Annotated in this window: 43 protein-coding genes and 1 pseudogene; 25 read left to right on the top strand and 19 right to left on the bottom strand. The window is 64.5% G+C overall.

The features are described 5' to 3' along the window. On the bottom strand, nucleotides 1-832 hold an 832-nt coding region (locus tag L2A60_RS12690; RefSeq protein WP_235704774.1), incomplete at its 3' end, for an IS110 family RNA-guided transposase. Between the two features lie 130 nt (nucleotides 833-962). Between L2A60_RS12690 and L2A60_RS20900 the strand changes: the two are divergent. Beyond that, a pseudogene (locus tag L2A60_RS20900) lies at nucleotides 963-1118 on the top strand (NAD(P)H-dependent oxidoreductase); the annotation flags it as partial. On the opposite strand, the gene L2A60_RS12685 reads toward L2A60_RS20900, so the two are convergent. After that, nucleotides 1078-1392, bottom strand: coding sequence for a VOC family protein (locus L2A60_RS12685; protein ID WP_235704773.1), 315 nt, complete (start codon nucleotides 1390-1392; stop codon nucleotides 1078-1080). The pseudogene L2A60_RS20900 and the gene L2A60_RS12685 overlap by 41 nt on opposite strands. Nucleotides 1393-1420: 28 nt before the next feature. Here L2A60_RS12685 and L2A60_RS12680 point away from each other — a divergent pair, with 28 nt between their 5' ends. Beyond that, on the top strand, nucleotides 1421-2191 hold the full coding sequence (locus L2A60_RS12680; RefSeq protein ID WP_235704772.1) for an enoyl-CoA hydratase: 771 nt from the start codon (nucleotides 1421-1423) through the stop codon (nucleotides 2189-2191). A gap of 125 nt (nucleotides 2192-2316) precedes the next feature. Here the strand turns inward: L2A60_RS12680 and egtD are convergent, their stop codons facing one another. The 3 genes from egtD to L2A60_RS12665 form a co-directional block, all read right to left on the bottom strand. Further along, nucleotides 2317-3261: an L-histidine N(alpha)-methyltransferase gene (egtD, locus tag L2A60_RS12675; protein ID WP_235704771.1), complete on the bottom strand. Its 945-nt coding sequence runs from the start codon at nucleotides 3259-3261 to the stop codon at nucleotides 2317-2319. 3 nt (nucleotides 3262-3264) lie between these two features. After that, nucleotides 3265-4446: an ergothioneine biosynthesis protein EgtB gene (egtB, locus tag L2A60_RS12670; protein ID WP_235704769.1), complete on the bottom strand. Its 1182-nt coding sequence runs from the start codon at nucleotides 4444-4446 to the stop codon at nucleotides 3265-3267. Between the two features lie 127 nt (nucleotides 4447-4573). Next, nucleotides 4574-5590 (bottom strand): NAD(P)/FAD-dependent oxidoreductase, encoded by a 1017-nt coding sequence (locus tag L2A60_RS12665; protein ID WP_235704768.1) that lies wholly within the window; start codon nucleotides 5588-5590, stop codon nucleotides 4574-4576. Nucleotides 5591-5663: 73 nt separating this feature from the next. Between L2A60_RS12665 and tsaE the strand changes: the two genes are divergently transcribed. Genes tsaE through L2A60_RS12640 form a run of 5 tightly spaced genes read left to right on the top strand, consistent with a single transcriptional unit; the run spans nucleotide 5664 to nucleotide 13329 of the window. Continuing rightward, entirely contained in the window at nucleotides 5664-6110 is a 447-nt protein-coding gene (gene tsaE / locus L2A60_RS12660) for a tRNA (adenosine(37)-N6)-threonylcarbamoyltransferase complex ATPase subunit type 1 TsaE (protein ID WP_235704767.1), read from the top strand. Further along, complete coding sequence (gene addB, locus L2A60_RS12655) at nucleotides 6107-9022, top strand: double-strand break repair protein AddB (protein WP_235704766.1); 2916 nt, start codon at nucleotides 6107-6109, stop codon at nucleotides 9020-9022. Before tsaE ends, addB begins: the two co-directional genes overlap by 4 nt. Beyond that, complete coding sequence (gene addA / locus L2A60_RS12650) at nucleotides 9019-12498, top strand: double-strand break repair helicase AddA (protein WP_235704765.1); 3480 nt, start codon at nucleotides 9019-9021, stop codon at nucleotides 12496-12498. The genes addB and addA overlap by 4 nt, the downstream gene beginning before the upstream one ends. A gap of 53 nt (nucleotides 12499-12551) precedes the next feature. After that, complete coding sequence (trxA, locus tag L2A60_RS12645; protein ID WP_235704764.1) at nucleotides 12552-12908, top strand: thioredoxin; 357 nt, start codon at nucleotides 12552-12554, stop codon at nucleotides 12906-12908. 7 nt (nucleotides 12909-12915) lie between these two features. Beyond that, a complete protein-coding gene (locus L2A60_RS12640; protein ID WP_235704763.1) occupies nucleotides 12916-13329 on the top strand; it encodes an acyl-CoA thioesterase in 414 nt (137 codons plus the stop codon). Here L2A60_RS12640 and L2A60_RS12635 read toward each other — a convergent pair. Both L2A60_RS12635 and L2A60_RS12630 read right to left on the bottom strand, forming a co-directional pair. After that, a complete protein-coding gene (locus L2A60_RS12635) occupies nucleotides 13312-14736 on the bottom strand; it encodes an MFS transporter (RefSeq protein ID WP_235704762.1) in 1425 nt (474 codons plus the stop codon). The two genes, L2A60_RS12640 and L2A60_RS12635, sit on opposite strands and share 18 nt — an antisense overlap. Nucleotides 14737-14739: 3 nt before the next feature. After that, entirely contained in the window at nucleotides 14740-15792 is a 1053-nt protein-coding gene (locus tag L2A60_RS12630) for an aldo/keto reductase (RefSeq protein ID WP_235704761.1), read from the bottom strand. 259 nt (nucleotides 15793-16051) lie between these two features. Here L2A60_RS12630 and L2A60_RS12625 point away from each other — a divergent pair, with 259 nt between their 5' ends. The 4 genes from L2A60_RS12625 to L2A60_RS12610 all read left to right on the top strand — a co-directional run bounded on the left by L2A60_RS12625 (nucleotide 16052) and on the right by L2A60_RS12610 (nucleotide 20328). After that, nucleotides 16052-18454, top strand: a complete 2403-nt coding sequence (locus L2A60_RS12625) for a TonB-dependent receptor (RefSeq protein ID WP_235704760.1) — start codon at nucleotides 16052-16054, stop codon at nucleotides 18452-18454. Between the two features lie 98 nt (nucleotides 18455-18552). After that, nucleotides 18553-19221 carry a MotA/TolQ/ExbB proton channel family protein gene (locus tag L2A60_RS12620; RefSeq protein WP_235704758.1) on the top strand — a complete coding sequence of 223 codons (669 nt, stop codon included), beginning with the start codon at nucleotides 18553-18555 and terminating at the stop codon, nucleotides 19219-19221. 10 nt (nucleotides 19222-19231) lie between these two features. Continuing rightward, nucleotides 19232-19636 carry an ExbD/TolR family protein gene (locus tag L2A60_RS12615; RefSeq protein ID WP_235704757.1) on the top strand — a complete coding sequence of 135 codons (405 nt, stop codon included), beginning with the start codon at nucleotides 19232-19234 and terminating at the stop codon, nucleotides 19634-19636. 38 nt (nucleotides 19637-19674) lie between these two features. Next, nucleotides 19675-20328 carry a TonB family protein gene (locus tag L2A60_RS12610; protein ID WP_235704756.1) on the top strand — a complete coding sequence of 218 codons (654 nt, stop codon included), beginning with the start codon at nucleotides 19675-19677 and terminating at the stop codon, nucleotides 20326-20328. Here the strand turns inward: L2A60_RS12610 and cobA are convergent. From cobA to L2A60_RS12560, 10 genes are all read right to left on the bottom strand, one after another. Continuing rightward, nucleotides 20283-21080 carry a uroporphyrinogen-III C-methyltransferase gene (gene cobA, locus L2A60_RS12605; protein WP_235704755.1) on the bottom strand — a complete coding sequence of 266 codons (798 nt, stop codon included), beginning with the start codon at nucleotides 21078-21080 and terminating at the stop codon, nucleotides 20283-20285. The two genes, L2A60_RS12610 and cobA, sit on opposite strands and share 46 nt — an antisense overlap. After that, nucleotides 21055-23670 carry a molybdopterin-dependent oxidoreductase gene (locus tag L2A60_RS12600; RefSeq protein WP_235704753.1) on the bottom strand — a complete coding sequence of 872 codons (2616 nt, stop codon included), beginning with the start codon at nucleotides 23668-23670 and terminating at the stop codon, nucleotides 21055-21057. The genes cobA and L2A60_RS12600 overlap by 26 nt, the downstream gene beginning before the upstream one ends. Further along, nucleotides 23670-24014 (bottom strand): nitrite reductase small subunit NirD, encoded by a 345-nt coding sequence (gene nirD, locus L2A60_RS12595; RefSeq protein ID WP_235704752.1) that lies wholly within the window; start codon nucleotides 24012-24014, stop codon nucleotides 23670-23672. Before nirD ends, L2A60_RS12600 begins: the two co-directional genes overlap by 1 nt. After that, entirely contained in the window at nucleotides 24014-26458 is a 2445-nt protein-coding gene (nirB, locus tag L2A60_RS12590) for a nitrite reductase large subunit NirB (protein WP_235704751.1), read from the bottom strand. The genes nirD and nirB overlap by 1 nt, the downstream gene beginning before the upstream one ends. A 14-nt stretch (nucleotides 26459-26472) precedes the next feature. Continuing rightward, on the bottom strand, nucleotides 26473-27705 hold the full coding sequence (locus L2A60_RS12585; protein WP_235704750.1) for a nitrate/nitrite transporter: 1233 nt from the start codon (nucleotides 27703-27705) through the stop codon (nucleotides 26473-26475). A gap of 331 nt (nucleotides 27706-28036) precedes the next feature. Continuing rightward, entirely contained in the window at nucleotides 28037-28681 is a 645-nt protein-coding gene (locus tag L2A60_RS12580; RefSeq protein ID WP_235704749.1) for an ANTAR domain-containing response regulator, read from the bottom strand. Further along, nucleotides 28681-30048 carry an FAD-binding oxidoreductase gene (locus tag L2A60_RS12575; RefSeq protein WP_407932551.1) on the bottom strand — a complete coding sequence of 456 codons (1368 nt, stop codon included), beginning with the start codon at nucleotides 30046-30048 and terminating at the stop codon, nucleotides 28681-28683. The genes L2A60_RS12580 and L2A60_RS12575 overlap by 1 nt, the downstream gene beginning before the upstream one ends. Nucleotides 30049-30094: 46 nt before the next feature. After that, the gene (rsmD, locus tag L2A60_RS12570) at nucleotides 30095-30652 is read right to left on the bottom strand and encodes a 16S rRNA (guanine(966)-N(2))-methyltransferase RsmD (protein ID WP_235704747.1); all 558 of its coding nucleotides are present in this window, start codon (nucleotides 30650-30652) and stop codon (nucleotides 30095-30097) included. Then, nucleotides 30652-31380, bottom strand: a complete 729-nt coding sequence (locus L2A60_RS12565; RefSeq protein WP_235704745.1) for a pseudouridine synthase — start codon at nucleotides 31378-31380, stop codon at nucleotides 30652-30654. Before L2A60_RS12565 ends, rsmD begins: the two co-directional genes overlap by 1 nt. After that, on the bottom strand, nucleotides 31377-32090 hold the full coding sequence (locus L2A60_RS12560; RefSeq protein ID WP_235704743.1) for a gamma-glutamyl-gamma-aminobutyrate hydrolase family protein: 714 nt from the start codon (nucleotides 32088-32090) through the stop codon (nucleotides 31377-31379). Before L2A60_RS12560 ends, L2A60_RS12565 begins: the two co-directional genes overlap by 4 nt. A gap of 53 nt (nucleotides 32091-32143) precedes the next feature. Between L2A60_RS12560 and L2A60_RS12555 the strand changes: the two genes are divergently transcribed. The 8 genes from L2A60_RS12555 (at nucleotide 32144) to L2A60_RS12520 (ending at nucleotide 40818) form a co-directional block, all read left to right on the top strand. Then, nucleotides 32144-32599: a nucleoside deaminase gene (locus L2A60_RS12555; protein WP_235704777.1), complete on the top strand. Its 456-nt coding sequence runs from the start codon at nucleotides 32144-32146 to the stop codon at nucleotides 32597-32599. A 105-nt stretch (nucleotides 32600-32704) separates the two neighbouring features. Next, nucleotides 32705-34291 carry a flagellar basal-body MS-ring/collar protein FliF gene (fliF, locus tag L2A60_RS12550; RefSeq protein ID WP_235704742.1) on the top strand — a complete coding sequence of 529 codons (1587 nt, stop codon included), beginning with the start codon at nucleotides 32705-32707 and terminating at the stop codon, nucleotides 34289-34291. Next, nucleotides 34288-35295, top strand: a complete 1008-nt coding sequence (locus L2A60_RS12545; protein WP_235704741.1) for a flagellar motor switch protein FliG — start codon at nucleotides 34288-34290, stop codon at nucleotides 35293-35295. The genes fliF and L2A60_RS12545 overlap by 4 nt, the downstream gene beginning before the upstream one ends. A 61-nt stretch (nucleotides 35296-35356) precedes the next feature. Further along, entirely contained in the window at nucleotides 35357-35668 is a 312-nt protein-coding gene (gene fliN / locus L2A60_RS12540) for a flagellar motor switch protein FliN (RefSeq protein WP_235704776.1), read from the top strand. A gap of 8 nt (nucleotides 35669-35676) precedes the next feature. Continuing rightward, nucleotides 35677-37032: a sigma-54-dependent transcriptional regulator gene (locus tag L2A60_RS12535; protein ID WP_235704740.1), complete on the top strand. Its 1356-nt coding sequence runs from the start codon at nucleotides 35677-35679 to the stop codon at nucleotides 37030-37032. 5 nt (nucleotides 37033-37037) lie between these two features. Beyond that, nucleotides 37038-39104, top strand: coding sequence for a flagellar biosynthesis protein FlhA (gene flhA, locus L2A60_RS12530; RefSeq protein ID WP_235704775.1), 2067 nt, complete (start codon nucleotides 37038-37040; stop codon nucleotides 39102-39104). Continuing rightward, the gene (locus L2A60_RS12525; protein WP_235704739.1) at nucleotides 39105-39989 is read left to right on the top strand and encodes a flagellar biosynthesis protein FlhF; all 885 of its coding nucleotides are present in this window, start codon (nucleotides 39105-39107) and stop codon (nucleotides 39987-39989) included. It abuts the gene before it with no gap. Then, nucleotides 39979-40818, top strand: coding sequence for a nucleotide-binding protein (locus L2A60_RS12520; protein ID WP_235704738.1), 840 nt, complete (start codon nucleotides 39979-39981; stop codon nucleotides 40816-40818). Before L2A60_RS12525 ends, L2A60_RS12520 begins: the two co-directional genes overlap by 11 nt. Before the next feature lie 2 nt (nucleotides 40819-40820). Here L2A60_RS12520 and L2A60_RS12515 read toward each other — a convergent pair whose 3' ends face one another. Continuing rightward, nucleotides 40821-41720 (bottom strand): site-specific tyrosine recombinase XerD, encoded by a 900-nt coding sequence (locus L2A60_RS12515; RefSeq protein WP_407932550.1) that lies wholly within the window; start codon nucleotides 41718-41720, stop codon nucleotides 40821-40823. Between the two features lie 53 nt (nucleotides 41721-41773). Between L2A60_RS12515 and aroB the strand changes: the two genes are divergently transcribed. The 3 genes from aroB to L2A60_RS12500 all read left to right on the top strand — a co-directional run bounded on the left by aroB (nucleotide 41774) and on the right by L2A60_RS12500 (nucleotide 45677). Then, nucleotides 41774-43435, top strand: coding sequence for a 3-dehydroquinate synthase (gene aroB / locus L2A60_RS12510; RefSeq protein WP_235704736.1), 1662 nt, complete (start codon nucleotides 41774-41776; stop codon nucleotides 43433-43435). A 25-nt stretch (nucleotides 43436-43460) separates the two neighbouring features. Further along, a complete protein-coding gene (locus L2A60_RS12505; RefSeq protein WP_235704735.1) occupies nucleotides 43461-44132 on the top strand; it encodes an FMN-binding negative transcriptional regulator in 672 nt (223 codons plus the stop codon). 990 nt (nucleotides 44133-45122) lie between these two features. Beyond that, nucleotides 45123-45677, top strand: a complete 555-nt coding sequence (locus tag L2A60_RS12500; RefSeq protein ID WP_235704734.1) for a cytochrome b — start codon at nucleotides 45123-45125, stop codon at nucleotides 45675-45677. Here the strand turns inward: L2A60_RS12500 and L2A60_RS12495 are convergent. Then, entirely contained in the window at nucleotides 45669-46481 is an 813-nt protein-coding gene (locus tag L2A60_RS12495) for a TIGR00282 family metallophosphoesterase (protein WP_235704733.1), read from the bottom strand. The genes L2A60_RS12500 and L2A60_RS12495 overlap by 9 nt on opposite strands. A gap of 154 nt (nucleotides 46482-46635) precedes the next feature. Here L2A60_RS12495 and L2A60_RS12490 point away from each other — a divergent pair, with 154 nt between their 5' ends. From L2A60_RS12490 to L2A60_RS12480, 3 genes are all read left to right on the top strand, one after another. Then, the gene (locus tag L2A60_RS12490) at nucleotides 46636-47394 is read left to right on the top strand and encodes a helix-turn-helix domain-containing protein (RefSeq protein WP_235704732.1); all 759 of its coding nucleotides are present in this window, start codon (nucleotides 46636-46638) and stop codon (nucleotides 47392-47394) included. Nucleotides 47395-47599: 205 nt separating this feature from the next. Further along, nucleotides 47600-49378 (top strand): ShlB/FhaC/HecB family hemolysin secretion/activation protein, encoded by a 1779-nt coding sequence (locus L2A60_RS12485; protein WP_235704731.1) that lies wholly within the window; start codon nucleotides 47600-47602, stop codon nucleotides 49376-49378. A 28-nt stretch (nucleotides 49379-49406) separates the two neighbouring features. Next, nucleotides 49407-53252, top strand: a 3846-nt coding sequence (locus L2A60_RS12480; RefSeq protein ID WP_235704730.1) for a beta strand repeat-containing protein, incomplete at its 3' end; no start/stop codon positions are given.

Here is a 53252-nt window from a genome sequence, read left to right as displayed (position 1 = left end):
CTGTCCGCACCATGGCATCGCCGACCTTGCTGACCCCGCCGTCGATGTCGGTTTCGCCGGATTGGTATTTCTTCGGTGTTAATCCGAAATACGCGCCAACCATCCGGGATTTGCAGAACCGCTCGGGTTCGTCGACCGCGGAGCGATAGGTGATCGCGACGAGGGCGCCGACCCCGGGCGCACTCATCAACCGCCGGCAGACATGGTCTGCCCGTGCGATCTTCAGCATCGCGCGGTGCAGGCGGGTGAACTCACTCCATAGCGTAGCCCTGGCCTGCAGCATTGCGCCGATCACCGTCTCGAGCATGGCATGCCCGTCAGCAAGCTCCCGGATACGAACTTCAAAACGCCCGCGACTGACCTCGCCAACTTTTAGACCGAAGCCACGCAGGATACCGCGAATGCTGAGCTCCACATCCAACAGCTTGGCTTGCAGCAGCTTGCGTCCGACAAGCAGGGCGCGCACTTCCTGAGCGCCGGCCGACTTGGCATGCACTGGCCGATACCACCCCATGCGAAGCAGCTGAGCGATCCCGCGCGCATCTTTCCGATCGGTCTTCACCGTCATCGCCGACAGCGCCGCCTTCACATGCCGCGTCTCCAGCAGCACCACCTCGAAGCCGGCATCCACCAGCCCCTCACGCAGCCATTGCGATAGCGGACCCGCCTCAAGACCAATCCGGGTCAGCGGCAAGCCGATCCCGCCGACAAGTCGGCAAAGCGCTTCAGGCTCACTCGCCACCTTCGCCTCGCGAACGATCTTCCCCTTGCCATCCACCACGCACACGCTGCTCTCTTTCAGCGAGACGTCAATTCCAACATAATACTCCATGGCTGTTCCTCGATGATGCTTGGGGCCGACCCATTCGGACCCCCGTTCAACACACCATCACTCTGGGGGACAGCCACCACGCCGCCTATAGCTCGGCCACAGGCCCATTACGGCATCTATAAGAGCCACATTGATTGATCTCACAGCGTCGCAGCTTCGGCCGTTCAGCTATGGCGGGACTGAACGCGATGACGGCTTTCGAGCGGTCGTCGACCAAATGATCGGGCATCGCCACATGGTGTTTGCTACGCCGGTTTATTGGTATGCCATGAGCGGACCGATGAAGATGTTCTTCGATCGACTTTCGGACCTGCTGAAAGACTCCGAATCTCGATTGATTGGCCGCGCCGGTGGGTAAATTCGAGGTGATAGGGCGCGTGCGGCGCACCGAGCACCACGCCGTCGAAGCCGTCATGATCCACGAACCGGCCAATCTCGGCGAAGCCAAGCCCGTCGCGATAGAAACGCGTCACCTGTTCCAACCGGTCGGTCGGACGGGCCACGCGCAAAATCGGCAGCAAGCCTGTCCCACGGTTTTCAACGCCCAGAAATTCGGTCATTCTGCCCCGCAACGAAGCGGAGGATGCCATGGACTATGAGATGATCGCAACCGAAACCCAGGGTCGGGTCGGCCTGATCCTGCTGAACCGACCCAAAGCGCTGAACGCCCTGTGCGACCAGTTGATGACCGAACTGGGCGACGCCCTGCGTGGTTACGACAACGATACGGCAATCGGCGCGATCGTGGTCACCGGCAGCGAGCGCGCCTTCGCCGCCGGGGCCGATATCAAGGAAATGCAGAACCGCACCCACCCCGCAACGGCACTCGACGATTTCATCGGCAAGACCTGGGAGGTGGTGACCACGATCCGCAAGCCGGTCATCGCCGCGGTGGCCGGCTACGCGCTCGGCGGCGGCTGCGAACTCGCGATGATGTGCGATATCGTTCTTGCCGCCGACACCGCGAAATTCGGCCAGCCGGAGATCAATCTCGGCGTCATCCCCGGTGCGGGTGGCACCCAGCGGCTGACGCGGGCGGTGGGAAAATCCAAGGCGATGGAAATGATCCTCACCGGACGGATGATGGACGCGGCCGAAGCCGAGCGCGCCAATCTGGTCGCCCGCGTGGTTCCTGCCGCCGATCTGATCGCCGAGGCGGTGAAGCTTGGCGAAACCATCGCCGGAATGTCGCCGGTCGCGACCGCGATCGCGAAGCGCGCGGTCAACCGCGCCTATGAAACCACGCTGGCCGAAGGTGTCGGCTACGAACGGGCCACTTTTCTCTCGCTGTTCGGCACCCCGCACCAGCGCGAGGGAATGAGCGCCTTCATCGAGAAGCGCAAACCAGAATTCTCCTGATCGAATGGCTTATACCATGTCTCGCTGATCGCGACCCATGGTATTCGCTCTTTATGTTCGCGCGCGCCGCCCGCCAACCCGCGCGCATACCAAATCTCATGAGTCGAGATTCATAAGATTTGGTATTAACTCAGCAAATGGACCGAAAATAGCCGCTCGGCGTCGGTCCAGCTTCGCGCAACGTGCCATCCCGCCCTTGTGGCGAGACCGGCAAAGCGTTCGATGCTGAACTTGTAGCTGTTCTCGGTATGGATCGTCTCGCCGGCACGGAACCGGATGGTCCGCCCCGCCACACGCACGCTCTGCGCCACAAGGCTTTCCAGGTGCATCTCGATCCGCTTCGCCGTGTCGTTCCAGACCGCGCGATGGGCGAACAGGTCGAGATCGAAATCGGCATCCGCCTCGCGATTGAGCCGGGTGAGCATGTTCAGGTTGAATGCCGCCGTCACCCCCGCCGCATCGTCGTAGGCCGGAACCAGAATATCGGGGGATTTTTCGAGATCGACGCCGATCAGCAGCGAAGCGCATACGCCCAGCGTCGTGCGCACCTGGCGCAGGAATGCGATCGCGTCGGGAGGATCGAGATTGCCGATGGTCGAGCCTGGAAAAAATCCGAGTTTCGGCATTGCTCCGATCGCAGCGGGCAATTTCACCGGGGCCAGGAAATCGGCCGCGATCGGATGCAGCGCGACCGCGCGATGCGACCAGCGCAGACGCGATTTCAGCGCGGTCAATGCCTGATGGGCGATATCGATCGGCACATAGGCATCGACATCGAGTGCGGCGAACAGGATCGCGGCCTTCGCCTCGTCGCTCGCGCCGTATTCGACGAGCGCCGCACCCGGCGGCACCAGTGCCGCGAGATCGCCGGCAATGTCGCGCAGAATGCCAAGCTCCGTGCGCGTCGGGTAGTATTCCGGCAATTCGGTGATCGCGCCGAACAGCGTGCAACCGGCGTCGTCATAGAAGAATTTCGGCGGCAGCGATTTGCGCGGGGCGGTCAGCCCGTTCAGCGCCTCGGCCACGAAATCGCTGCGCGCCGGCGCTAGCGCGCCGCTTCCCTCCGGCATCGCTCAACAATCCTGTGCGAGGCGCAGGCCGGAAAACTGCCAGCGTTTGTCGGGATGGTAGAAATTGCGATAGCTCGGTCGCGCATGGCCCGGCGGGGTCGCCACCGAGGAGCCGCGCAGCACCATCTGATTGATCATGAATTTTCCATTATATTCGCCGATCGCGCCGGGAACCGGGCGAAACCCCGGATAAGGCGCATAGGCGCTCGCGGTCCATTGCCAAACCGTGTCCGTCATTTCGGAGAGACGCGCATCGCCGCTCGCGGCTTCCCATTCTGCCTCGGTCGGCAGCCGCGCCCAGGCCCAGCGGGCGAACGCATCGGCTTCATACCAGGAGATATGCGCAACTGGTGCCTCGGGATCGAGCCGCCGCAATCCTTCGGGACCAAACTCGAACCACACCCCGTCCCGCTTGCGCCAATGCAACGGGGCGCACCAGCGTTGTTCCTGCGCCTCGGCCCAGCCATCCGACATCCACAGCGTTGCCGTGCGGTAGCCGCCATCGGTCATGAAATCGAGCCAGTCGCGGTTGCGCACCAGGCGGTTCGCCAGACGATAGGGTTCGAGATGAACACGGTGGCGCGGTGTCTCGTTATCGAAATGAAAACCCGCGCCGGGGTGGCCGATTTCGACCAACCCGCCATCGAATGCGACGAACCGCGCCTCGCCGCGCATCGGTGCCGGGCGGGCGAAATGCGGCACCGCCGCCGGCAGCAGCTTGTTCTGCGCGAACGCGTGGGTGATGTCGGTGAGCAGCAATTCCTGGTGTTGCTGTTCGTGCTGCAGGCCGAGTTCGATCAGATGTGCGAGATTGTTGCGCTGTTGACCGATCAGCCGCCCCATCGCGGCATCGACATGGGCGCGATACGCGGTGACGTGGTCGCAGGACGGCCGGGTAATCAGACCCCGCTGCGGGCGCGGCTGCCGGTCGCCGATCGTTTCGTAATAGGAATTGAACAGGAACTGAAAATCCGCATCGAAGATCCGGTACTCAGGCAGGTGCGGCACGAGAACGAACTGCTCGAAGAACCACGTCGTATGGGCGCGGTGCCATTTGACCGGACTCGCGTCGGGCATCGACTGGATGCACTGATCCTCGGCGGACAATGCCGAGGCCAGATATTCCGTATGGTTGCGAACGGCGGCAAACCGCGAGGTATCCACCGAGCCTGAAAATGCGTCCATTCGGAGTTCCTCCCGCCGATCTGTCGCAAATGGGGAGCGCTCCTCGTCATTGGTAGAGTTTTCCTCGGTTTTTTGCAGTCGCCCGCAAATTCAATAAAATTTCAAGCAAATCCAGGAATTTAGCTGGTCATACGGCCGGGACGCCTTTCGATGTCGAATACTCGAAATGCAGCGCCTCGCCGGGATGCACGATCGGGTGGATCGCGTGCGCCGCCATCGCCGCCTCGGAAAACCCCTGAAGGATCAGCTTGAGCTTGCCGGGATAGTGCGCGACGTCACCGATCGCAAAGATGCCGCGCGTGCTGGTCTCGCAGGTCGAGGGCGTCACCATCACATGATGCATCGCAAGATCGAGCCCCCATTGGGAGATCGGCCCCAGATCGGTCGCGAGGCCGAAAAACGCAAGAAGAATATCGGCGTCCAGGTTTCGGGTTTTCCCGTCGAGATCGGCCACTTCGACCGCGCGGAGCACCCCCGCCTCGCCATGCAGCGCGTGGAGCTGGTAGGGAATCACGAGGTCGATTTCGCGGCGTCCGGCGGCGCCGGCGAGTTGGGCGGCGGTTTCGGGGGCCGCGCGGAATTTTGCCCGCCGATGCACCACGGCGACGCTGGCGGCGATATCCTTGAGTGAAAGCGCCCAATCGACGGCGGAATCGCCGCCGCCGGCGATCACCACGCGCTTGCCGCGCAGCGTATCGCGCCGGCGGACATAATATTGCACGGCGCCGGTGGCCTCATAGGAGGCAAGATTGTCGAGCGGTGGCCGGTTCGGCCCGAAGGCGCCAGCGCCGGCGGCGATGACGATGGCCTTGGCACGAACCGTGTCGCCCTGGTCGGTGGCGATGATGAAATCCCCCGCTTCGCCGGAGATTGCGGTCACCAAGCGGCCGAGCAGGCGGGGAGCCGCGAAGGGAGCGGCCTGCGCTTCCAGCTTTTCGATCAGCCCGGCCGCGTCGATCGCCGGATGCGCCGGGATGTCGTAGATCGGTTTCTCGGGATAGAGGGCCGCGCATTGGCCGCCCACCTCGCCAAGCGCGTCGATCACCACGGACGAGAGTTTCAACATTCCGCATTCGAACACGGCGAACAGCCCGACCGGGCCGGCGCCGATAATGGCCACATCGGCCGTCATCGTCTCTGCCATGCGCCCTGCCTAACCGAAATCGGGTGACGGTCAATCTTTGCCGGCGCCGGCCGGTTCGGGCAGGATCGGCCGCATGGCGATTCGCACGATTTTGCTCCATAGCGAGGCTGAGACAGTCGCCCTCGCGCGCGAACTGGCCGCGCGCGCTACGGCGGGCGACGCTGTCTTGCTCACGGGGCCGCTGGGTGCCGGGAAATCCACCCTGGCCCGCGCTTTCATCCGCGCCCGCGCCGGCGATCCCGCGCTCGATGTGCCGAGCCCGAGCTTCACCCTGGTGCAGAGCTACGATCTCGACCCGCCGATCGCGCATTTCGACCTCTGGCGGCTCGGCGGCCCGGACGAGGTCGCCGAACTCGGCTTCGAGACGGCGCTGGCGGGGATCGCTCTGGTCGAATGGCCGGAAAAATTGGGGCCTCTCGCGCCCCGCGACGCGCTGACCATCACCCTCGCCTGGGGCAACGGCGAAATCCGCCATGCGACGCTCGATGGCCCCGAACGGCTCGTCGCGGGCGCTACATGACCCCGAATATCGCCGCATTCCCGCTGGCTGCGCAGTTTCTGCCCGCCCTCGCCCATGCCTGGCTCGATAGCGCCGCCGCCGAGGGACGCGATCCGGCCGACGGGCTGCTGATCCTGCCGACCCGCCGTGCCGCCCGTGCCGCCGCCGCCGGGTTTCTTGCCGCCCATGGCAAGCCGCTAATCCTGCCGCGCATCACCGCCATCGGCGCTCCCGACGAAGCTTCCCTCGGCATCGCCGGCGGGCTCGATCTGCCGCCGGCGATTCCGCCCGAGGAACGGCGGGCAATTCTGGCACGGCTGATCCTCGGCATGGCCGGGCGGGACGGCGCGCCGACCCGGCTTGCCGAAGCGCTGACCCTTGCCGACGACCTTGCACTCCTGATCGACGCGGCGGAACAGGCGGAAATCGATCTCGCCGAAACCCTGCCCGGCATCGTCGCCCCCGATCTCGCCGAACACTGGCAGCGCACGCTGGATTTCCTCGGCATCGTCACCCGCGCCTGGCCGGAGATTCTCGCCGCGCGCGGCGCGGTCGATCCGGCGCGGCGGCTGCGCCTGCTGCTCGATACGCAGGTGACCTTCTGGCGCGACAATCCGCCGGCACAACAAGTCTGGCTCGCCGGCATCGCCGCAGGATCTCCTGCGGTCGCCCGGCTTGCCCGCGTGGTCGCCGGGCTCGACCAGGGCAGGGTGATCCTGGCCGGATTCGACCCGGATTTGTCCGATGCGGCCTGGGACGCGCTGGATTCATCTCCCACCCATCCGCAAGCCGGGCTGCGCCGTCTGCTCACCGCCATGGGCGCGCGGCGCGAGGAGGTCGCATCATGGCCGGCAAAAAACGCCGCCAGCCGGCCCAACCGGATTGCCCTGCTGCGCCGGGCTTTCCTGCCCCCGGCGGCGCTCGCCGAATGGCAGACGCAATTCGTCGAGCTGGTCGAGGGGATGTTCCGGCTCGACGCCGCCGACGAACAGGACGAGGCGCGCGCCATCGCGCTCGCGCTGCGCGACGCGTTGGAAACACCGAGCCGCGATGCCGCCCTGGTCACGCCGGATCGCGGGCTGGCGGTGCAGGTGTCGGCGGAACTGGCACGCCTTGGCATCCGGGCGGAAGACAGCGCCGGCGAACCACTCGCCGAAACCCCGCCGGCGATTCTGCTTCGGCTGCTCGCCACGGCGCAGGCCGCGCAATACGCGCCGGTTCCATTGCTCGCTTTGCTGAAGCACCCGCTCGCCGCCGCCGGACGCAGCCCGGCGGTTTGCCGCGGATTTGCCCGCCGGCTCGATATCCTGCTCCGCAAGCATTTGCCCGGACCCGGATTCTCCGCCCTGCGCTACGCCGCAGAAGCCGAAAAGGATGCGGAACTCGCCGCGTTCATCGCCGCGCTGCAGACGCTGCTGCGGCCGCTGATCGACGCCGGCGGAGTGATGACGGCATCGCCCGCCGCGCTGATCGGAGCACTGATTGAAGCCGCCGAAGCGCTGACGAGTACCGACGAGGCGCCGGATGGCGCGAAACTCTGGGCCGGGGAGGCAGGAAGCACCCTGTCGGACCATCTCGCGCGGCAACTCGCGTCTCTCGATGGTCTGCCCGATATCGCCCCGAGCGAATTGCCCGCACTGTTCGATACGATCCTGGGGAATGCCAGGCTGCGCCGGACCCGCGCGCGCGATGCCAATCCCCGCGTCGCGATCTGGGGCATCATGGAAGCGCGGTTGCAGACCGTGGATACGCTGATCCTCGGCGGGATGGTCGAAGGCGTATTCCCGGCCGAGCCCGATCCGGGCCCCTGGCTGTCGCGCCCGATGCGTAAAGCCGCCGGGCTGCCCGACGATGCGGGGTTGATCGGCGAGGCCGCGCATGACGTGACCAGCCTGATCGCCACCTGCGATACGGTGATCCTCTCGGCGCCGCGCCGGCGCGGGCGGGCACCCGCCGTGCCCTCGCGCTTCCTCGCCCGGATCGAGCTTGTGCTCCGCGGCGCCGGGCGAAGTCTCGCCCGTCATCCCGCAGCAAGCTGGTCCGCGCAATTGGACCAGCCGGCGGCCCGCATCATCCGGCCGCGCCCGGCGCCGCGCCCGCCAGCCGAAGTCCGACCGATGCGCTACTCGATTTCCGAGATCACCACCCTGCTCGCCGATCCCTATGCGATCCATGCCAGCCGGATCATGCGGCTGACCCCGCTCAACCCGCTCGACGCCGAAACCGATACCAGGCTGTTCGGCACCATCGTTCATGAAGGCTTGAGGCAGGCGGCGACCGATCCGGTCTGGGCCGCGGCGCCGGATGCGGAGCAGAAGCTTGCCGCCGCGTTCGGCCGCGAACTGGGCAAGCAGCGGCTGCGCCGCGCGCTGGAGGCGTTCTGGCGGGTCAGGCTGGAGCGCATCGCCGGATGGATCGCGGCGATCGAACGGGACCGGCTCGCGGCGCACGGTCCGGCCGAGACGATCGCGACCGAAATTCCCGGATGCTGGGAATTCGATGGTTTTTTACTCCGTGGCCGGGCCGACCGGATCGAGCGCCGGGCGGACGGCATCGCGATCATCGACTACAAGACCGGCAGCCCGCCCGACGACCGGGCCATCGAAACCGGCGGCGCGCCTCAACTCCCGCTCGAAGCGGTGATCGCCGAAGCCGGCGGGTTCGGCGCATCCTGCCGCGGCACGGTGACGGAACTCGTCTACTGGAAACTGTCCGGCGGGGCGACCGAAGGCGAAACCCGCGCCATCCTGAAGGGTGACGCCGACCGGCTGCGCGCCGTGATCGACGCCGCGCGCAGCGAAATCCCCCTTCTGCTCGCGCGCTACGCCGATCCGGCAACGCCGTTTCTCGATGCGCCGCATCCCGGACGGCAAACTCATGATCGCCCCTTCGCCGGCATTTCCCGCCGCGCTGAGTGGGAGGACAGCGCGTGAGCCGCGCGGTCCAGGCCGCTGAAGCCGCCCAGCGTGCGGCCTCCGATCCACGTGTTTCGGCATTCGTCGGTGCCTCGGCGGGGTCGGGCAAGACCAAGCTGCTGACCGACCGGCTGCTCCGCCTGATGCTGTCCGGCGCCAGCCCGGCGCGCATCCTGTGCCTCACTTTCACCCGCGCGGCGGCGGCGGAAATGGCGATCCGGCTGCGCGACCGGCTCGGGCGCTGGGCGACCTTGGATAGCCTGACGCTCGATGCCGACCTCGAAAGCCTGGACGTGGTTACCACCGAGGCGAGTCGAAGCCGCGCCCGCTCGCTGTTCGGCGTGGTGCTCGACCTGCCGGGCGGGATGCGAATCGACACGATCCACGCTTTCTGCCAGTCGCTGCTGCGCCGGTTTCCGCTGGAAGCCGGCATATCGCCGCATTTCGCCGTCTCCGACGACTCGGAAGCCGCCGAGCGGCGACGCTCGGCGCGCGAATCCGTCCTCGGTGACCGGATGGATGCCTCCCATGCCGCGCTGCGCCTGCTCGCGGGGGAAATCTCCGAGCTGCAATTCGCCGAATTGACCGACCGGCTCCTCACCGATTCGCGTGCGCTGCTCACCCGCCTGCTCGACCGGCATCAGGATGCGGCGGCGATCGAGGCGATGCAGCGTGCCGCCCTCGATGCTCCCGAATCGGACGAAACCGAGTTGTGGGACGCGGCGGTCGCCCCACCGGACGAAATCTCGCTCGGCACCTGCCTGCGCCGGATTGCCACCGATAGTTCACCAAAAGCCCAGGAGCGCGCGCTGTTACTCCTCGATTGGCTTGCGAAGGATGCGGCGGGGCGCCTTGCCGCGTGGGAGGGCTGGCGCGACGGTTTCCTGACCGGCAAGGGCGAGGCTCGGGCGAAATCGGCCTTCGTGAGCAAGGCGCTCGACCAATCCGCCCCCGCTCTGGCCGAAACCATCGCCGCCGAACAGGCGCGGATCATCGCCCATGACGATCGGCTGGCGGCGCGCGACCTCGCGCGGCTCTCCGCCGCGCTGACCGGGCTTCTGCTGCCGATCCGCGCCGCCGAGGCCGGAGCGAAACTCCGCGACTCCCGCTTCGATTACGGCGATCTGATCGCCCGCGCCGCGCGGCTTCTGTTCGATCCCGGCGCCGCCTGGGTGCTCTATAAGCTGGACGGCGGGATCGATCACATATTGCTCGACGAGGTGCAGGATATCGCCCCCGCGCAATGGGGCGTGATCGACGCGATCGCCCAGGAGTTCTTCGCCGGAGAGGGGGTAAAAAATAATGCCGATCGCACGATCTTTGCGGTCGGCGACCGGAAACAGTCGATCTACTCCTTCCAGGGCGCCGATCTCGCCAGTTTCGACGCCTGGCGGAGCAAAATCGGCCGGCAGGTGCGCAACGCCGGGGCACTCTGGCACGAAGGCACGCTCGCGACCTCGTTCCGCTCCACCGCGCCCGTCCTCGCTTTGGCCGATCAGGTCTTCGCGACTGGCGAAGCGCGCGACGGCGTGGTTCTGCCGGGCGAATCGCTGATCCACGGGGTGAGTCGCGCGGGACAGGCCGGATCGGCGACACTCTGGCCGCTCGCCCCGGCCGACCCCGACCCCGAATTGCAGCCCTGGGCCGTCACCGACGATTACGCCCGCCAAGCCTCGGCGCGGCGGCGCCTCGCCGATGGCCTGGCCACCTGGATCAAGCGGCGGATCGAGACGAAAATGCCGCTTCTGTCGCGCGGCCGGGCGCTGACGGCGGGCGATATCCTGATCCTGGTGAGAACCCGGAACGAATTCGGCCCGGCGCTGACCCGCGCCCTGAAGGATGCCGGGGTTCCGGTCGCCGGGCTCGACCGCATGGTGCTGACCGAAAACCGCGCGGTCGCGGACCTGATCGCCCTCGCCCAGGCGCTGCTTCTGCCGGAAGACGATGTCGCGGTCGCGACGGTTCTGGCCAGCCCGCTCGGCGGCTTGTCGGACGATGATGTGATGGACCTCGCCATGTCCAGGCGCGGCAGCCTGCGCGATGCGCTGTTCGCCCGCGCGGCGGAGCGCCCGGTCTTCGCGGAAGCACGCGATCTGTTCGCCGCCGCGCAGGCACGGACGGATTTCGTTTCGCCTTACCGCCTGTTCGCCGAGGTGCTCGGGCCTTTGGGCGGACGGGCAAAACTCCTTGCCCGCCTCGGGCCGGAATCCGCCGAACCGATCGACGAGTTGCTGGCGACCGCGCTGGAGTATGGCCGGCGCGAACCCGCCAGCCTGCAAGGCTTCCTCGCGGCACTTGATGCCGCCGCCGCCGAAATCAAGCGTGAAGCCGAGGCTTCTGGCGATTCGGTGCGGCTGATGACCGTACACGGTGCGAAGGGGCTGCAGGCGCCTTTGGTCATTCTCCCGGATACCACGGGGATTCCCAAGCAAGGCAACACGCTGCACTGGATGGCAGTACCCCAGGACAATCTGCGCGTGCCGATATTCTGCCCGCGCGCCGGTCTGCGCAGTCAGGCAGTCGCGGATGCGGCTGCCGAGGCGCGAAGCGCGATGCTGGAGGAATATAATCGTCTGCTCTATGTCGCCCTGACCAGAGCCGAGGACCATCTGATCGTCTGCGGCGCCTCACCGAAGAACGGACCGCCGGCATCCTGCTGGTATGAGAAGATCCGCGCCGGGTTCGACCGGCTGAACGATGTTGTGGAAACCGGCATCGCCCTGCCCTGGGCTGAACACGCACGCGTCGCCGCCAGCGCGCAGACCGCCGCGCCGGACCGGACCGGGCGGCGCGTCACCGTCACCGCGGCCGATCCGCCGCCCTGGCTCGATGCCGGCTCCGGTTGGCGCGCCGCCCCGCCACCCTTGCCTTCCGGCCGGATCGACCGGCTGGTGCCGAGCCGCAGTGCCGAAGGCGAGGCATCCGGCCTTGCCAGCGCCTCGCCGCGCGCGGCGATGACCGCATCAGGCCGGGCGGCGGCGCTGGCGCGCGGCCGCCTGATCCATGCGCTGCTGCAGCATCTGCCCGATCTGCCCGAGCATCGCCGGCTCGGCGCCGCCCAGACCTATCTGCGCCAGAAGGCCCATGGCCTGAGCATCGGCGCCCAAGACGATATCGCCGCCTGCGTGATGCACGTGCTTGGCCATCCAGAACTGGCATCGCTATTCGGCCCCGATTCGCGCGCCGAGGCGCCGATCGCCGGCATCGTGAACGGCGTGGAAATCGGCGGCCTGATCGACCGGCTCGTGCTTCTGCCCGATCGCATCCTGATCGCCGACTACAAGACCGACCGCGCACCGCCTACCGCCCCCGAGGCGATTCCGTCGGCCTATCTCGCCCAGTTGGCCGCCTATGGCTCGGTGCTGCGGGCGATCCATCCCGACAAACCCGTTTCCACCCTGCTCATCTGGACCGCCACCGGCGCGGTCATGCCGGTGCCGGAGCCGCTGCTCATCCGCCATGCACCGCAACCGCACCAGCCATCATCGGCTTGATCCCATGGCGGCGACGCGCCATTCTGTGAAACAATTCTACAGGAGTCCCGCTCATGAGCGCTGTATCAAAACCCGTCTCCGACGCCGAATTCTCGATTTCGGTGCTGGAATCGAAGGAGCCCGTTCTGGTCGATTTCTGGGCCGAATGGTGCGGCCCCTGCCGCGTCATCGCTCCGGCCCTCGAAGAACTCGGTGGCGAATATGCCGGCAAACTTTCGATCGCCAAGGTGAATATCGACGAAAACCCGATGACGCCGACCAAGTTCGGCGTGCGCGGCATCCCGACCCTGATCCTGTTCAAGGACGGCAAGCCGGCGGCAACCCATGTCGGCGCGGCGCCGAAAAGTGTCCTGAAAGCCTGGATCGACAAGAACCTTGGCGATACAGCTCAAACCGCCAAGGCGGTTTGAGGGGCTGATGCCGCAGACCGACGAGGCGGAAACCCCGCCCGATGCGACGCCGATGATCCGCGCCATCGCCATGCCCGCCGACGCCAATGCCAATGGCGATATTTTCGGCGGCTGGCTGATGGCGCAGATGGACCTCGGCGGCAGCAACCTCGCGGGCCGCATCGCCCATGGCCGGATCGCGACCGTCGCGGTCGACGCGATGAGCTTCATCCGCCCGGTGAAAATCGGCGATGAAGTCAGCGTCTATGCCGATCTGGTGTCGGTGGGGCGCACCTCGATCCGCGTCAATGTCGAGGCGTGGCGGCGGGCGCGGGATTCGGCGAGCGAACGGCGCGTCACCAAAGCGGTGTTCACCTTCGTCGCGATCGACAGCGAAGGGCGGCCGCGCCCGATCGCGGCAGGTTCAGCCGATCTCCGATAGCGGGCGCGCAATGTCTTCCAGCGGCACGCGCGCGGCATCGACGCCGATGACGGCTTCGATGCACGCAGCAGCAGCCATCAGCCCACCGCCGAGCAGATAGCCGTAGAACACGTTGACTCGTGCGCCGCTGCCAATCAGCGCGCCGAACAGGATCGGGCCGATAATACCGCCCAGCGCCGTACCGAACGCATAGAAAATCGCGATCGCGATGGCACGGATTTCCAGTGGGAAACTTTCGCTAACCGTGAGATAGGCGGAACTCGCCGCCGCCGAGGCGAAAAAGAAAATCACCGTCCAGGCCGCGGTCTGCCCCGACGCGCCCAGCGTACCGAGCATGAACAAATACCCCGTCAGAGCCATCAAGATTCCAGAAATCGCATAGGTTCCGGCAATCATCGCGCGCCGGCCGAGCGAATCGAAGAATCGGCCCAGCAGAAGCGGCCCCGCGAAATTGCCGAGCGCGAAGGGCAGGATGTACAGCCCGACGCGGCCGCTCGGCACGCGATAGAATTTCGTCAGCACCAGCGCATAGGTGAAGAAAATCGCATTGTAGCAGAATGCCTGCGCGGTCATCAGCGAAATGCCGAGCATGGCCCTCTGGCGATAGCGCGTGAACAGGGCGTGCAACCCGACGCCGAACCAGGATGTTACATCGGTCCGAAGCCGGATTGTTTTCAACCTGGATTCGGGAGGGGCAGTGCTTACGCGCCGCTCGATTTCGGCCATGATCCGCTCCGCCGCTTCCGGGTCGCCATGGGTCATCAGCCAGCGTGGACTTTCGGGAATGAATCGGCGCAGCAGCAACGCGATACCGGCAATCGCGCCGCCGATGATGAAGGCGAGCCGCCAGCCATGGTCGGCTGCGACGATATGCGGATCGAGCGCCGCCAGCGCGCCAAGCGCACCAATTGCAGCACCGATCCAGTAGCTGCCGTTGATCACCAGATCGGTAAAGCCGCGCCGCCGTGCCGGGATCAGTTCCTGAATGGTCGCATTGATCGCCGAATACTCGCCGCCGATGCCGGTTCCGGTGACGAACCGGAACACCAGAAGCGACACAAAATTCCAGGACAATCCCGAAGCGATCGTTGCCAGGAGATAGACGAGCAAGGTGACGGTGAACAGACGCTTGCGGCCCAGGCGATCGGTCAGCCAGCCGAAAAACAACGCCCCGAGCACCGCGCCCGCCACATAGGCGCTGCCCAGTGCGCCGACATCGGCACTGGATAGATGCATCTCCGGCGCCTTCGCGATCGCGCCGGAAAGCGAGCCCACCATGGTGACTTCGAGTCCGTCGAGAATCCAGGTGACGCCAAGCGCCGTGACCACCAGCCAGTGAAACCGCGCCCAAGGCAATCGGTCGAGCCGGGCCGGAATATCCGTCACGACCGACGGCGTCGCCACCACGGGTTACAGATGCGGGCCAAGCAGCGAAAGATCGGCCTTCCCGAGCCGGTCCTTCGCCGTCTGCAATTGGTGCCAGTAGGGATATTGCAAGGGCGGCGCGCTCACCTTGTTCAGCTTTGCGCGTTCCGCCTCTGTCAGTTCCAGGCTTGCCGCGTTCAGATTATCGGCAAGCTGTTTTTCGTTGCGCGCTCCGATGATCACCGACGTCACCGCCGGGCGTCCCAGCAGCCACGCCAAGGCGATCTGCGCGCCGCTGACACCGCGTGCGTCGGCAATCTCCACCAGCGCATCGACGATAGTCCATAATCTGGCTTCGTCATGGATCGGCGGTTCATCCCACCCCGCCAGTTGCCGCGAGCCTTCCGGCGCTTTTCGATCGCGCCGATGCTTGCCCGACAGCAGCCCGCCGGCGAGCGGACTCCACACCAATACGCCAAGCCCCTGATCGATCGACAGTGGAATCAATTCGTTCTCCGCTTCGCGCGCCTGCAACGTGTAATGGATCTGCTGACTGACAAACCGCTGCCGATGCGCCGCACCCGCGACCCACAGCGCCTTCATCACATGCCAGGCGGAATAATTCGAACACCCCACGTAACGCACCTTGCCGTGGCGAATCAGCGTGTCCAACGCCTCAATCGTCTCTTCCAGTGGGGTCAACCCATCCCATTCATGCACCTGGTACAGGTCGATCACGTCCCGGCGCAGGCGTTTCAAGCTCGCCTCGCATCCGGCGACGATGTGGTGGCGCGACAGGCCGGCATCGTTCGGCCCGTCGCCCATCGGAAACCGCACCTTGGTCGCGATCAGTACGTCGGATTTGCGCTTGCCGCCCAAAACCTCGCCGACGATTTCCTCGGAGCCGCCCGTCGAATAGATATCCGCCGTATCGATCAGGTTGACCCCGGCATCGAAACACATATCGATCTGCCGGCGCGCCTCGCCGACCCCGACATTGCCGACCATCCCGAACACGCCCTTGCCGCCCATCGTCATGGTGCCGAGCGTCAGCGCCGAGACTTTCAGGCCGGACCGGCCGAGCAAACGATAATCCATGAATTCCCCCCGTGGCTGAATGACAGTCGAACCGGGTTCATGTCGTATCGCGAAACGCTTTGCTCAAGGGCAGTTTTGAGCTGCTCCGATTCGGCAAGATCGACCCTATGACAGTTTCGAGAAACTTCCTTGAAGATTCCATGAAACTTCACGATTGCCCGGTGCTGAACGATTGCTTGCCATCCGTTCATCTGGTTTCTCCCGCCCGCCCGTTACGCGCCGTTACGCGCATCGATCTGGTCAACAAAGGAGAGCGGTCGTGGCCCCCAGCCGACACGTCAACATCAAGACAAACACCACACGCAAGACACTCATGGCGTTCCTGCTATCCGGCACGGCTTTCGCTCCGATTCTCGTCCACGCCCAGGCGGTGAACGCTGGCGAGGTGAGTGCTTCCGGCGCCGCCGCCCTACCCGGCACCACAAAGGCGCCGCCCCAGAAGAAAATTTTCAAATCCGGCACGACCCGGCGGGTTCTCGGCCGTGCGATCATGGACGCCGCCGGGCCGGTGGCAGGTGCCGCGCAAATCCTCTCCTACTCGCCCGGCGTGAATATTTCAGGCTACGGCAATAGCGGTGCATCGAAATACACCATCACGCTTGACGGCGTGCAACAAGGCTGGGGCGGTTACGGCGGCTTCACCGGCAACGGCGCGATTGGCGTGACCCTGGACGGCGTGCCGATCGTCGATCCTTCGACCGATCTTTGGCAATCGAACACGATTCCGCAAACCGGAATGATCCAGAGCACGACCGTCACCTACGGGCCGGGCAACCCGGTCGATCGCTGGTACAACAATATCGGTGGCGGGGTAGAGTTCACGCCGGCGCAACCGACGACAAAACCGGGCGGCGACATCACGCTGACCTATGGCAGCTACGGCCAGAAGAACATCGAGTTCGATCTGCGAACCGGCATTTATCACGGCTGGTCCACCGTGATCGCGGGTGGCGTCGGCGACGGCGACAGCTTCCGCACCGCCGCCGACGGATTTCGCAGCCCAGCCGAAAATTACTCGATCTATCTGAAAACCATCAAGCATTTCTCCGCCGGCAATATCCAGTTCGGCGGTTATTTCGCGCGCAGCGCGGGCTATCGCGTGCCGGTGATCCCCACCACGCCGCAGGCGGGCGTTACCATCACCGGCAATCCGGGACAGGCGGGTTCCACACTCTACAGTCAGAAGACCTCGGGCTATTACAGCGCGCTGCCATTCAATACCTATGAGAAATTCGACACCAATGCACTCTGGATGGTCTACGGCAAGGAGAATATCCATCTCGATGACTCGACCACCCTGCATAATCTGACCTGGTATGAGAATATCAGTCGGGTTCATTCGAGAATCACGGATCTCTACAACGCAGGACCGCAACAGGACGAATACAACAACCCTTATACTAATATATTCGGCGACAAGGTCTGGTTAACCGCGAAACTTCCATTCAATACGTTGAATTTCGGCGGTTACTATATTCATGACACCTACAACTCGCGCAACAATTTCTACAATCCGGCTGACGGCGGCAACAAACACATCGTGAACATCAAAGGCAAGATCCGTTCTTCCTATTTCAACCAGGACGATTTTGCTTTGTTCGTTCAGGATGATATCCACCCGATCAGCGCTCTGCACATTACTCCCGGCATCCGTTTCGTCAGCTTCCAGACCAGCTATTCGAACTCCTCGCTTCAGGATTTCGGCTTTGCTCCAGGAGTCATTCTGTCGACCCATTGCCCGCTCACCAGCGCATCCACCAAGGGCAACACGACGGATCAGGGCGCCAGTTGCGGTGCTCACGAAAGCCGCAATGGCGTCGAGCCGTCGCTTTCGGTCAATCTGCGGGTTCTGCCCTGGATGTCGGTCTATGGCAGCTACGAGGAAGCGTTGCGTACTCCTGCGCTCGGCGGCGGCGGCGGATTGTTCCAGTCGATCGATCCGAACTCGTATCACCTCGAACTCGGCCAGGAATTCCAGGCTGGCGCGAAATTCCACATCGATAACGCCGGATTCCTGCACCATTTCCTGGCAGGCGTGAGCTATTTCCACCTCCGCTACGCCAAGCAGGCGCTGAAATTCACGCTGGCCAACGGCAACACGATTTCCGCCAACGGCACCTCGCTCTATCAGGGCGCCAATTTGTTCTTCGACGACAATCCGATCTACGCCCTGCATGTCTTCGGCAACGCCTCGATCGTGCATGCAACCTATACCAACTACGTGACCGGCGCCGGCTCCGCCAAGCCCGGCACCAGCTACAATGGACGCAAGGTGCCCTATGTGCCGCAAACCAACCTGAATATCGGCGCCTATTACGAGTATCTGTTCGGTAGCACGCTGATTCAGCCGCGCGCCTGGTATCAGTTCACCGGCACTCAAAACCTGTTCAACAACATGACCGGCGCACCGAGTCGCCAGACCATGCCGGGATACGGCACCTTCAACCTGTCGCTCAAGGTGGCGATGCCGCTGACACTACCCTATGCCGGCAGGAAATCGGTCGATTTCAAGTTGACTGCTTTGAACGTCACCAACAACCGCTACAATCAGTATGAATATATTTCGTCCGGCGGTTATTTCGGGACCGCGAATGGTGGCTATCTGCTTGCCTATCCCGGCGCGCCGTTCACGATTTACGGCAGTATCGGGATGCATTTCTGATATCGTTGCAAACCCAAACCGTCATCGATCCTTCACACTATCGCGGCGCGGCGTCGGCTAAGGCTGCGCCGCGCCTGTAACCGCCGGAGACAGCGATTATGACTCTCGCCTATATCATCCATCTCGCCAATTATTCCGACGGCGTTCTCTATATCCTCGCGATCCTGTTCCTGCTCGCAACCGCGGTCATGCTCGATCGGGTCTGGTATTTGCGCCGGGCGATTCTGCGCGGCAATGCCCTGGTCCGGCGTATGGCCGGCATGGGCAGCCTGTCGCCGGGCGATCTTGAGCAGATGCGCGATTTCGCCGGCAGGCAACCCGAGGCCGTGCTGCTCGATACCGCCTTGCATCACGTGGCCGACGCCGATGCCGAGGCCATGGGCAACCGGATGGACGAGGCGATCATGCTGGTCGCCCCCCGACTCGACCAGCGCCTCTGGGTGCTCGACACCATCGTCACCTTGGCGCCCTTGCTCGGGCTGTTCGGCACCATCATCGGCATGTTCCATGCCTTCTCGGTTCTCGCCAGACCCGGCCATGCGTCCGCCGAAGTCACCGGCGGCGTCGCGGACGCTCTCGTCGCGACCGCTTTCGGCATCCTGATCGCGATGCTCGGCCTCGCCGCCTTCAACATGCTCTCCAACCAGGTGCGGTTGATCCTTCATCAGCTCGACACCATCAAAACCATGGTGCTCAACCGCACCGATGGCGCTCCCATCGTGCCGATGATGCGCGCGCGCACCGGCATCAAAGCCGTCGCTGAATAGAGGATTTGCTGTGAAACTCCGCTATTTCGAAGTCAAGAAGGCACGCGTCGAGATCATTCCCATGATCGACGTCATGCTATTCCTGCTGGTTTTCTTCATCATCGTCACCCTGCAGATGATTCCGGATGCCGGTGTTTCCCTGCAATTGCCGACATCGAGTCAGACCCATCGCCTGAAGCACCCGAAATTCACGGTGAATATCCTGAGGGACGGCACCGTGAAAGTGAAAGACAAGGTGTTTACCCCCGATCAGCTCACATCCCTGTTTCAGTCGGACGGCGACACGGTAAAGACCCAGGTGACCATCGCGGCCTCGAAGCATGTCGCGTTCCAGCATTTCGTCACCGTGATGGATGCCGCGCGCAGAGCCGGTGTCACCGATATCGGCATCGCCGCCAAGCCGACGGCTGAATAATGTCGGCTGTGATCGGAACAAACCGTGCTTCGCCCATCATGCAGGAGTGCGACCTGTTCGGCCGTGCTCTGGGCGTGGCGCTGGTCCTTGAAATTATCGCCGTGATCGGTTTTGTCCATTTCACAAATCAAGCCGGTCCGGTCGCCAATCACCGACCGCGCATCATGAAGATCCAAATGATCGCGCCGCCGCCGAAACCGAAGCCACTGCCCAAGCCGCCGAAACCAATACCGCCGCCACCCCTGCCGCTCGCACCGCCGAAGCCGCTCCCGCCGCCGCCTAAGCCAATCCCAAAACCGCGACCAATTCCGCACCCGGTGAAACCGATACCGCATATCGCGGTACCGAAACCGCAACCGCCCCCGCCGCCACCGCAGCCCGTCGTCTCGGCGGCACAGCAGGAAAACGCGACCGAGCGCTACGCAGCCCTGGTCCATCAATCGGTCCAGAACGATCTCCGTGTGCCGCAGCTCGTCGAAATGATGCATTTGCGCGGGATAACGACCGTCGCGATCGACATCGCCCCCAGCGGTGCGCTGCTCGGCGTGTCGGTCATCCGCTCGTCCGGTGCGCCACCAATCGACAAGGCTGCGCTGGCATCGGTGCGGGCGACCCGATTCCCGCCCTTCTCACCGAAAATGCCGCATCATCCCATCACCTTCACCTTGCAGGTCAAGCTGCGCGCCGGCTGAACCGCAAACGCTGCATCGAATGCCGCACCGATCAGGATCAAGGCGGGCGATGTGAGATCCTCCGCCGCGATCCCATCGGCAAGATCGATCAGCCGCCCGTTTCGGTACCGTTCGTCGGGACGGCTGATATTGGTCACGATCACGCCGGGCGTCGCCGGGTCGAGTCCGGCGTCGATCAGTCGTTCCGCAATCGCCCGTGCGTGCCGGGCCCCCATGTAAAACGCAAAACTCGAACGCATCCGCGCCAAAGCCGGCCAATCCTGCTCCGGCAAACTTCCGTCGCTGCCATGGCCGGTGATGAATATCACGCTTCGGGCCACATCGCGCGATGTCAGCGACGCCTGGATCGATGATGCGGCGGCGCTTGCCGCGGTAATGCCGGGAATTACCACGACCGCGATACCCGCCGCACGCAGCGCCGCGATTTCCTCGCTGGCTCGGCCGAAAATCATCGGATCGCCGCCCTTCAGTCGCAATACCCGCGCGCCGTTCATCGCCTCCGCGATCAGCGATGCGTTGATTTCGTGCTGCTTCATGGCATGATGGCCGCATCTTTTGCCGACATTCACCAGCCTAGCGGTCGGGGCCAGTGCAAGAATCCGCTGCTCGACCAGCGCATCGTGCAAAATCACCTCGGCGGCCTCGATGGCGCGCAGCGCCTTCACCGTCAGCAATTCAGGATCGCCCGGCCCGGCTCCGGCAAGAACGACGGGATGAATCTCGCGGTCAACCTGCTGCGAGAATCGGTTCATGGTGCAAAAATCCTTTGAGTTCGGAAATGCAGGAACCGCAGCCGGTTCCTGCCTTCGTCGCCGCACCGATCGCGTCGATCGTCGCAAGCCCCCGCACCTTGATTGCGGCACGTATCATCGGTTCGGTCACCTGATGACAGACACAAACGATCCCGCCTCTCGGCGCGGCGCTGCTCGCTCCGCGTCCAGCCAGCAGAACCGCCGGATCGGGCTCGACCCATCGTCGCGCAAACAGCTTTTCCAGAGAATCGGCCGACGGCAGCGCCGCTCGATCGGAAGCGACATGCAGCACGAATACCAAGACCCCGCCCCTCATCACCGCGAGACGAAATACGCCGCGCCGCGCATCCGTATAGTCGAGCATTTCGACCGTTTCTGGAAGTTCCAGAAGAGAACTGGCCAAGGACCGGCAAGTCGTATCCTCGCGCAAAGGCAAGAATCCAGTGAAGCCGAACTGAACCAGTCCTCCCACGCGCGGCGTGCGCGACCACACCGCATGGTCGTTTACCTTGGATCGCACCGAAAGCACCGTGCGCGCAAGCGCCACGCCATGCCACTGGGCCACGATACGCCTCATCGTTACTTTGCCATGCTTGAAGGCTGGTTCACCGGAAATCGGATCTCGCTCGGCGCCCGCCAGCATATTGACCGTGCTTGCGCTGCCATGCGCCTCGGTCCAGTGCATTGCCATGAAGATCGAACCCGAGGCCTGGTCCGCTCCGATCATGGCCGGCAGAATCAATTGTCCCCGTTCGTTGCCGATCGCGGCCAGATCGCCGGTCGCGATGCCCAACCGCGCGGCGTCGGCCGGTGCAATGGTCGCGGCCGCCGCCTCGCGATGCGCCATGAGCTCCGGCACGCGCCCAGTGCGGGTCATGGTGTGCCACTGGTCGCGCAACCGCCCCGTATTCAGCGTGAATTTTTTCTCCTCATCTACCGCTCCATGCTCGGCTGAGACAGCTACAAACCGCGCCCTGCCATCGGCCGTCGGGAACCTGCCGTCGCCGAACAGACGCGGCTCCGCCCGGCCGACGGGCCATTGAATTGGCCGCATCACGTCATAATCCTCATCGGGCATCGCCGCGAGCGGACCCAGATCGAACACTCGCGCACCATCGTTCTCGAAAGTTGACAAAGCGGCATGTTCTCGGAAAATCGACGCCGTGCTGGAGTATGCGAAAGCTTCACCAAATCCCATGCGGCACGCAACTTCCTTGAACATCCACCAATCCGGTTTGGCCTCACCCGGTGCTGGACGGAATGCGCGCTGGCGTGAGATCATGCGCTCGGAATTGGTGACAGTACCATCCTTCTCCGACCAGCCGGCGGCCGGCAGAACCACATCGGCACGCGACGATGTCGCCGTCGGCCAGCAATCGGCAACAACGACGAAGGGGCAACGTTCGAGAGCTTCGCGAACAAGCGCGCTGCGCGGCAAAGATTCGGCCGGATTGGTGCCGGCAATCCACAATGCCTTGATCCGTCCGTCATGCACCGCATCGAACAAATCGATCGCCTTGAGGCCCGGCTTGCGAGCGAGATGCGGCGCATTCCAGAACCGCGCCAGAATATCCCGATGCGCGGAATCGTCGAAGGAAAGATGGGCGGCGAGTTGAGTCGCGAGACCGCCCACTTCGCGTCCGCCCATCGCGTTCGGCTGTCCTGTAAGCGAAAACGGCCCCGCACCCGGCTTGCCGATCCGTCCGGTAGCGAGATGCAGGTTCAAAATCGCATTTACGGTGTCGGTTCCGATGACCGATTGATTGACACCTTGGAAAAACGCCGTGACGAGCCGCGGCGTGCCGGCGATCATGTCGGCAAATTGGTCAAACAACTCGGCGTCGATACCAGGATCGGCCTGGTGCGCCATTGCCAAGGCGGCGTCGAACCCAGCCGTATGCCGGGCAATGAAATCGTAGTCGAGTGCGCCTTTTGCCGCACATTTGGCAAATAGCGCGGCGAATAACGCAAGATCGCCACCAGGTGCGATTTGAATGTGCAGATCGGCGAGATCGGCCGTCGCACTCCGGCGTGGGTCGATCGCGACGATCCGTGTCCCCCGTGATTCACGCGCCCGCAACGCGCGCTGGAACAACACAGGATGACACCACGCCGCGTTTGATCCAACAAACAAAATCAAATCGGCTTCGTCGAAATCCTCATAAATGCCCGGCACCAGATCCTCGCCAAATGCCCTGATCTGAGCCGCCACCGGCGAAGCCATACACAGGCGCGAGTTGGTATCGATATTGCCGGAGCCGATGAATCCCTTCATCAGCTTGTTAGCGATATAATAATCCTCGGTCAGGAATTGTCCCGACACATAGAACGCAACCGAATCCGGTCCACGCTCGGCAATCGCCTCGCCAAATCGCTTTGCCACGACATCGAGCGCTTCGGGCCAACTCGCTTGTTGTCCACCGATCATCGGAGCGACCAGCCGGTCCCGGTCATCCAGGGTCAACCCAAGCGTCGTGCCCTTTACGCACAGCTTGCCACGATTCGCCGGATGATCGGGATCGCCAACAATCCCATCCCGTCCGGCAACAACCCCGCATCCGACCCCACAATACGGGCAGGTCGTGTTCATCAGGCCGCGATCGGTCCAGCAATGCCGAGCAGAATCCGTCCCGCTTCAATGCGAAGCGGAAACCGCGCGACACAAGGGGCATCCTCGTCCGAAGCAGAACCCGTTTCCAGCGAAATCACCCAGTTATGAAGCGGGCATGTCACGCCATGGCCATGCACGATGCCTTGACTCAATGGTCCGCCGCGATGAGGGCAGCGATCGCGCAATGCGAATATAGCGTTATCGCCGGTACGAAAAATCGCGACCGGCCCATGTGCCGTTGACACCGTGCGCGCGCCGCGCGCCGGAATCTCGTCCACCGCCGCGATATCGACAAAAACCGGATCGACCATCATGCCATCCATCAGACCAGCTCCGCGACATCGACATAGCTTGGCGGCGTCGGGCCGGCGGAACGCTCTTCCCATGGATCGACCTGTGCGAATTGCTGGGCATGATGGAAGCGCTCGGCCAGAGCGGCGCGTCCTTCGGCATCCTCGACAATGCGCGACTTCACGTAATCGATGCCGACCCGCTCGATCCAATGCGCCGTCCGCTCCAAATATAGCGCTTCCTCCCGATAGACCTGAAGAAAGGCAGCGCAGTATTCAAGAACCTCATCCGCCATCGTCACCTTGCACAGCAGCTCGGCACCGCGCAGCTTGATTCCGCCATTGCCGCCGACCAGCAGATCCCAACCCGCCTCGGTTGCGATCACGCCGAAATCCTTGATCGAGGATTCCGCGCAATTGCGCGGACAACCCGACACCGCCATTTTGACCTTGTGCGGATGCCACGAGCCCCAGGACATCTTCTCCAGCGCGATTCCCATCGCCGTCGAATTCTGTGTCCCGAACCGGCACCATTCCGACCCCACGCAGGTTTTCACGGTACGCAGCGCCTTGCCATAAGCATGACCGGACACCAGGCCCGCCGCATTCAGATCGCGCCATACCGCAGGCAGATCCTCGCGCCTCACTCCTAGCATGTCGATGCGCTGGCCGCCGGTTATCTTGACTTCTGGAATGTCGAATTTTTCGACCACATCGGCGATCGCGCGCAATTCCCGCGCATTGGTCACTCCGCCCCACATGCGCGGCACAACCGAAAACGTTCCGTCTTTCTGGATATTCGCGTGCATTCGTTCGTTGACGAAGCGTGACTGCGCATCATCGACATATTCACCCGGCCATGCGCAGAGCAGGTAAAAATTCAGTGCCGGCCGACAGGAATGGCAACCATCCGGTGTCTTCCATTCCAGCGCCTGCATCACGGCCGAAATCGATTTGAGATCACCCCCCAGGATACGTCGCCGCACTTCGTCATGCGACAGATCGGTGCACGTGCACATCGATTTTACCATGACCGGCGCGTAGGCATTGCCGATTGTCGCCTTAAGAAGCGCCTCGACCTGCATCGTGCATGAACCGCAGGACGACGAGGCCTTGGTACGTGCACGAACGGCTTCCAGCGTCGTGAGGCCGAATTCGGAAATCGCCGAGACGATCTTGCCTTTTGCGATCCCGTTGCAACCGCAAATCTCGGCATGATCCGGCAGCGCCAGAACCACCTCCGCCGGGCCGGCCGCCCCATCCAGTGCAGGGCCGAAAATCACGCTGTCCCGAAACGTTTCGATATCCGTTTCGTCTTTCATCAACTGAAAGTGCCACCCGGAATCGCGCGCATCGCCAAACGCCACGATGCCGACGATCCGATTTTCCCGCAACACCAGTCGCTTGTAGATGCCACGCGACGCATCGCGCAGAACGATATCGTCGGTCGTCGCATCGCCCATGAAGGCGCCGGCCGAGACCATATCGATCCCCGAAACCTTCAGCCGCGCGATGCTCACGGTCGGGCAAAATCCCGGCCCCTGATTACCCGTCATGGCATTCGCGGCAATCTTGGCCATTTCCCAGATCGGCGCGACCAGCCCGAACACCTCGCCGTCATGCTCGACGCATTCGCCGATCGCGAAAATCTCTGGATCGGAGGTCCTCATCCAGTCATCGACAATCACTCCGCGGTTACACGTAAGGCCGACGGCGCGTGCCAACCCTGCGTTAGGACGAATTCCGACCGCCATCACCACAAGATCCGCCTCGATTTCCGTGCCATCCTTCAGCCGCACTGCCCGCACTTGTTCGTCCCCCACAAAGGCGGCGGTTTCGGTCGCGGTCAGAATGGTCATACCCCGCGCGGTCAGCGCGCGTTCCAATAGATGCGCCGCGGAGGCATCGAGCTGGCGTTCCATCAATGTCGGCATGAGATGGATTACGGTGACATCGGCGCCACGCAGATTAAGCCCGTGCGCTGCCTCAAGACCCAGCAATCCGCCACCGATCACCACGGCCTTGCAGCCGGGCTTGGCCACCGCGAGCATGTCCTCGACATCCGCGACAGTCCGAAACGTCTGCACGCCGTCGAGTTCCGCACCCTGGATCGGCAAGACGAACGGATTCGATCCGGTCGCGAGAAGCGCGATGTCGTAGGGCACGTCGTTGCCGTGAGCGCCTCGCACGATGCGCTTCTTGCGGTCGATCCAATCGACATGTTCGCCGGCGATCAACCGAATGTTATTCGCTTCATACCAATCATAATCGTTGAGCACGATGTCGGTGAAATTCTTGTCGCCGGCCAGAAGCGGCGACAGCATGATCCGGTCGTAATTCGGCTGCGGCTCGCCACTGAACACCGTGATATCGAAATATCCCGGTGCGGCCGAAAGAATTTCTTCGACGGTTCGCATTCCCGCCATGCCGTTGCCGATCACGACAAGGCGCGGACGCGACATTTTGAAGCCATCCATATTATCGCTCCTTGTCAAATGCGAACCGGCGCGCCATCGACGACATCCCCGGAAGCGAAATCGGCACGCCAGCGGCGTTTGACCGCGATCAGTCCGGCAAAGGCAACCAGGGCAAGACCTGCAAAGATCAGGAAACCAGCCTGATACGAGCCCGTGAACTGTTTCGAATAACCAAGGCTCGATGCGAGATAGAACCCGCCAACACCGCCCGCCATGCCAACCAGCCCGGTCATCACGCCGATTTCCCGGCCAAACCGGATCGGCACAAGCTGAAACACCGCGCCATTGCCCATGCCGAGCGCCAGCATCGCGATGACGAAGGTACCAAGGGTGAGTGCCGTCGTCGGCAGGCCGATGCTCACCAATGCAAGTGCCGACGCTGCAACGAGATAGAATACCGAAAGCGCGCGGATGCCGCCGAATCGATCGGCAATGAAGCCACCCACCGGACGGAACATTGAGCCCGCAAACACACAGGCGGCCGTCGCATAGCCGGCGGCAACGGGCGCTAACCCATACTGGGTGTGGAAATAAATCGCGAGCGACGCAGCCAGCCCTACGAAACCGCCAAAGGTCACGCTGTAGAACAGCATGAACAGCCAGGTGTCCCTGAGTGCCAGCACGCGCAAATAGGCGGCGATGCTCTGCGGCGCCGGATGGTTCGGGCTGTCCTTGGCGAGCAGTATGAACGCCACGAGCACCAGCATCATCACCAGCGCCGCAAGACCGAACACGTTGGTAAAGCCGAGGGCGAGCCCAAGAGCAGGTGCGAATAACGCGGCCAGAACCGTGCCGGAATTGCCCGCTCCGGCGATACCCAGCGCTGTGCCCTGATGCTCCTTCGGATACCAGCGCGAAGCCAGCGGCAAGGCGATCGCGAAGGACGCGCCTGCAAGACCGAGCACGATGCCGAGCAACTGCACCGCGCGAAAATCGGGGATGCCGAGGTGCCACGCTGCAAGCAGTCCTACGATCACCAAAACCTGGGCGACGATTCCGGTACGCTTCGCGCCGAACCGATCCACCGCCAGACCATTGACAATCCGCAGCAAAGCGCCGGCGAGAACCGGCGTCGCTACCATCAACCCTTTATGCGCGGGGTCGAGATGCAGCGCCTTACCGATCTGCACGCCGAGCGGTCCGAGCAACACCCAGACCATGAAGCTCATGTCGAAATACAGAAACGCCGCGAACAAGGTGGGCAAGTGCCCCGATTTCAGAAAGGATTTATTCTGGGGCACAGCCATGGTCGCTCTCCTGCGGATATGTCGATCCGCGAAGCGGCCTTCCTTGGCACGCAATTTCAAAACGGAGCCGGAGGCCCAACCATCCTATCGCGACCACCCTTGGCCACCATAGGGGCACTGCATATGCATGTGCAGTGCAGCAAGAACAATGCCAACATAAAAAATAGCTTATTTTCGAGCCTGTTCTACGAACATTAATTTAAATATCCTAAAAATTACTCATATTTTGCTTAAAAATAGATCGTTTGATGGAAAATTGACAACTCTGCCGCATCCGGTCGTTCGAGCCAGCAGTCTTTCGCGAGAAATGCCGATGCGGGTTTTTGTGCGTTCATGCCAAATCCTCTCCCGCCTCGCGCAATAGCGCGCGGGCGACCTCCGGCAACCGCATCTGACGCTCCATGGCGCGTCTTTGCAGAAACCGATGCGCGACAGGTTCGGCCATGCCATCGCGCCGCATCAGCAACCGCTTTGCCGCGTCCACTCGGCGCCGATCGGCCAACTCCGCCTCTGCCGCGGCAAGCCGTGCCTCGCGCGTTCTGGCATAGCGGAACAGGGCGATGGCGCTGCGCAAAACCGGCCTGATATCGGCGATCACCGCCGCGTTGACGTGGTACGACACAACGCCGGCGGTAATCGCCGCCTCCATGAAGGCGGGATCATCCTCGTCGACGAACAGCGTGACCGGCACGCCGCTCGCCGTTACTTTGCGCACTTGCTCGGGGCTGCCGCGATCCGGCCGTGCCATGTCCACGATCACCAGATCCGGCCGTTCCGTGTTCACGATGTCGGCGAGGGTGGAGGCCGGCGGTGCTATTCTGACACGCCCGACGCCCATCTGTTCGAGCCTTACGGCCAACGCCGCGGCACGCACTGAATCGGTCTCGGCGATCAGGATGTCCACGTTGCGGCGCTGGCCCCGTCTTGTCTTGCAGGATGCTGCAATGCAAGATGGCTGCCAACGCAGCCACACCATCAGTCGAGAAACAATTTCCCCGGATTGAGAATGCCGCGCGGATCGAGTGCCGCTTTGATCACGCGCATCATCTCGAGGGCCGAAGCACCGTGCTCGCGGAGCAGGAATTCGCGCTTGCCGATGCCCACGCCGTGCTCACCGCTCGCCGCCCCGCCGAGGTCGAGCGCCTGTGCCACGATCTCACGGTCCAGCGCCCAGGCACGCTCGGCACCCTCCTTCGTGTCGGGATACAGGATCAGCACGTGGAAATTGCCGTCGCCGACATGACCGACGATGCAGGCATGGAGGCCCGATTGCGCCACCGAGTCACGGGCCTGTTCGATCGCCTCGGCAAGCCGCGAAATCGGCACGATGGTATCCGTCGAGAATGCGCCGTGCCCCGGATAGGCCGCGCGCGCCGCCCAGTAGGCGTCGTGCCGGGCCTGCCAGAGCTTGGTCCGCGCCTCGGTTTCGGTCGCGAAGGCAAAGCCCGAGCCGCCATGCTCGGCGGCGATCGCTTCGGCCATCGCGGCCTGCTCGGCAACGCCCTGTGCGGTGCCATGGAACTCGAACAGAAGCGTGGGCTGCGCCGCCATGCCGTCGAGCTTGGAATAGGCGATCGAGGCCGCCATCTGGGCCGCGTCGGCGAATTCGATGCGGGCGACCGGAATGCCGGCCTGCATGATCTCGATCACGGTTTCGACCGCGCCGCGCTCGGTGGCGAACCGGCACACCGCCGCGCCGATCGCCTCGGGAATGCCGTACAGGCGAAACTGGATTTCGGTGATGACGCCGAGCGTGCCTTCCGACCCGATCAGCAGGCGGGTCAGATCGTAGCCGGTCGCCGATTTGCGCACCCGCCCGCCGGTATCCACGATGGTGCCGTCGGCCAGCACCGCGCGCAGGCCGAGCACGTTTTCGCGGATCGTGCCGTAGCGCACCGCATTGGTGCCGGAGGCGCGGGTCGCGCACATGCCGCCGATGGTGCAATCCGCCCCAGGATCGACCGGGAAGAACAGCCCATGGTCGCGGAGAAAAAGATTGAGCTGCTTGCGGGTGACGCCCGCTTCGACCCTGGCGTCGAGATCGGCGTCGTTCACCGCTAGAACGCGGTTCATCCGGGTGAGATCGAGGCTGATCCCGCCCGCGACCGGCGTGACATGCCCTTCCAGCGAGGTTCCGGCGCCGAACGGCGTCACCGTCATGCGATGGGCGTGACACAGCGCCAGCAGCCGCGACACCTCCTCGGTCGATTCGGGAAACGCCACGGCATCGGGCAGATGCGTGGCCGGATTCGCCTCGCCATGCGCATGGGTTTCACGGATCGACGCGTTGAGGCTCAGCCGGTCGCCGAAAATCCCACGCGCGGCTTCGACGATATGCTCCATTTCCATGCGGAAACCCTACGCCGGCCGGCACCGAATGACCAGAAGCTCAACCCATCCGCCAGATCGCCAGACGCGCCGGGCCATGGATGCGCTCGGCGAGAATCGCGATGTCATTGGGGATCGGATCGGCGCGGCCGAATTCGGCGGCGATCAGCGCATCCGGCGCGATCCAGCCGGCTTTCCCCAACGCATCGAGCGCGCGCGGAATAAGTCCGGCGCCATAAGGTGGATCGAGCAGCACAAGATCGTGCGGCATGGCCGCGCGCGGCGGGGCGAGCGCATCGGCCGCAACCAGATCGGCCTGATCTCCCACCCGGCACGCGTCGATATTGCGCCGGATCGCCACGCACGCCGCGCGATCCGCCTCGATGAACGTCGCCCGCGCCGCGCCGCGCGACAATGCCTCCAGTCCTAGAGCACCGGAACCGGCGAACACGTCGAGCACCGTGCGACCGACGATCGCGTGCTCGGCCCAGCGTGCGTGCGCCAGAATATCGAACAAGGCCTGACGCACCCGCGCCGAACTCGGCCGTGTCGCAAGCCCTTCCGGCGTCGCTAAAACGCGCCCGCGCAGCACGCCCGCGATAATGCGGGGCGCGGCCATTATTTATCCTTCGGCAATTGATCGCGCAGCACCTTGCCGGTGATTTCGGCAACCCCGCCGCGCGGCAGGTTGCCGAGCTGGAACGGGCCGTAGGCCACCCGGATCAGCCGCGTCGTCTCCAACCCCAACGCCGCCATCACCTTCCTGATTTCCCGGTTCTTGCCCTCGGCAATACTAACAGACAACCAAGCGTTAGCCCCCTTCGCAGAATCGACCTCGGCGGCGATCGGGCCGTAGCGCACGCCATCGACCGTGATGCCCTGCTTCAGCGATACCAGCCGGTCGGAATCGACCATGCCATAAACCCGCACCCGATAGCGGCGCAGCCAGCCGGTGGTCGGCAATTCGAGCCGCCGAGCCAGCGTCCCGTCATTGGTGAGCAGAAGCAGGCCCTCGCTGTTCAAATCGAGCCGGCCCACGCTGACCACCCGCGGCATGTCCGGCGGCAGTTTCTCGAACACGGTGGGTCGGCCCTGCGGATCGCGATGGGTGGTCAGCAGCCCATCCGGCTTGTGATAACGCCATAGCCGCGTGCGTGCGGCCTCGGCCACCATTGCCCCATCCACCATCACGACATCGCCCGCGACAACGAACGTCGCCGGATGCTCGACTTTTGCGCCGTTCAGCACCACGCGCCCCTCGCCGATCATCCGCTCGGCATCCCGACGGCTCGCGATCCCGGCCCGCGCCAGATATTTGGCGATCCGCTCGCCGTCCTGCCCGCTCATCGCACCGCCTCGACGAACGCCGCGAACAACCGCGCATCGCCGGGATCGATCAGAAATTCGGGATGCCATTGCACGCCGATGCAGAATCGGTGCGACGGCGATTCGACCCCCTCGATCACCCCGTCCGGCGCGGTAGCGTTGACGATCAGCGTCGGTCCGGTATCGCGCACCGCCTGGTGGTGCGAGGAGTTCACTCGCATCGTCGCACGCCCGACGATTGCGGCAAGACTTGTGCCGGGCACGATCGAAACCGCGTGCCCCGCCTCATTCCGCGGATTTGGCTGCTCATGCGCCAAGGCGCCCGGCATTGCGTCGGGAATATGCTGGATCAGCGAGCCGCCCAGAGCCACCGCCAGCAATTGCTCGCCACCACAAATGCCCAGCACCGGCATGTCGCGCATCAGCGCCCCGCGCAGCAATGCCATTTCCGCCTCGGTGCGGCCCTTCTTGAGCGACACCGTGTCATGGCGCGTGCCGTCGCCGTACAAGGCGGGATCGACATCGAATGCCCCGCCGGTCACCACCAGCCCATCGAGCGTTTCCAGATAGGCATCCGCCAGTTCCGCGCGATGCGGCAGCGCCACCGGCACGCCCCCGGCTTCGGCGATGGCGTCGGCGTAATTGCGGCGGATCGCATACCAGGGGAATTTGGAATAGCCGCCCGGCTCCTCGGCATCGAGGGTCAGGCCGATCAGTGGGCGCTTGCTCATGGCGCGAGCTAGACCTGCAACCCCCGCCAAGGCAAGAGAGGCGCATGACGCCGATGCAGCGCGCCCTGAACGAAGCCCGCAAGGCCGCCGAGTGCGGCGAAGTACCGGTGGGCGCGGTCGTGACCGATGGCGCAGGCGCCGTGCTTGCCACCGCCAGCAATGCGGTAGAGGCACGACACGACGCCACCGCCCACGCCGAACTGCTCGCCCTGCGCGCCGCCGCCGCCCGGCGGGGCGAAAAATATCTTGTCGATTGCACGCTGACCGTCACGCTGGAGCCCTGCCCGCTCTGCGCCGCCGCCATCGCCCTGTTTCGTATCAAGCGGCTGGTCTTCGGCGCCTACGATCCGAAATCGGGCGGCGTCGAGCATGGACCGCGTGTATTCGATCACGCTACCTGCCACCATAGGCCGGAGGTAATCGGCGGGGTCGATGAGCGCGAAAGCGCCGCGATTCTGCGCGATTTCTTCGAAAACCGTCGCGACCCGGCAAATTCTGCCGGGCGTTAACCGAATCCTTACCCGTGTCGGTCATTCTTGCCGTGCGACAAAATCGTCGCGACAGCAGGATGACCCCATGCCGCTTACCGCCCCGTCAGCCGGTTCCCGCTCGAAATGAACAGGCTGCTCGAAAATCTCCGTGCTTTGGGGCCGGTCAAGCTGGGCGCGATGGGTGTTGTCGCCGCAGCGGTTCTGGGCCTGATGGCCATGCTCATGCTCGGCGGCGGCCCTGGCGCGAACGCAACGCTCTATTCCGGCCTCGGACTCAAGGACGCGGCGAACATCGCGGCCACCCTGAAATCCGCCCATATCCGATATCGGGTCGGCGAGCAGGGCCATAGCATCCTGGTCGCCCAGCCCGAACTGGACGCCGCGAGGCTGCTGCTCGCCCGGCACGATCTGCCGGCCGGCACCTCCCAGGGTTTCGCCATTTTCGACCATCAGAATCCGCTGACCGGATCGGATTTTCTCGATCAGATCGACGAAACCCGCGCGATCGACGGCGAACTCGAACGCACCATCGAGCTGATCCAGGGAATTCGCGCCGCCAGGGTGCAGGTGGTGCTGCCGAGGCGCGAGGATTTCAGCCTGCGCACCGAGCCGGCACGCGCGAGCGTGATGCTGTCGCTCGCCGGCGCGGCGCCGATCGACCGGGAAAGCGTCGACGCCATCCTCAACCTCGTCGCCTCGGCGGTGCCGGAGCTGAAACCCGGCAACATCTCGATCGCCGATAATCGCGGCGAATTGCTGGCCCAGGCCGGACGCGGCGACAGCGCGATGCTGAATGCGCGGGATGCCGCGATCAAGCGCGCGACCGAGCACCATCTGTCCGACGCCGTCCGCTCGATGCTCGACGCCGCCATCGGGCCCAATCAGGTGCGCGTGGTCACCTCCGTCTCGATGGATTTCGACCGGACCGCCCAGACATCGACCGTCTATGATCCGAACGGCCAAGTCGTCCGCAGCCAGCGGCAAAGCCGCACCAAATCCTCGCGCACGACCAGCCGCAACGATACGGTCTCGGTCGCCAACAACCTGCCCGGCGCCTCCACCGGCAAGGCGAACCCGAAGCGGCTCGAAACCCGCTCGCATTCGAACCAGACGACGAATTACGAAATCAGCCAGACGGTGAAGCGCATCGTCCACGCGACGCCGCAGATCACCCGAATCAGTGTCGCCGTTCTGCTCGACGGCACCCAATCGCGCGGCAAAAACGGCAAACCGGTCTGGCAGCCGCGCTCGGCCAGGGCGATCGCGCGAATCAAAAAACTTGTCGAAACGGCCATCGGATATGACAAGACACGCGGCGACGTGGTGGATATCCAGTCGATGCACTTCGTCAACCCGGACGCGATCCTAAGCGCGCCCAAAACCTCGTTGATCGGCCGCTTCATGAACAGCGGGCTGCTGGTGCCGCTGCTGCGCATCGTGATTACCGGCCTTGTCGGACTCGCCGCTTTGTTTTTCGTCTTCCGCCCGATCGTCAGCCGCCTCACCACACCGGGCAATACCATGATCGGGACCATGGATGGCGAGGCCGGCGCCAGTGCGATCGGAGCCGATTCTCGTGACGCCATCGCCGGGCCCGGTGCCGAAACGGACCATAGCCCGATCCGTGCGATCGCCGATCTGGTCGACCGGAATCCCGAGGCAACTCTTGCCGTGATCCGCGGCTGGCTGAGCCATGAAGGTGCACGGTGAGCGATAGCATCGATCACCTGCACGGTGCCGTGCGAACCGCGATCCTGATGCTCGCCCTCGGCGAGGACCAGGGCGGCAAACTACTCGCTTTGCTGAAGGACGACGAGATCCGCGAGGTTTCACGCGCTATGGCCAGTCTCGGCACGGTGCGCCCCGAGACCGTCGAACAGCTCTGCGCCGATTTCGCTGTCCGCCTCAACCGGACCGGCTCGGTCGCCGGTTCGGCGGAGGCCGCAGAGCGACTGGTCCGCAAAACCATTCCCGCCGAGCGCGCAAGCCAGCTTCTCGAAGATCTCCATGGTCCGTCAGGCAAAACGATCTGGGACAAGCTCGGCAAAGTCAACGAATCCGTCCTTTGCGACTATCTGCTGCAGGAACATCCACAAACCGCGGCACTTGTCCTGTCGCGCGTCGGCGCCGAGCACGCCGCACGGGTGATCGCGCGCTTCCCGGAATCCCTGGCGCTCGACATCGTCGAGCGCATGCTCGTGATGGAGGGTATCCAACGCGAAGCGATCGACGATGTCGAGCGGACCCTCAAAGCCGACTTCATGGCCAATCTTGCCTCAAGCTCGCAACGCGACCCGCACCAGAAATTGGCCGAGATTTTCAACGCCTTCGATCGTGGCGTCGAGGCGCGGCTGATCGCGGGGCTGGAGACACGAAATCAGGATGCCGCAAGCCGCATCAAATCGCTGATGTTCACCTTCGACGATCTCACCCGCCTCGCGCCACAGGATGTCCAGATCCTGCTGCGCGCGGTCGAGAAGGAAAAACTGCCGCTCGCACTGAAGGGCGCCTCGGACAAAATCCGTGACCTGTTCCTCTGCAACCTCTCGGAACGCGCCGGCAAAATGCTGCGCGACGATATCGACGCACTCGGACCGGTCCGGCTGCGCGATGTCGATGCCGCGCAGCTTGCCATTGTGGCAACCGCCAAGGAACTCGCCGCACAGGGTGAAATCGAAATCGGTTCAGGAAAGGACGACGAATTTGTTATCTGACACATCATTGACGCCAGATGGGACGGTATCGGTTGGAGCGGCACCGTCCGGGCTGACCGCGGTGCCGTTCAGCCAACCTGCCGCGCGTCCTTCCGATGCCGAGCCGCAAACCTCGCGACCGCCGCGCGATCTTGAAGCGGTCTATGATATTCCCGTTCTGGTCAGCGCCGTGCTCGGCCGTTCCACCATGCAGGTCAGCCAGTTGCTGAAGCTCGGACGCGGCGCCGTCGTCGAACTCGACCGCAAGGTCGGCGACCCGATCGACGTTTTCGTCAACAACCGGCTGGTTGCCCGCGGCGAGGTCGTGATGATCGACGATACCAGGCTCGGCATCACAATGACCGAAATCGTGAAATCGGACCGGAACGGCTGACCATAGCGATGCGCATCCTCATCATCGGTTCGCTCTCGGGGGAACTCGGCGTCGCCGCCCGCATCGCGGTGGCGCGCGGCGCGATCCTCGACCATGCCGAAACGATCGAAACGGCACTGCGTTTGCTGCGCCAGGCAGCCGTCATCGACCTGATCATTTGCGATGTCGCCCACGACATTCCCGCGCTGATGGCTCAACTCGCCACCGAGCGATTCACCATCGCCGTGGTCGCGGCGGGTGCCCAGAATGACGAAAAAGGCGCGCTCGCGGCAATTCGCGCCGGGGCCCGCGAATATCTGCCTCTCCCGCCGGACGCCGAGCTGATCGCCGCCATTCTGGCCGCCGTCTCGGCGGAGCAGCCTTCGCAAATCGTCGCCTGCGATGCCGCGATGCGCGTGTTGCTCGCGAAAGCCGAGCAGGTCGCGCAATCGAACGCCACCATGCTGATCACTGGCGAAAGCGGCACCGGCAAGGAAGTGCTGGCGCGGTTCATCCATGCGCGGTCACGGCGCGCGCGCGGTCCCTTCGTCGCATTGAACTGCGCGGCAATCCCCGAAACGCTTCTGGAATCCGAGCTGTTCGGCCACGAAAAGGGTGCGTTCTCAGGTGCTCTCGCAAGGCGTCAGGGCAAGTTCGAGGCGGCTCATCGCGGCACGCTTCTGCTCGACGAAATCGCCGAGATGGATGCCAAACTTCAGGCCAAACTCCTGCGCGCGCTCCAGGAACGCACGATCGATCGGCTGGGCGGCGATCATCCGGTTCCGGTGGACGTGCGGATTCTCGCCGCGACCAATCGCGATCTCGCGGCAAGCATCGATGCCGGGCAGTTTCGCGAAGATCTGTTCTTCCGCCTCAACGTCGTCGCCCTGCATATTCCGCCGCTCCGCCACCGCAGAGACGATATCGCTCCCCTCGCCCAGCACTTCGTCGATCATTACGCCGCACTCAACGATGCCGGACCGAAGCGCCTGACCGAAGCCGCACTCGCCCGACTCGCCGAACATCCGTGGCGCGGCAATGTGCGCGAGCTGGAAAACGCCATGCATCGCGCGGTGCTGCTCACCGGGAATGACCGCATCGGGATCGCCGACATCGAATTTCAGGGTTCCGGCTCGGCAAACTCCTCGCTCTCCAAAGACGCGGTTCAAACCAACCCCGCATCAGGGATCGTGTCCCTCGTCGGCCGACGCGTCGAGGACGTCGAACAGGCACTGATCATCGAGACCCTCAACCATTGCCTCGGCAACCGTACCCACGCGGCGACCATCCTCGGCATTTCGATCCGCGCCCTGCGCAACAAGCTGCGCGATTATGCCGCCCACGGCGCGATCATCCCGGCGCCGCATAATGGCGTGGCGGCGTGAACGCGATGAACCCGTGGCAGGACATCAGCCGGCGGCTCAAGAATTTCCAGCCCGGAACCGATATCGGGCTCGCGATCGGGGTGGTGTTCATCATCACCGTGCTCATCGTTCCGCTGCCGCCGTTCATGCTGGATGCCGGATTGGCGCTGTCCTTCACCATCGGCATTCTCGTGCTGATGGTGTCGCTGTTCATCCGCCGGCCGATCGACTTCACCAGTTTTCCGAGCGTCCTGCTGCTGACGACCCTGCTCCGGCTGTCGCTCGACGTCGCGGCGACCCGCCAGATCCTGTCGCACGGCAACGAGGGAACCGACGCCGCCGGCCATGTCATCGCGGCGTTCGGCGGCTTCCTGATGGGCGGCGATCTGCTGATCGGGCTGATCGTCTTCGCGATTCTTCTCGTGGTGAACTTCATCGTCATCACCAAGGGCTCGACCCGAATCGCCGAAGTCGCCGCGCGCTTCACCCTCGATGCGATTCCCGGCAAACAGATGGCGATCGATGCCGAGTTGAACACCGGCGCCATCGACGAGGCCACCGCGCGGCGCAAACGCGCCGAACTCGAGCATGAAAGCGTGTTCTACGGCGCGATGGACGGTGCGGCGAAATTCGTCCGCGGCGATGCCGTGGCGGCCCTGATCATCACCTCGATCAATATCGTCGGCGGGTTCGTCATCGGTGTCGTCCAGAAAGGCATGAGCGTCCACGATGCCGCGGCGGCCTTCACCACATTATCGATCGGCGAAGGGCTGGTCTCGCAGATTCCGTCCCTGCTCGTCTCGGTTGCCGCCGGCGTCGTCGTCACTAAGGGAAGCGCCGAAGGCAGCACGGACTCCGCCTTGGTCGGGCAACTCGGCCGCTCGGCGAAACCACTCGGGATCGCATCTTGTGCTGCATTATGCCTGGCTCTCGCCCCCGGCCTGCCGTTCCTGCCCTTCGCCACGCTCTCGATCCTCGCGGGCTGGGCATCCTGGCACCGCTGGCGCCATCCACCGCATATCGATCGGGCGATCGAACCCGAACTCACGATGCCGGCCGAACCGCCGATCACCGATGTTCTGAAAATCGACCAGATCAGGCTCGAACTCGGCTACGGATTGCTGATCCTCGCCGGCGGCGACACGCCGCGGCTTACCGAACAGATCAAGTCGCTGCGCCGAGCGATCGCCGCCGAAATGGGCTTCATTCTGCCGCCGGTTCGCATCCAGGACAATATGCAGCTCGCGGCGGATCGCTACACAATCAGGATCAAGGAAATCGAGGCTGGCTCAGGTCAGTTGCAGGCGACGCGCCTGCTCGCGATGACCGCGGCCGGCACTCTTCCCGATCTGCCGGGCGAACGCACTACCGAACCGGCTTTCGGCCTGCCCGCGGCCTGGATCGATCCAGCGGACCGTGAAACCGCACGCGCGAAAGGCTGCACCGTTGTTGATCCGGCAAGCGTGCTCACCACGCATCTGACCGAAATCGTCAAGGAGAACATGGCAGAACTTCTATCCTTCGCGGAAACGCAGAAACTGCTCGACGATCTGCCGCGCGAACATCAACGCCTCGTCTCCGATCTGATTCCCACCCAATTCACCGTGGGCGGCGTGCAGCGCGTGCTGCAATCCTTACTGACCGAGCGTGTGTCGATCCGCGATCTGCCGACCATCCTCGAAGGCATTCACGAATCCTGCGCCATGCAGATTCGCGCCATCCCGGCCATCGCCGCCCATGTGCGCATGCGCCTCGCCCGGCAACTGACCGACGCGCATATCGGGGCAGGCGGCTATCTGCCGCTGGTCGTCATCGGGCCGGAATGGGAAACCGAACTCGAGGAAGCGCTGGCCGGGCCGCCGGAGGCGCGGCAGCTCGTTTTGCCGCCGTCCCGTCTCGCCGATTTCATGCGCCGGCTCACGCAGGTTTTCGAATCCGCTGCCGCGGACGGCGAATCTCCCGTGCTGCTGACCAGTGCGCCGCTGCGGGCACATATCAGGTCAATCATCGAACGCATGCAGCCATCCATGCCCGTGCTCGCTCAGACCGAAGTGTTTCCACGCGCGCGCATCCGAACCGTTGGAGCCATCTAGATGAAGATCAAACTGATCCGGGCGGCATCGATGCGCCAGGCACTCGCCGAAGCGCACCGGCTGATGGGCCCGGACGCCCTGATTCTCGGCAACCGCAAAATCGACGACATCATCGAACTCACCGTCGCGATCGATCCCGAGCAAACAAAGGATACAGGCGAAGCTTGGCGCAATGCCCTGGCATTTCACCGGGTGCCGCGGCGACTCGCCGCAAGATGGGCCGATCAAAGCCCTGACACGGCACTGGCTGCGTCGTTCCGTTTCGGCTCTATCGGATTCGATCGCCCGCTCCTGCTCGCAGGTCCCCCTGGGGCCGGCAAAACCCTCACGACAGCGAAACTCGCCACGCGTCTGGTCCGCGACGGCATCAAACCAACCTTGGTCAATGCCGATCGAAATCGTGCCGGCGCCTCCGCCCAGCTTGCCGCACTGAGCCGGGTTCTTCGGGCCGAGTTCGTCGATGCGACGGTCGCGAGAAAGCCATCGACCCGAAAGCTTCGGCGTCCTTCGCGGCGCCCGGTGTTGATCGATCTTCCGGGCATGAACCCATTCTGCGATGACGACATGGCCCTACTGCGCCATATGACTGATGCCGTCTCGGGCTCCGCGGTTCTGATTCTGCCGGCCGGCCTCGATCCGGCTGAGAGCGGGGAAATCGCCGAGCGGTTTCACGGCGCCGGTGCCACCGCGCTGATCCCGAGCAAACTCGATCTGTCGCGCCGGCTCGGTGGAATGGTCGCTGCCGCCGATGCCGCGCCACTTACTCTCCTGGAAGCCGGCATCTCCGGTCGCGTCGCCGACGGGCTGGAATCCCTGACACCATGCTTCCTGGCCGCGCGGCTTCTTGAGCGGCAACAAAAGGATATCCCATCCCATGCAGCCTGAGATCGTTGCATCCACACCGCAAATCACGATGCGCCACCTCGGCCGGACGAAAAATGGGCATCCGGCGGCACTCAAGCGACCACGACTGATCGCCATCGCCTCGGGCAAGGGCGGCGTCGGCAAAACCTGGCTGAGCCTCACGATTGCCCATGCGCTGAGCGGACGACGGCGACGGGTGCTCGTGGTCGATGCCGATTTCGGTCTTGCGAATGCTGATATCCAGCTCGGCCATCTTCCTGGTGTCGATCTCGGCGCCGTGTTGCGCCAGGAGATCCCGTTACGAGACTGCATCTTCCCGATCGAGGCCGGCGGATTCGATTTGATCGCCGGACAGTCCGGCTCCGGTGCCTTCGCCGATACGACACCAAACGCGATCAATCTCCTGCTGGAGCGGCTTATCGACTCCGCCGGCGAGTACGACCTGATTCTGTTCGATCTCGGTACCGGAGTCGAACGGACGATGCGTCATCTGTCCGCCCTGGCCGACACCGTGATCCTGGTCATCACCGAAGACCCGGCAAGCCTGACCGATGCCTACGCGGTTCTGAAACTGCTCAAACATGACAGAACCGCTTTCGGGTTGCCGGTGGATGCGCGGATCGTCGTCAACCAGACGAATTCGGAAACCTCCGCGAAACGAGCCCATGCGGCGCTCGCCAAGGCGGCGCGCGGATTTCTGCGGCTCGATCCGCCGCTGCTTGGCACGATCGAACGGGACCAGTCCGTCAACGAGGCGATTCGCGGGCAAAAGCTGCTGCTTGCGCAATTTCCCCAATCGGCGGCGGCCGACAGCGTTCGAGCGATCGCCCGCCGGCTGATCGCTCGTTGATCTCAGGGACTGTGGCTGTCGGGCTTTTGCGCGAGCGGATGATGCGTTTCCACAAGCCTTTGCAGCCGTTCGGCGAGCACATGGGTATAGATTTGCGTGGTCGCGATATCCGCATGGCCGAGCAGCATCTGCAAGCTGCGCAGATCCGCTCCGCGCGCCAGCAGATGCGAGGCGAAGGAGTGGCGCAGCACATGGGGCGACAGCCGCGCGGGATCGATCCCGGCACGCAGCGCGACCCGCTTGAGGAGCAAGGCAAAACCCTGGCGCGTCATCGCGGCGGACCGGTTGCGGCCGGGAAACAGAAAACGCGTGCCTTTCCGATGACTGGCCCGCAGCGCGCTTGCCGCCTGCCGCGCCGCCTCGGACAGCGGCACGATCCGCTCCCGTCCCCCCTTGCCCTTGATCAGCAGCAGCACCGCGTCGCCCGACAGCGACGCCGCCGGCAAGGCGAGCAGTTCGGAAACCCGCATGCCGGTTGCATAGAGAATCTCAAGCCCGGCGCGTGCCGACCAACCGCTCGCGCCAGGCATGTCGGAGGCAGCCGCCAGCAGCGCATCCACTTCCGACTCGCCGAGGAATTTCGGCAGGTTTTCCGGCAATTTCGGCGATACCGACAACGCAGTCGGATCATCGTCGCGCTGGCCGTCCCGGAGCAGGAACCGAAAGAACTGCCGCAGCGCGGATAACCGCCGGGCCTGGGTGCGGGCCGACAATCCTTCCGCCGCGAGGCCGGCGAGATAATCCGTCACCAGCGCCGCACCGGCTTGCGCGGGCCGCTTACCGCGCGCGCCGCAAAACGCCACGAACGCCTCAAGATCGGCTTGATAGGCCAAAATCGTATTGCGCGCCGCCCCGCGCTCGGCGACCATGGATTCCAGAAAAGCCTCGACATGCCGTTCCATCGCCATCAGGCCAATCTATCGTCATCCTGCAAGTGTGGTAAGTCGCGCCCATCATGCCGGGCAAGATCGACATCGCACCCCCATCGCAGACCGACGCCTCGGAAAGGACCAGCATCGTCCTGGTCGGCCTGATGGGTGCCGGAAAATCGGCGATCGGCAAGCGTCTCGCCGCCCGACTCGGCTTGCCCTTCCACGATTCCGACCTTGAGATCGAGGCCGCATCGGACCTGACGGTGACGGAAATCTTTGCCAAGCACGGCGAAGCGTATTTCCGCGCCGGCGAACGGCGGGTCATCGCCCGGCTGCTCTCGGGCTCCCCTATCGTGCTCGCGACTGGGGGCGGCGCTTTCATGGACCCCGAAACCCGCGCCGTCATCCGCACGCGCGCGCTTTCGGTCTGGCTGCGCGCCCCTATCCCGATCCTGCTGAACCGCGTTCTCGGACGAACCCACCGGCCCTTGCTCAACGAAGCCGATCCTGAAACCGTGCTGACCCGGCTTTCGGCCCTGCGCAGCCCGGTCTATGCCGAAGCCGACCTCATCGTCGACAGCACCGAGGACCCGCCCGACATGACGACAGACGCCGCGCTCGCCGTAATCCAGAACCACGCACCGCCGCGCACCATCCGGGTCGATCTGCCGGGTGCCGGCTACGACGTGGTGGTCGGGCACAACCTTCTGTCCGGCGCCGGCGCACGTCTCGCCGCTGCCCTGCCGCAGAAGCGGGCGATCGTGGTGACCGATGATCACGTCGCCCGGCATCATCTCGCCCGCTTCACCGCCTCGCTCGACGATGCCGGTTTCACCCATGACACGCTCATCATCCCGCCCGGCGAAAGCGCGAAAAGCCTCGGCCGGTTTGCATCGCTCGTCGAAGACATTCTCGCGCTGAAACCCGAGCGGCAGACCGCGATCATCGCGCTCGGCGGCGGCGTGATCGGCGATCTCGCGGGCTTTGCCGCCGCCTCCGTGCTGCGCGGCCTGCCTTTCGCGCAAACCCCCACCTCACTGCTCGCCCAAGTCGATTCCAGCGTCGGCGGCAAGACTGGAATCAACTCGAGTCACGGCAAGAACCTGATCGGCGCGTTCCACCAACCGCGCCTCGTGGTCATCGACACCGATACGCTCGCAACCCTCCCGCGCCGCGAAGCGGCCGCCGGTTATGCCGAAATCGTCAAGGCCGGACTGATCGCCGATGCCGCGCTTTACGACTGGTGCGAGGCCAATGGCGCGGCGCTGCTCGCCGGCGACCGCTCGCTCGCCGAGGAAGCGATCGCCCGCGCGGTCGCGTTCAAGGCGGCAATCGTCGCCGCCGATCCGCGCGAGGAGGCCAGACAGGATGGCCGCGCTTTGCTCAATCTCGGCCATAGTTTCGCCCACGCGTTCGAGGCCGAAACCGGCTACGGCACCGCCCTGCTCCATGGCGAGGCGGTGGCGATCGGCCTCGTCTGCGCCTTCGATCTGTCGGCGCGGCTCGGCCATTGCGATCCTGCCCTGGCGCCGCGCATCGCCGCCCATCTCGCCCGGATCGGCCTGCCGGACGCGATCCCCGGCTGGGCCGCCGAGGCGCTGCTCGCCCATATGCAGCGCGACAAGAAAATGCGCGACGGCAAGCTCGCCTTCGTGCTCGCGCGCGGTATCGGCGGTGCCTTCACCAGCCGCGATGTCCCGGAGGACGCGGTGCGCGAAACCTTGCGCGCCTGTGGTTCCGCCTGATCGGAAACCGCACTATATCCGGTCTATGTACACACCGCCCGCCTTCCGCGAAAACGATCAAGCCGAGATCGTCGCGATCATGCGCTCAGCACGCCTGCCGATTCTGGTCAGTGCGGGCGATGCCGGATTGATCGCAACCCATCTGCCGCTGATCCACGATGCCGAACCCGCGCCGCATGGACGGTTGATCGGCCATGTCGCCCGCGCCAATCCGCAATGGCACGCGCTGCGTGCGGGTGCTGCCGCGATGGCGATTTTCCAGGCGCATGATTTCTACGTCTCGCCCAACTGGTATGCGACCAAGCGCGAGACCGGCCGCGTGGTGCCGACCTGGAATTACGAGGCGGTACATGCCTACGGCACGGTCGAGATCATCGAAGCGGCCGAACCCTTACGCGCGATCGTCTCGCGCCTGACCGATCGTCACGAAGCCGCGGAAGCCAGGCCCTGGCATGTCGAGGACGCCCCGCCGGATTACATCGCGTCTCAGCTCAAGGGCATCGTCGGCGTGGTGGTCACGATCACCCGCATCGTCGCCAAGCGAAAGCTCAGCCAGAACCGGCCGGAAGCGGATCGGCGCGGCGTGATCGCCGCACTCGAGGCGGCGGGCCAAACGGAGCCGGCCGATCTGATGCTGGGATTGGAAAACGCGGCGGATCGACCTGGCCCAGAACCCATCCCTCAACGGCGCGAATAACCGGGTCATCCGGCACCCCATCCGGCGCCCCGTCGATCACCGCGATCACGTTCAATGCGCCGAGGAGGCTGTCGAACCGATCCTCGCCGTCCGGCGCCGCGCCGAATCCGTTGTCCAGCATGGCGGCCAATCCGTCATCGGCCACCGCCCCCAGTCGCACCATGGCTGTTCCGATCGCCGGCGCTAGCCCCGCGCGATCGGCCTGCCGCCGCTTGCTGCCAAGGCGCGGAATCCCGAGCTGAACCATCGCCTCGGCCGGATAGGTCTCGGCGAGCACGATCCGTCCGCCTGCCAGCACATCGACGAACCGCCCCGCATAGGGCCAGAGATCGAGCGGCAACCCAGCCCGCATCGCCGGCAGCAGACAGTCGCGCCAGGCCGCAAGCCCGGCCTTACCGCATTGATTCGCCCCCATGGTCCAGAACAAGGGGGCTGCGCCAGGCCGGCGCGCCGTCGGCCAGTCCACATCGCGCCGCAGCGCATCCGCCCCGCTCAGCCCAAGCCGCTCGGCCAGAAGCGCCATCTGGCCAGCTCCGGCAATGCTCGATTTTGGATAGAACGGCCGCTCCAGCCCCACCTCGCCCAAACTCGCGCAAGGTGCGAAGAACGGGGATGCGGGATCGAGTCCTCGCAGCCAGGCGCGAAAATCTCCGATTCCGGCACGGGTGGCATAGAAGCGCGGCAGGCCGAGCGGGAAATCGACGCCGAACCCGACAGGCGCATTCCCTGCCCGAACAAGAAGCCGTTCGATCAGGTTGGATGGCTCGCCGACCGGTTCGGGCGCCGTGACATGCCAGTGCCCAGCACGGCGCCGCGCCAGCGTCATCCACCGCTTACGCGCATCCACGCTCCAATCCGCGTGGCCCGCCAGCATCCCGATTCGCCAATTCGTCATCAGTGGCACGGATGAAAATCGTAACAAAACTGCCATCGACCCGCCATCATCCTCTTGTTATCTCGCCCGCGCAAAACCGAAGGATATTGCCGATCATGGAACCCAGCCTTAGCGAGCTGCGCTACCGTCCCGCGGCACAAATACTGCATTGGATCATCGCCGTCGCGGTGATCGGGCTGATCGTCGCTGGCCTGGTCATTCACTACAATCTGGTCGCGAAGCCGACGCGCCTCATCATCGCCTTCCTGCATATCGGTGCGGGACTGACCATCTTCGCCCTGATGGCTTTGCGCCTGCTCTACCGCTGGCGCCGCACGCCGCCGCCCTTGCCCGACGCCATTCCACGGCACGAGCACATTCTCGCCGCGCTCGGCCATTGGAGCCTCTACGCGCTGATCCTGGCGATGCCGGTTTTCGGCGTTCTGTTCATGGAGGGCGCGGGGCGCACGGTCACCTGGTTCGGCGTCTTCGCATTGCCTCAATTCGTCGGCAAAAACCCGGCGATCCACCACGATTTCGCCTTCCTGCATTTCTGGGGCGGGATCGCGCTGATCGCGCTGGTCGCGATCCATGTCGGCGCGGTGGCCCGGCATCACCGGCGCGGCCACAAAGTTCTGCATCGGATGCTGCCAAAGCGGGCCTCAAACTGACGGCATCACCTGCGACAACCGCCCGCCCATGCGAATCGGCTCGATCCGCAGAGCGCGGCCCGTCGGATCGGTCTCGATGAACGCTCCGCAGACCGTCGCCTCGCCCTCGGCGGGGTGCAGCCGCTCGCCGGGCATCTTGCGGGTGAAGCGCGCGATCGCCGGCGCCTTCGCCATGCCGATCACGCTGTCGTAATCGCCGCACATGCCGATATCGGACATGAATGCCGTGCCGCCCGGCAACACTTGATGATCGGCCGACGGGCAATGCGTATGGGTGCCCAGCACCGCACTCGCCGCGCCGTCGAACGCGCTGGCAAACGCCATTTTCTCGCTGGTCGCCTCGCCGTGAAAGTCGATCACGATCGCCTGATGCGTCACCCCCAGGCGCGTGCGCACCAGCGCGGCCTCGGTGCCCCGGAACGGGCAATCCAGCGGGTCCATGAACAGCCGCCCCATCGCCTGGACGATCAGAACCCGCCGCCCATCGGCAAGTGTGATATCGACCGATCCCTCGCCCGGCGTCCCCGGTGGAAAATTCACCGGCCGGATCAGCCGCTTTTGCTGCGCGATATAAGGAATAATTTCCTTGCGATCCCAGGAATGATTGCCCAGCGTGATCGCATCCGCCCCCGCCGCAAAAATCGCATCCGCCATATCCGGCGCCAGCCCAAACCCGTGCGAGGCGTTCTCGCCGTTCACCACGGCGACATCGATTGCCAACTCCCGCCGCAGTTTCGGCAACGCCGCAACCACCGAATCACGCCCGGTTCGCCCCATCACATCGCCCAGAAACAAAATCCGCATTATCCCGCTCCTCAAACCGCTGACCCGGTAGGGGCTTGAGGGCGTTTGGGCAATGGCTTGGCCGCAACCAGAATGCGACCCAGCTAATGGATAACACCTGACGGAAGAGTCCGTTGGGGATTCCCGCCAAACTCATATTGTGCGAGTCTGTGGCATGCGCACCGGTATCTCGCTCAGCCTGAGTTCTTCCGATCGCGCCCGTCTTGTCGAGATCATAGGGGATCGGAACAGTCCGCAGAAGCACGTCTGGCGCGCACAGATCGTGCTGCTGTCTGCCCAGGGCGTGGGTACCGCCGCGATCATGCGCGCCACGGGCAAGGCCAAGACCTGCGTATGGCGCTGGCAGAAGCGCTTCATGGAAGTGGGCACGGAGGGGCTGCTGGTCGATAAGACCCGCCCGTCGCGCATCCCGCCGCTGGGTGACGCGGTCAGCGAGCGCGTGGTGGCGCTGACATTGACGGAGCCGCCGGGTGAAACCACGCATTGGACGGCGGCCGCCATCGCTGCGGTCTGTGCAATCAGCGTCAGTTCGGTGCATCGTATCTGGCGCAGCCACGGTCTGCGACCGCATCAGATACGGCAATTCAAGCTATCCAACGATCCGCAGTTCGCCGCCTTTAACGTGCTCGAAGGCAGCGTCATCGGTCGGTGTATGCAGCGCCATACCCACCAGGAGTTCATCCGCTTCCTCAACGCCATCGAGAACCAGGTCCCGGCGAATAAGCAGATCCACGTCGTGCTCGACAACTATGCGACCCACAAGCACCCCAAGGTTATCGAGTGGTTTGGCCGGCATGACCGCTTCGTCAAACAGGCCAATCAGAACCCGAAACCTTTCCGATGGACCAAGGATCCAGACGAGATAATACCAGTCGTCAGGCGTGGGCACCAAACGTTAGATTCGTACCACTAGCGGCACAGGAGAGGGTTGGCGATTCGCCTTTCGCTTCAGCACCAAATCGCTCAACCACGCCGTCTCCCAAAATCGTCTCGATTGTTTACAACCCCTGATTGCAGCCGTCGATGAATTTCCGCTGAACTCTTTGCATTCCGGTTAACTGCGCTTCATAATTGCGCCATCTTCAGCTATCATGATGTGAACCGAACCGGGAGTTGCAATGCGGACGAGGCCACGAGAACGAAGCTGGCTCGGTTGTGGACTCGCCGCGGCCACGTTCGGCATCGGCGCCGCATTCCCTGCCCTCGCCCAGACCGCACCGCCCGCCGTGCTGCGCCAGGTGCCGCAAGCCTCACCGCTGCCGCACATTCTGCCAAAAGCACCACCGAATCTCGGCCAGTCGCTGCCGAATTTCCGCCCGATCGGCAAGGAAGGCACAGTCCCGCACGCCAGCGTTCCGGTGCGCTCGACGTCGGTGATCGGCGCCACCGCCTTCCCCGCCGTCACGCTGAACGCGACCATCGGCAATCTCGTCGGCCCCGCCGTGCCGCTCGCCGGCATCGAAGCCGCCCGGCTGCGCCTCGTCGCGCTCTATCGCGACCATGGCTATGTGCTCACCGCCGTCTCCGCCGAAATCAACGCCGCCGGCGATCTGCGCTTCATCGTTACCGAGGGGCACATCGCGGCGATCAAGCTCTCGCGCGATATCGGCCCGGCCGGCACGCTGGTGCTGCGCTTTCTCGACCATCTGACCCATGAGCGTCCGGTGCGCGAAGCCTCGCTGGAGCACTGGCTGCTGCTCACCGAGGAAATCCCCGGCGTCGATGTCAACGCGGTGCTCCAGCCCAATGCATCGGCCCCCGGCGCGCTCACTTTGGTTGCCGAGGTGCGCCATCAGGCGGTCTCCGGCCTGATTACCGCCGATAATCGCGGCTTCAAGGAAACCGGCCCGGCCGAGGGCCTCGCCGTGCTCGACATCAACAGTCTGACGAAGTTCGGCGAACAGACCCAGATTTCGCTGTTCCACACGTCGGGCGGCACCAATAATTTCGGACAGGCCTCGGAAAGCTTCTTCGTGGGCTCGAGCGGCCTGCGCATCGGCCTCTATGCCGGCGCGGGACGCCCCCTGCCCGGCGGCATCCTGCGCGAGATCGGCTATCGCGGCTATCTCGAAGTGTTCGGCGTGAACGCAAGCTATCCGCTGCTGCTCCGGCGCGGCCAGTCGCTCAGCGCGAAACTCAGCTTCGACGGCATCCAGAACCTGATCGAGACCGCATCGGGCTCTGGCGGCGAGACCGAGACGACGACTGATTCGATCCGCGCTTTGCGTGCCGAGCTGAACGAAGCCTTCACCGACGATGCACCGGGCGGCGACCGCGTCGGTCTCACCACCGCTTCGCTCGAGGTCTCGAAAGGCCTGCCGATCCTGGGCGCCTCGGCGGATGGCCGGGTGAATGCCGGACGACTCGGCGAACGGATCGATTTCTGGAAGCTCGACGCCGCGATCGAGCGCACCCAGACCCTGTTCAGCCCGTGGCAGGGCGCCACGATCGCCCTGCAGGGCGAGTTCGGCGGCCAGTTCACCACCGATGTCCTGCCCTCGTCCGAGGAATTCTATCTTGGCGGCAACCGGATCACCCAGGGCTATTATTCGGGTCAGGTGATCGGCGACAAGGCGCTCTACGCCAGCGCCGAGCTTCAGCTCAACACCCCGATCGCCTTCGCGCTGCTAGGGCGGCGCTTCGATCTTGGCACCCAGTTCTACAGTTTCTACGACTGGGGCGAGACCTGGCAGAACCGCCACCTCGCGCCGGATGTGCGGCCGAACGACCACCGGCTTGCCTCGTTCGGCGGCGGTGCGCGGCTCCGCCTGACCAGCCGGCTCGAACTCGATATCGAAGCGGTGCATCGCTTCGTGACCCAGTTGGTGCCGGCGGGAAGCGGCGTGCCGCCGCTCTCCGGCACGGCAGTTTATTGGGGCGTTCTGGCGCGCTATTAATGGACGAATGATGAACAACGGGCGCAACATGACACGGGATCGGCGGGAGCGGCGGCATTCGACCGGCAGCCGCCGGCTGCTGCTCGCCTCCACCGCGCTCACCGCCGCTTTGTTCGTCGCACCTTCCGGCCGCGCACAGCCGCCGATGCCCGCGCCGAACGCCACCCCGCAAGGCGGCCGGGTGGTCGGCGGGCAGGCCAGCATCGCGCAGGCGCCGGGGGCGACCACCATCACCCAGTCGAGCCAGCGCGCCGCGCTCGACTGGCAGAGCTTCAATGTCGGCTCGAACGCGCGCGTCACCTTCAACCAGCCGAGCGCCCAGGCGATCGCGCTGAACCGCGTGGTCTCCGAAGATCCGTCGGTCATCGCCGGCCGGATCGACGCCAACGGCCAGATCGTGCTGATGAACCAGTCCGGCGTGGTGTTCACCCGCGGCTCGCAGGTGAACGCGGAAAGCCTGGTGGTCAGCACGTCGGGCATTTCGGCCAAGAATTTCATGGCCGGCAAGCTCGATTTCGACTCCCCGCCCCATCCCGGCGCGCGCATCGTCAATGACGGCCGGATCACCATGAAACAGGCCGGGCTCGCCGCCTTCGTCGCCCCGCAGGTGGTCAATCGCGGCGTCATCATCGCGCGGCTCGGCCATGTGGTCCTGGCCGGCGCCTCGGCCTTCACCCTCGATATTTCCGGCGACGGGCTGGTCTCGATCGACGTGACGCGCGCGGTGCGTAAGATCGATCTCGGCGGCCGCACGGTCGATGCCCTGGTGACTAATACCGGCACCATCATCGCCGATGGCGGCACCGTCACCCTCACCGCCCGCGCGGTCGACGGGCTGATCCAGCAATTGCTCGACGTGCGCGGCGTGGTCCAGGCCGACAGCGTGGGCCGGTCCAGCGGCGGCATCACCATCCAGGGTATCGGCGGCGATCTCCAGGTCGCGGGCAATCTGCTCGCGCGCGGCACCCAGGTCGGCAGCCAGGGTGGCACCATCGGCATCGACGCCACCGGCAATGTCAGCATCGCGAGCACCGCGCGGATCGACGCTTCGGGCGATTCGGGCGGCGGGGTAGTCGCATTGGGCACCGATGCCGCGCGCGCCATCGCCGGTCCCACCGACACATCCGCCCCGAAAGCGGCCACCGTCACCATCGCCAAGGGTGCGACGATCGCCGCCGACGCGACGCGATCGGGCACCGGCGGCCGCATCACCGTACTGTCGGCGAATCAGACGACACAGGACGGCGCCCTGTCCGCCAAGGGCGACGGCGGCCTGCGCGGCGGCACGATCGAAACCTCGAGCGACGGGGTCGTCTCGCTCTCCGGCACCGAAACGGTGATTTCGCCGCATGGCGCCTCGGGCGAAATCCTGCTCGATCCGGCAACCCTGTTCGTCGAACCCGGCCATAGCGGCGCCGCGGCGGGCAGCACCTCGTCGGTCAGCGGCGGCGTCACCACCACCACGATCGGCCTGACCAACACTGGCACGTCCTATATCGATCCCGCGATCCTCGATGCGCTGTCCGGCACGATCATTCTCGATGCCTCCAGGCTGATATCGGTGCAATCCGCCGTGGCGATGAGCAATGCCAGTGCGGTGACCCTCGATTCCGGCGGCGATATTTCGATCACCGCCTCGATGAATATCGGCGGTTCGCTGGAGATCGACGCGACCGGCACGATCGCGATCGGCGCCCAGATCCAGGCCGGCACGCAACTCGCGCTGCTCGCGGGTAGTACGGTCAGCGAGGCGGCCGGCGGCGTCATCGTCGCACCCACCTTGACCACGGACGGCGGGTCGATCGGCGGCGATGCGCTGCTCGGCAACGTGAATACGATCGACACGCTCGGCGCCTTCGACACCTCGGGCGATTTCACCCTGAACGATTCCGGTACCCTGCTCACCATCGGCGGATCGCTCGATGCCGCGTCGGCAACCCTGATCGGCGCCGGCCTGAATTTCACCGCACCGGTCTCGGTCGCCAACACGCTCGCGCTCGCGAGCACCGGCGGCATCACCCAGACCAGTGCCGGCGCGATCACCGCCGGCACCCTGACTAGCGACGGTGGCACGATCACCGGTGGCGATGCCCTGCTCAACGGCACCGCCAACACGATCGACACGCTCGGCGCCTTCAACGCCTCCGGGAATATCGCGCTGGACGATACCGGCACGCCGCTCGCCATCGCCGGATCGCTCGGCGCCGCATCGGCAACCCTGATCGGCGACGGCCTGGTCTTTGGCGCGCCGGTCTCGGTCGCCGGCATTCTGGCCCTCGCCAGCACCGGCGGCATCACCCAGACCGCCGGCGCGATCGCCGCCGGCACCCTGACCAGCGACAGCGGCACGATCACCGGCGGCGATGTGCTGCTCGGCGACGCGGGCAACGCGATCGCCACGCTCGGCACTTTCAATGCCTCCGGTAATTTCACCCTGAACGATCCGGGAACGCCGCTCGCCATCACCGGATCGCTCGGCGCCGCATCGGCAACCTTGATCGGCGATGGCCTCAATTTCGGCGGCGCGGCTTCGATTGCCGGTTTGCTCGCCTTGAGCAGCGCGGCGGGCATCACCGAAACCGGAACCGGCACGATCTCCGCAGGCACTTTAACCAGCGACGGCACGATCGCCGGCAACGCGCTGTTCGGCAGCACCGGCAATGCCATAGGCACGCTCGGCGCCTTCACCGCGACCGGCAATCTGCTCCTTCAGGACGGCACCGACCTCAATGTCGCCGGCGCGCTCGGCGCGGCGTCGATCGCCTTGATCGACGCGCAGGCACTCACCCTGTCCTCGGCGCTTTCCGTCGGCACCGGTGGCGCGATCGACCTGATCGCCGATCGAATGATCGACTCAGGGGCAAGCTTTACCGCGCCCTCCGGCACGATCGCCCTGGCACCGTTCACCCCCTCCACCCCGATCGATTTCGGCGGCAGCGCGGCGGGCGAACTCGCCATCGCACCCAGCTTCGCCACGGCCCTCGCGGCGTCGGGCGAAACCGATTTCATCCTGGGCCGGATGATCATCGGCGCCACCACCTATACCGCCGGCCCGATCGCCATCGAAGGATCATTGCCGTCCTTTGCCGGCACGCTCGACATCGTGGCCCTGGGCGGGATCGCCAACAGCGCCGATCTCCAGGCGGTCACGCTCTCGCTGAGCGGCACGTCGTTCGGCGGATCCGGCGCGATCGCCGCGACCGATCTTTCCGGCAGCTTTTCGGGTGCTGCCAGCCTGACCAATTCCCTGAACGCGATCGGCACGGTCACCGGCCTTATCGCAGGCGGCGGCATCCGGCTTGCCGACAGCGCGCCGCTCACTTTGGGCGGCACGTTGTCGGTTGCATCTGGCGCCGCGATCGACCTGACCGCCGATGCGATTTCACTTGCGAACGCCGGCACGATCATCGCACCGGACGGCACGGTCGGCCTGGCACCGTTGACCGCCGGAAAGGCGATCGCGGTCGGCGGTTCATCGTCCGGCGCATTCGATCTGCCAACCGCCCTGCTTTCCGCCATCGCACCCACGGCAGCCACCCTGATCATCGGCGACAGCCTGTCCGGTTCGCTCGATGTGCTCGGCGCGGTCGATTTCCCGATCCTGGACATCGTGCTGCACGGCGCGGGCATCGCCATCGACGCCAGCCTGTCGGCAGCTCAAACGCTCGATCTCGAAAGCACGGCGGGAATTTCCGAAACCGCCGGCCTCTCGGCCGGAACCCTGATCGGCGCGGCCTCCGCCGCCGTGTCTCTCACCGGCGCCAACGCCATCGCCACGCTCGGCAATTTCACCGCAACCGGCAACGCCATCTTCAACGACGCCACACCGCTGCTGATCGCCGGTTCCCTCACCGTGCCCGGCACAATCGCGTTC

Source organism: Acidiphilium iwatense (assembly GCF_021556475.1).
Classification (GTDB): Bacteria; Pseudomonadota; Alphaproteobacteria; order Acetobacterales; family Acetobacteraceae; genus Acidiphilium; species Acidiphilium iwatense.
This window is presented reverse-complemented; position numbering and strand designations above follow the sequence as displayed.

Excerpts from the sequence above, each read along its gene's own strand:
- L2A60_RS12525 (WP_235704739.1), top strand. The coding sequence starts at position 39,105 with ATGAAGATCAAACTGATCCGGGCGGCATCGATGCGCCAGGCACTCGCC.
- rsmD (WP_235704747.1), bottom strand. The coding sequence starts at position 30,652 with ATGGCCGCGCCCCGCATTATCGCGGGCGTGCTGCGCGGGCGCGTTTTA.
- L2A60_RS12665 (WP_235704768.1), bottom strand. The coding sequence starts at position 5,590 with ATGGCAGAGACGATGACGGCCGATGTGGCCATTATCGGCGCCGGCCCG.
- L2A60_RS12565 (WP_235704745.1), bottom strand. The coding sequence starts at position 31,380 with ATGAGCGGGCAGGACGGCGAGCGGATCGCCAAATATCTGGCGCGGGCC.
- flhA (WP_235704775.1), top strand. The coding sequence starts at position 37,038 with ATGAACCCGTGGCAGGACATCAGCCGGCGGCTCAAGAATTTCCAGCCC.
- L2A60_RS12630 (WP_235704761.1), bottom strand. The coding sequence starts at position 15,792 with ATGGATTATCGTTTGCTCGGCCGGTCCGGCCTGAAAGTCTCGGCGCTG.
- L2A60_RS12620 (WP_235704758.1), top strand. The coding sequence starts at position 18,553 with ATGACTCTCGCCTATATCATCCATCTCGCCAATTATTCCGACGGCGTT.
- cobA (WP_235704755.1), bottom strand. The coding sequence starts at position 21,080 with ATGAACCGATTCTCGCAGCAGGTTGACCGCGAGATTCATCCCGTCGTT.
- fliF (WP_235704742.1), top strand. The coding sequence starts at position 32,705 with ATGAACAGGCTGCTCGAAAATCTCCGTGCTTTGGGGCCGGTCAAGCTG.
- aroB (WP_235704736.1), top strand. The coding sequence starts at position 41,774 with ATGCCGGGCAAGATCGACATCGCACCCCCATCGCAGACCGACGCCTCG.
- L2A60_RS12600 (WP_235704753.1), bottom strand. The coding sequence starts at position 23,670 with ATGAACACGACCTGCCCGTATTGTGGGGTCGGATGCGGGGTTGTTGCC.
- L2A60_RS12485 (WP_235704731.1), top strand. The coding sequence starts at position 47,600 with ATGCGGACGAGGCCACGAGAACGAAGCTGGCTCGGTTGTGGACTCGCC.
- L2A60_RS12680 (WP_235704772.1), top strand. The coding sequence starts at position 1,421 with ATGGACTATGAGATGATCGCAACCGAAACCCAGGGTCGGGTCGGCCTG.
- L2A60_RS12495 (WP_235704733.1), bottom strand. The coding sequence starts at position 46,481 with ATGCGGATTTTGTTTCTGGGCGATGTGATGGGGCGAACCGGGCGTGAT.
- nirD (WP_235704752.1), bottom strand. The coding sequence starts at position 24,014 with ATGGATGGCATGATGGTCGATCCGGTTTTTGTCGATATCGCGGCGGTG.
- tsaE (WP_235704767.1), top strand. The coding sequence starts at position 5,664 with ATGGCGATTCGCACGATTTTGCTCCATAGCGAGGCTGAGACAGTCGCC.
- L2A60_RS12610 (WP_235704756.1), top strand. The coding sequence starts at position 19,675 with ATGCAGGAGTGCGACCTGTTCGGCCGTGCTCTGGGCGTGGCGCTGGTC.
- L2A60_RS12580 (WP_235704749.1), bottom strand. The coding sequence starts at position 28,681 with ATGGTGTGGCTGCGTTGGCAGCCATCTTGCATTGCAGCATCCTGCAAG.
- egtD (WP_235704771.1), bottom strand. The coding sequence starts at position 3,261 with ATGCCGGAGGGAAGCGGCGCGCTAGCGCCGGCGCGCAGCGATTTCGTG.
- nirB (WP_235704751.1), bottom strand. The coding sequence starts at position 26,458 with ATGGATGGCTTCAAAATGTCGCGTCCGCGCCTTGTCGTGATCGGCAAC.
- L2A60_RS12490 (WP_235704732.1), top strand. The coding sequence starts at position 46,636 with ATGCGCACCGGTATCTCGCTCAGCCTGAGTTCTTCCGATCGCGCCCGT.
- L2A60_RS12520 (WP_235704738.1), top strand. The coding sequence starts at position 39,979 with ATGCAGCCTGAGATCGTTGCATCCACACCGCAAATCACGATGCGCCAC.
- L2A60_RS12500 (WP_235704734.1), top strand. The coding sequence starts at position 45,123 with ATGGAACCCAGCCTTAGCGAGCTGCGCTACCGTCCCGCGGCACAAATA.
- L2A60_RS12575 (WP_407932551.1), bottom strand. The coding sequence starts at position 30,048 with ATGGAGCATATCGTCGAAGCCGCGCGTGGGATTTTCGGCGACCGGCTG.
- egtB (WP_235704769.1), bottom strand. The coding sequence starts at position 4,446 with ATGGACGCATTTTCAGGCTCGGTGGATACCTCGCGGTTTGCCGCCGTT.
- L2A60_RS12640 (WP_235704763.1), top strand. The coding sequence starts at position 12,916 with ATGCCGCAGACCGACGAGGCGGAAACCCCGCCCGATGCGACGCCGATG.
- L2A60_RS12535 (WP_235704740.1), top strand. The coding sequence starts at position 35,677 with ATGCGCATCCTCATCATCGGTTCGCTCTCGGGGGAACTCGGCGTCGCC.
- L2A60_RS12515 (WP_407932550.1), bottom strand. The coding sequence starts at position 41,720 with ATGGAACGGCATGTCGAGGCTTTTCTGGAATCCATGGTCGCCGAGCGC.
- addB (WP_235704766.1), top strand. The coding sequence starts at position 6,107 with ATGACCCCGAATATCGCCGCATTCCCGCTGGCTGCGCAGTTTCTGCCC.
- L2A60_RS12505 (WP_235704735.1), top strand. The coding sequence starts at position 43,461 with ATGTACACACCGCCCGCCTTCCGCGAAAACGATCAAGCCGAGATCGTC.
- L2A60_RS12555 (WP_235704777.1), top strand. The coding sequence starts at position 32,144 with ATGCAGCGCGCCCTGAACGAAGCCCGCAAGGCCGCCGAGTGCGGCGAA.
- L2A60_RS12560 (WP_235704743.1), bottom strand. The coding sequence starts at position 32,090 with ATGAGCAAGCGCCCACTGATCGGCCTGACCCTCGATGCCGAGGAGCCG.
- L2A60_RS12585 (WP_235704750.1), bottom strand. The coding sequence starts at position 27,705 with ATGGCTGTGCCCCAGAATAAATCCTTTCTGAAATCGGGGCACTTGCCC.
- trxA (WP_235704764.1), top strand. The coding sequence starts at position 12,552 with ATGAGCGCTGTATCAAAACCCGTCTCCGACGCCGAATTCTCGATTTCG.
- L2A60_RS12685 (WP_235704773.1), bottom strand. The coding sequence starts at position 1,392 with ATGACCGAATTTCTGGGCGTTGAAAACCGTGGGACAGGCTTGCTGCCG.